The following is a 57,671-nucleotide window of genomic DNA, read 5'->3' as shown; positions in this document are numbered from 1 at the left end:
AGGAACTGCATGACAATTACTTTCCGGATATCGAAGCCGATGCTGACCGGTTTCTGGACGAGTTTGCCCCCGCCGATCAGGTTGTGAGCGAAGCGCTGCTCATCAACCTGCTCAAGACCCGCTACGACATCCGCCCCGAACAGTTCGATGCCCGCACCCAGCCGGAACTGGTAGCCCTGCGCTCCATTTTGCGGCCCGAAACCCACACCCTGTACCTGAACGCCGATTTGTCGGCCGGGCAGCGGGTTTTTATTCTGGCCCGGGAAGTAGGCTTCCAGTTTATGCAGTTAAAAAATCGGCCCTATACCTATTCCTGGGTAGAAGCTGAGTCGTTTGAACAGATACTGAACAATTACAAGGCCTCGTATTTTGCCGGTGCCATTCTGATTCGGCGGGAGAAGCTGGTGGCGAAGCTAAGTGACCTGTTTGCCCGCGACACCTGGCATAACGATGATTTTCTGCAACTCATCGATCACTTCAAGACAACCCCCGAACAGTTTTTCTACCGGCTCAGTACGGTACTGCCCAGTCAGTTTGGTATCGACCAGTTGTTTTTTTACCGCTTTAATCACACCCCCGGCCAGATTACCTTCCAGCTGACCAAAGAGATGCACCTGTCCCGGAAGCAGGGGCCGCGCGGTATCGTCGACGAGCATTTCTGCCGCCGGTGGATAGCCTGGACCATCCTGGAGGAGTTGCAGTTTATCCAGCAACATAAATCGTTCGACGGTATTCTTTGTCGGGCGCAGCTCTCCGAGTATGCCGATTCCGGCCAGCAATACCTGATTATTTCGGTGGCGCATCCGTTCCAGCCTGAGTCCGGGCAAAACATTAGCCTTTCGATGTGCTTTGCGGTCAACGATAACCTGAAAAGCAAAATGAAGTTCCTCAACAACCCGGCTGGCGTGAAGTCCCTACATGATATCCCGTTCCGGGTGGTGAACCAGACCTGCGAACGCTGCGCTATTTTCGACTGCCGGGAGCGGGTAGCCGCTCCCGCGGTACTGCAAAAGAAACGCCAGTTCGACGCGCTCAGAAAAGCGGTAGCAGGGCTCGACTAGTTCATGGAGCTTGTCCGCATCAGGGGGCAACATCCCTACTTAACGCTCATTCGAAGCTGGTACGAAGCCGCTTTCCCCCCGGAAGAACGGCGGCAGTTTAGCAAATTGGTGCAACTCCTCCCCTATCCGGACCTGCACCTCTGCGCCCTGGTTCAGGGCGGGCAACCGGTTGGTTTCATTAGTTACTGGCAGTGGCCCGATGCCGGTGTACTGTTCATCGAGCACTTCGCCATCGACCCTGACTTGCGGGGCCAGCAACTGGGACAGCAGGCCCTTGCGCAAGTGATCAGCATCCCCGCTGCGTATTATCTGCTGGAAACCGAACGCCCGACGGATGACCTAAGCAGGAGACGGATTCGATTTTACGAACGGCAGGGCTTTCAGGTCAATGACTTCTTCTATGCCCAGCCGCCCTACCAGCCCGGAAGCCCGGCTATTCCGATGAAGATTCTGTCGTTGCCGGTTATACTGGATAAAGCCGTATTTGAGGAATTTTGCGGGCTGATTGCGGAACGGGTGTACCGGCGGTTTTACTAAACTCAACCTTGACTTTACAACACAGAAAACCCGGCTGATTTTAAAATCAGCCGGGTTTTCTGTGTTGTATGCGAAAAACTACGCGTTTTGCTTCATCCGAATGATGTTCAGCGCGGCACCCGCTTTGAACCACTCGATTTGGCCTTCGTTATAGGTATGATTCACTGGGAATTCGTCTTCCGTACCGTCGGCGTGGTGCAGCACGATTTCCAGCGGGCGACCCGGTGCAAATTCGGTCAGACCGTTGATGTCGATGGTGTCGTCTTCCTGCACTTTGTCGTAATCAGCGGGGTTGGCAAATGTCAACGCCAGCATCCCCTGTTTTTTCAGGTTTGTTTCGTGAATCCGGGCGAATGACCGCACCAGAATAGCCCGCACACCGAGGAAACGGGGCTCCATGGCCGCGTGTTCGCGGGAGGACCCTTCACCGTAGTTCTCATCGCCAACGACAATGGAACCAACCCCGGCAGCTTTGTACGCCCGCTGTACGGCGGGTACTTCGCCGTATTCTCCGGTTAGCTGATTTTTAACGGTGTTGGTCTTCTCGTTGTAGAAGTTTACCGCACCAATCAGCATGTTGTTCGAGATATTGTCGAGGTGACCCCGGTACTTCAGCCAGGGACCCGCCATCGAAATATGGTCGGTGGTACACTTGCCTTTGGCTTTGATGAGCAGTTTCAGCCCTGTCAGGTCCGTTCCCTCCCAGGCCTTAAACGGGGCCAGCAACTGGAGACGGTCGGACGTTGGCGACACGATAACCTGCACACCCGAACCATCTTCGGCGGGGGCCTGATACCCGGCATCCTCCACGGCATAGCCTTTTACGGGTTGCTCAATGCCCTGTGGCTCATCCAGTTTCACCTGCTCACCGGCTTCGTTGGTCAGCGTATCGGTCATGGGGTTAAACGTCAGATCACCGGCAATGGCGAAGGCCGTCACGATTTCGGGCGAAGCCACGAAGGCATGGGTGCTGGCGTTGCCATCATTCCGTTTGGCGAAGTTCCGGTTAAACGAGGTGATGATCGAGTTCTTGCGGGTTGGGTCGTCCATGTGCCGCGCCCACTGCCCAATGCAGGGGCCACAGGCGTTGGCCAGCACAACGCCACCAATCCGTTCAAACGTATCCAGCAGTCCATCGCGCTCGGCCGTAAACCGAACCAGTTCAGAACCAGGCGTAACGGTGAATTCCGCTTTGGTTTTCAGATGCTTCGCCGTTGCCTGAGCCGCTACCGACGCCGACCGGGTCATGTCTTCGTAGCTGGAGTTGGTACAGGAACCGATCAGGCCTACTTCCAGTTTGGCAGGCCAGTTATTTTCTCTTATCGCTTTAGCGAAGTTAGAAAGAGGCCACGCCAGATCGGGCGTGAATGGCCCGTTGATGTGCGGTTCCAGTTCCGTCAGGTTGATCTCGATCAGTTGATCGTAGTACGAAGCGGGATCGGCGTATACTTCTTCATCGGCCCGCAGATCGGCTTTAACGGCTTGCGCGGCATCAGCGATGTCGCCCCGGTTGGTAGCCCGGAGGTAATCGCCCATTTTATCATCGTAGCCGAAGATCGACGTCGTAGCGCCAATTTCAGCACCCATGTTACAGATCGTTCCTTTACCAGCCGCCGACAGTGTTTCGGCCCCTTCGCCGAAATACTCCACGATGCAACCGGTTCCGCCTTTTACGGTCAGAATACCCGCTACCCGCAGGATAACGTCTTTCGCCGACGACCAGCCACTCAGTTTACCGGTTAGTTTAACGCCAATCAGTTTCGGCATTTTCAACTCCCAGGCTAAGCCAGCCATCACGTCGCAGGCATCAGCACCACCCACACCGATGGCAATCATACCGAGTCCCCCCGCCATTGGCGTATGCGAGTCGGTACCGATCATCATACCGCCCGGGAAGGCGTAGTTTTCCAGCACGACTTGGTGGATAATTCCTCCGCCTGGTTTCCAGAAACCGATGCCGTATTTATCTGAAACGGACGCCAGGAAGTCATATACTTCTTTATTCTTGTTTTTAGCAATATCCAAATCCTTCACGGCCCCTACTTCGGCCTGAATCAGGTGGTCGCAGTGAACGGTGGACGGGACAGCCACTTTAGGCCGACCGGCCTGCATGAACTGTAGCAGCGCCATCTGGGCCGTGGCATCCTGCATGGCCACGCGGTCGGGGGCAAAGTCCACGTAGGCTTTACCGCGCTCGAATGCCTGGGTAGTAGCACCAGAAAAAAGGTGACTGTATAAAATTTTCTCCGACAGGGTCAGCGGTTTACCAACTGCCTTTCGGGCTGCCTCTACACGTCCGCCAAGGGTCGCGTACACGCGCCGAATCATGTCTACATCAAAAGCCATAACTAACAGGAATAACGGGTTACTGAATGAATACTCTACTGGTAGAACCACCGGTATCAGAAAATGGGTTCGGGTGGCGGGTCAAAATTAGAAGATTCTGACTCGTTTTGAAAATATTCTGACAAATGGATGGTAATCCGGGTCGACATAGGCCTGAATAAGGTGGTTTTACGCTGCTTACCCGTTTACGGATTAGGGGTTCACTCATGTGAACCTGCGTTGGTATCGGACAATTTTCAACCCCCGAATGCTCATGAAAAAAACAAGCCTTTTATCCGTTGCGGCCCTGTTGGTCCTGGGTTTCCTTAGTTTGTCATTCAAACACGCTCCGAAAGCCATGGTTTCGTTGACGGCCACCCTGAACGGAGCCAGCGAGAAGACAACGCCAACGCCTTCAACCGCTACCGGCACCTTCGATGGTACGTTGAACACGACTACCCGGGTGCTGAGTTATACGGTCACCTATCAGGGCTTTACCCCAACGATGGGCGATTTGCACAAGATAACTAAAGCCGACGGCACGGGGGGTGTCGATGTGGGGTTTAAATCGGTAACCAGCCCCATTATGGGCACGACGACAGCGTTGCCCCAGTCGAAAATAGATAGTATGCTGAACGGTTTTTACTACGTCAATCTCCATTCGGCAGCTTACCCGGCGGGCGAAATTCGGGGGAACATCAAAAAGAAATAAGTATATCCTGAGCGGTGCGTCTGCGTACCGGCGGGTGCAGTCAGCAGCCTGTCTGACAGACAGTTTTGCCGTTACAAGTTATTTTTTTCGACGAAACGGCGTAAAAAGTCACTTTTTAAAAACCGAAACGGTTATATCCGGTTTATCAACTGACACCCGCTATTGTGCTGGTGGCAATTACATTAATCACTATCTGTCATGAAAAAAAGTAGATTACTTTCCGTTGCTGCACTTCTGGCACTGGGTCTGATCGGTTCATCGTGTAGCAAGGAAGACAACCCGGCTACGTTATCAACAACAAATGTAGCCGTGTTAACAGCAACCATAAACGGAGCCAACGAGAAGCCAGCGTCGACCACATCGACAGCGGTGGGTTCTTTTGTCGGAAATCTGAATACGGATACCCGGGTGCTGAGTTATACGGTCACTTATTCCGGGATAACCCCCGTAGCGGGGCACTTACACCGCATTAATGCCGCTAACCTTACAGGGCCCGTCGATATCCCATTCCCATCGCTGACCAGTCCTATTACGGGCACTACGGCGGCTTTGGCTCAGTCGAAAGTGGATAGTATGCTGAACGGTTTTTACTATGCCAACCTGCATACCACAGCCTATCCAGCGGGCGAAATTCGCGGGGATATCAAAAAGAGATAATCCTTCTTTTTGCGCTGGCCGGTTTGACCCGGCCAGCAACAACAAAGGCCAGTCCGATACACCGGACTGGCCTTTGTTGTATTTATCCCCGTTGCATTACCCCACCGTAATGGTTTGCGCCGGAACGTTGGTTGCCGGATTTTTGGGCAGCGTGACCCTTAGTATACCATCGGTATAGGTGGCCGATATACTGTCTGTCAGCACTTTGTTGTTGAGCTGGAACAACCGCTCAAAGGAACGGCTGCTGAACTCCTGGTAGGTAACACGACCCGTTGCGGTTTTATCGGCTTCGGTTGAATTATCAGAACCAGCCGAGTCCACGGCTTCGTACGAAATGGTTAGCATATCGTCTTTGACGGTTAGTTTTACCTTTTCTTTCAGGAGACCGGCCGCGTACAGGGCAATTACGTACTCCGTATCAGTTTCTTCAATATTAACGGGGGGGCGGTAGGCACCCCAGGCGTTATGCCCCTGGCCACCAAACTTACCACGGCCAAATTTTGGCCCGGCCCATGAGCCACCTCGTCCAAATGTTGCCCCGGCCCATGAGCCACAGCCCCCTTTATTACCTGTTTCGAATGCTTGTTTATTGTACATGATTTGTTGTGTTTACTAATTTACGATTTATTGTTTACTGATGTTGATTTAACTGATAGCAATAACCCGGTCAAAACGACCGGTGCTTCTACCAGCATAGTTTCCAGGGTTATCGATGGCTATGCTGTCTGCCCGCTGCCAGTCACCGCGCTCCATCCGCCCAAATGCCCGACCCATCAAACGCGGCCCAACTATCCGGACGAGCAGAAACAGGGCCGTACCAATGAGTAAAAACTTCACTACCAGTGATAGCAGAAACAGGGCCAGTCCGGCCACTACGGCGACACCGGCAATTCTCCAGATGATGTTCATGTTGTTTAAATGGTTATGATTTGCAACTACGCCCGACCTGACCAGAAGTGATTCAGCGCAATAAACGACGGAAACTCAGTTATTTTTTTGTTGCCTTCGCTTCTGTTTCGGGGCGTCAGAATGGATGACGGATGAATGGATTCATTTACTTTAAAAGTAACTAACTTTTTTTCAGTCATCGACAGAACCCCATCGGCAACTCCTGCGTAAGTACTTGTACCATTTTAATTTTTTTTTATACAAAACGAATTTCCAGCACCTTTACCTGTTGATTTACAGCCTGGTAAGCTACATAGCTTACCAAGTCCCACTTTCACTACTAATCACTTAAAACACATGAACAAAACCTCTACCCTCCTGTCATTCGTAGTACTGATTTCCCTGTCGGTCACCCTTCTGAGTTGTAATGACCACCGCGCTTTCCCGGCTAATGCCAAAATTCAGTTAGTATCTACCCTGAGTGGAGCCGCCGAAAAACCTACCTCGGTTAGTTCCGCAGCATCCGGCTCGTTCGTTGGGGTGATTGACCGGTCCACCCGCGTACTGAGCTACACGGTTACTTATACAGGTCTGACTCCCGTGGCGGGCCATCTGCACCGCATCAACGCAGCTAATGGCACGGGACCAGTCGAGATACCGTTTTCAGGGTTGGCCTCGCCTATTATTGGTACCGCCACCCTGGCCACATCGACCCGCGTTGATAGCCTGATCAATGGTTTTTACTACGCCAACCTGCACACGCCGACCTATCCAGCAGGCGAAATCCGGGGTAATGTCCGGGTAAACGGCCCCATTCAACTGAAGGCTACCATGAGCGGAGCCGCTGAGCGACCCACCCCGAATGCATCGACTGCTACGGGTGCCTTTGCCGGGGTTATCGACCCATCGACCCGCGTGCTTAGTTATACCGTGACCTATTCGGGCCTCACGCCGACAATGGGCCACCTGCATCGCATCAATGCGGCTACAGGTGCAGGTCCGGTCGAGATTCCATTTCCAGGGCTGGCCTCGCCCATCATCGGCACCACGACCCTGACGACTGCCGGACGGGTGGATAGTTTGCTCAATGGCTACTACTACGCCAACCTGCACACGACAATGTTTCCGGCGGGCGAAATCCGGGGGGACATCAAGTAAACGAAACGGGTACGGTTCGTTTCGATAAACAAAGCAATCCCTGTCCGTTATGGACAGGGATTGCTTTGTTATTGGGGGCTAGGGGCTATCGGTGCCTGCCTCTTTTTGTTTAGTAGGTTCTACCGCGAATTTTGCTTTCCCATCAACAACTCGCCCGGCCGTTCGTTTATCCATTGATATAAACAGGCCAGCAGTGGCCTTCTGCCAAACAGACTCCCCGGTTCATTATGTCGAAACGAAAGCGTTATCGCTCCGCCGAAAAAACCCTCGGCACGTCTCCCGGTACCCTGACGTACGTAGGAGCGGATATTGAACATGCCATAAAAATCAAGCGTATCGACTATAATGCCACCGACTACCGAATTGATAACAGCAGTAAGCTGAGTGACTGTACATTACCGCTTCCCGAAACCCCCTACATCCACTGGATTGATGTAGATGGTATTCATGAACCAAAAGTACTGGCAGCCCTGGGCCAGCAGTACCACCTGCACGCCCTGTTGCTGGAAGATGTACTCAACACGGAGCAGAAACCCAAAATCGATTTGTACGATGAAACGCCCCAGGGTACAAAAGAGGGCACCCAACCGGGTAGTCAGGTCGTTTTTGTCACCATGAAAATGATTCACCATAGCGTTCAGCACCAGGAAATCGACGTAGAGCACGTCAGTTTTGTACTGGGAACCAACTACCTGATTTCCTTTCAGGAAGAGCGAACCAGCGATATTTTCGGGCCGGTAATCGAACGGATCAAAGCGTCGTCGGGTAAAACCCGGCGCAATGGGCCCGACTACCTGTTGTACGCCCTGATGGACGTTATCATTGACCACTACTTCCTGGTGACGGAACACATTGGTGATAAGATGGAGGAAATAGAAGAGCAGCTGGTGCAGGAACGCGCCAACCAGCAAACGCTGGCAACCCTCTATACGCTGAAGCGTGAACTGGCCTTTATCCGCCGGACCATCTATCCGGTACGGGAAATACTCGGCACGCTGCTCCGCGAAGAATCGGACCTGATCCAGCGGAATACCCTGCCGTACCTGCGCGATCTGGCCGACCATATCAGTCAGGTCATTGAAACCCAGGAGTCGTACCGGGAACTCATTGCGGGCCTGATGGATGTGTATTATTCGATTGTCAATAACCGAATGAACTCGGTCATGAAAACGCTGACCATCATATCGGCCATCTTTATTCCGCTGACCTTCATTGTTGGGGTGTACGGCATGAATTTCGAGTTCATGCCCGAACTCAAAAGCCCGCACGGTTATTACTATACCTGGGGTATCATGGTGGTAATCGCCATCGGCGAAATTATTTACTTTAAACGGCGTGGCTGGATGTAAATTGACTGATGACCGGGCTGGCGTTCCAGTGATGAATGATGAATTATTTTTTTGTAATTATTCACCATTCATCCCCTTTGTTTTTTGACATGATAATGACGAACTCTTCCCTCATAAACCGGCAATGGCTGACCGACTCCCGACAGCTAACCGGACTCCCCGGCGAAAAACAACTGGCTGATGTTGTTTTTTTTGCCATCCGGGGTGAGCACCACGACGGGCACGCTTTCATTGGCGAACTCTACCGAAAAGGGGTCCGGCAGTTTGTAGTGGAGCGCTCGGCCCTAACCGGAGCCCCGGACCGTCCCGACCGGCGGGCCGAACTCAGCCAGTACACCGAAGCCGAATTCCGGGAGGTAGACAGTAGTTTGCACACCCTCCAGTCGCTGGCGGCCGAACACCGGCAGCAGGTGCCCATTCCGGTGATTGGTATTACGGGCAGTAACGGCAAAACGATCGTGAAGGAATGGCTGGCCCAGCTGCTGTCCGATGACTTTATCATTGCCAAAAGCCCCAAAAGTTACAATTCTCAACTGGGCGTCCCCCTGTCGGTACACGAACTGACTCCCCGGCACACGCTGGGCATTTTTGAAGCGGGGATTTCGCAGGCGCAGGAAATGCCCGCCCTGGAACGCATCATACGGCCAACCATTGGCCTGTTTACCACTATTGGTACGGCCCATGATGAAGGCTTCCGAACCCGTAAACAGAAAATTGCGGAGAAACTCCGGCTGTTTACCCACTCGGATAGCCTCATTTACTGCATCGATTATACCGACATCGACGAAGAAGTGAACCTGCTCCTAAAGGCCGTTAACCCCCACATCCGGTGCGTTACCTGGTCCATGCAGGGAAACAAGGCAACGTATCAGGGGCAGCTGGAAGGCAGCGAACTAACCCTGACTGGCCCGGAAGCCGGTTCCATTCGGGTAACCCTCCCCTTCACCGACCCGGCCTCCGTGGAGAACCTGACGCATTGCCTGATCACGATGCTGACGCTACGCCCCGAAACCGTTACGCAGCTACAGCCCCGCCTGAACCGCCTGCGCCCGGTGTCGATGCGGCTGGAACTAAAAGCGGGTATCAACCACTGCGTGCTGATTGACGATTCGTATAATAACGATGTTGCGGGGCTGCAACTGGCTCTCCGCTTTCTGAATCAGCAGACCACCCGAAGCCGACGGGTCGTTTTTTTGTCCGATGTTCTCCAGTCGGGGCAACCGGAACAGGACCTGTACGCGTTGGTGAGTACCCTGATTAGGGAGGCTGACGTAGCTCAGTTCATTGGGATTGGGCCTGTACTGAGCCGACATGCCCACCTTTTTGCTGCCAACAGCCTGTTTTATGCTACGACCGATGCCTTACTGACTCAATTCCCGTTTCATACAGTACAAAACAGTGCGGTGCTGGTGAAAGGAGCACGGTCCTTCTCATTCGAGCGGATCAGCAACCGACTGGCGGAAAAGGTACACGGCACGGTGCTCGACATCAACCTCGATGCCCTGACCCATAACCTGAACAGCTACCGGGAAAAGGTCGGCTCCGGCATCAAGATCATGGTGATGGTGAAGGCATTTGCCTACGGAAGTGGCAGTACGGAAGTAGCCCAACTGCTGCAGTACCACCGCGTCGACTACCTGGCGGTTGCCTATGCCGACGAAGGGGTAACCCTCCGAAAGAATGGTATCAACCTACCCATAATGGTGATGAATCCCGCACCCGAAACCTTTTCCGCCCTGCTATCGTATCGCCTGGAGCCGGAGATTTATAGTAGGCGGGTGCTGACGGAGTGGGGTGAATTTCTGCGGAATCAGATGCCTGCTACCGACGATACCAGCCCCCGCGCCATCCACCTGAAAATAGATACGGGCATGCACCGGCTCGGTTTTCTGGAATCCGAACTACCCGGGGTGGCCGCTTACCTGAATACCCACCCCACGCTGCACGTAGCGTCGGTATTCAGTCACCTGGCTGGTTCGGACGATGCCCGGTTCAATGCATTTTCGCAGCAGCAGTACGATACGTTCCTGCGGAGTTCGACCGTACTGGAATCGGCTTTAGGGTATCGGCCTACCCGGCATATCCTGAATTCGGCGGGTATTATGCGATTTCCGGATTACACCCTTGACATGGTTCGGCTGGGCATTGGTCTCTACGGGGTCGAAGCCAGCGGGCTGAACCCCTCGGTGCTGCACACGGTCGGTACGCTGCGAACGGTTATCAGCCAGATTAAAACGGTGAAGGCGGGTGAGTCCGTGGGCTACAGCCGCCGGGGTGTACTCACGCACGATGCCCGCATCGCTACGCTGGCCATTGGCTACGCCGATGGTTACGACCGCCGGTTCGGGAACGGTACGGGTCAGGTACTGATCAACGGAACACGCTGTGAAACCGTGGGTAACGTATGCATGGATATGACGATGGTTGATGTTACGTCGGCGGTGGCTTCGGAAGGGGATGCCGTTATTGTTTTCGGTCCTGAATTACCCATCAGTGAGCTGGCCCGACAAATTGGCACCATTCCGTATGAACTGTTAACCGGCATCAGTGAGCGGGTAAAACGGGTATTTTTCAAAGAAGGTAATTAAGTTGCCTGTCGCGGCTCAACCCAGCGTTAAACGGCAAAAGCTCCAGCCAGGAGCTTTTGCCGTCTTTTCAGTAAGAGAAAATAAAACCAGTACTATCGTATTCGCCCAACCGGTGGCCGCACTAATTGGTTAATCGCTAAATCGCTGTGTACAAAGCTGCTGCACTTTTGCCCGGCTTCGCTTTAGTCTCATTTTGACCGCACTTATCTTAAGGTCATACAGCTGGGCAATTTCATCAATGCTCAGTCCGTCTTCGTATTTCAGCCGCAGGATAGTGCGTTCCTGAGCGGATAAAGTGCCGATAACCTGTTGCATGACCTGATAGGTTTCTTCCCGCAACTGCGTTTCCATGGAGTCTTCGTACGTAGTGCTCTCGTGGCTCTCTTCCAGTTGCGTCGTGGAAAATCGTTTGGCCAGGCGCAGCTGGTCAGCGCAGTAGTTATACGAGATGGAGTAAAGCCAGGTCGAGAAGCTGGACCGTTGCTGAAACCCCTCCAGTTTACCAAATACTTTTATAAAGATATCCTGGGTAAAATCTTCCGCTTTGTCCGAATCCTTTGTCATTTGCAAACATCGGTGGTAGACTTTATTTACATAACGATTGTAGAGTGTTTCAAAGCATTGGGTTGTGTTATGGGGTAGATAGTGACGAATCATTTCTTCGTCTGTCATAGCTGTATCCATATCTGCATGAGGAGTTACAAATTATTTATGGATTGGTAATTACAAATTATTTTGTAATAATACTATACTGTATAGAAATAGTAGCCGCTTATGTCAAATAAATTTATCAGATGGCGTAATCACAGCTTAAACAGGAGATTATATTCCCATAAGGCTGGCAAACGTAGCATTGATTAGCCACAGTAGGTATACGTAGTAACACCTTACCAGACCCGGGGTATTAATTGCTGCTCTTTGCTTTTACTGCTTCTACATTACTCTTTCGGCTTTCCAGTTCCAGAAGGGCTTTCTCCTGTTCGGTTTTATTGGTTTCCGTATCCTTCTGTAGCTGTACCAGTTCTTTGTCGTTGTCCTCCATTCGTTTCAGCAGCCGCTCTTTTTCTTTGGCGTTCTGCTCGATGGCACGCTGAAGTCGCTCGCCGTTGCGAACCAGTTTCTGGCGATTTTTCTGGGCCTCGTCAAAACTCCCCTGCGCCCCTCGTACTTCCTGTTGGTAGAGGGTGCTACCACTAAAGTTTTTGAGTAGTTCTTCAGCGCCGGAATACCCGGTTCCACCCGTTGTTACGTAATTACCACTCCCCAGGTCAAACGCGGCAAAAATGGTAGCCGATGTACGCGATGATTTTACGGTACTGACCAGGTTTATGGGTTCCGATGATATGGATGGTATGCTGGCAGTAGGAACGCGGTAGGTGCCCCGCGAAGCTGATACGCGTCCGTACTTCTGGAGTTGGGTCTCCCAATCTTTTTCAATTTGCTTCCCATCTCCCTGGAGGGTCAGGTATAGCCCCGAAATTTTACCCTTGTCAACCGTACTTTCACCCGCGTAAACGGTTTGAGCGTGACTACAATTGCAGACTGTCAATAAACAGCCGAGTAGTATAAACTGCACATATGGTATCATGGTTACGGTCTGATTTAAAGGTTAACTAACTAGGTATGTAACTCGGTTTACGCTTGAACAAGGTCTGCCTTTTGGGTAATTAACAGGCGCTTGTCCCCGTTCAGCAGGGTGGTGGCAAAAATGTAAATCCCCCCCCCTTCCCGTAAAGATAATTTTTTCCGCAGTTCCGCTACGGACTGCGGAAAGTTTCGGGTAGTCAGGTTGGCTTTCAGGTCGGGAATATGCTTTTTAAGGGTGTTTTTGTCGGGTTTGATTAGTTCGTTAAGTATAAATATTCGACCGGGGAAATCAGGCTTCAGGCTATCACTGGTATACAAATGGCTATTGGGGGCTAGTTTAACCAAACCATATCGAGCGGCTGTTACCCGAAAAGCACCTGCCTTCAGTACGGCGGCATTGGGTTCGTACAGATACGTTCGGGGGTTACCAAAGTCAACGGTTGCGGATAATTCCTCCTGCCAGTGAAACTGTAAATCAACTACCGCATCCGGCAGCAGGTTAACAGTGTTAAATTTAACATCATTCTTGTCAACAACCTGATTCCCAATAACAAATAACAACTCCTTCACTTCTCCCTGTACCGCTATAATATGCACCGTTTCTACCCGGCTGTTAAGCTGTTTCAGGGCTAAATCAATGTCCAGCAGCGGGGAAACCTTCACCATAATTTTACGGGTGTACCGTAGCAACCGATCCAGTTCGCCCGGCTGGGTAATGTCGGGTTCGCAGTCGTCCAGTTTCACTACTTTACCGCCCTGCTCATCGCGCCGGTGCGGATCGAGGTAGAGCCAGTCGGCCTTTTTTTCGGGACTGGCGGCCGTAATCCCGTCGAGCATTCGTAGCCCATCCCCTATCAGGTATTCGGCATTGGTCACGCCCAGCAGCGGCAGGTTATAGCGGGCGTGTTCAACCAGTTCGGGTTGCTGTTCTACGTACACAACGCGGCCCGTACGGCGGGAGAAAGCCAGGGTATCAACCCCCATCCCACCCGTAACATCAACCAGTAATGCGCCCTGCACCAGCGATGCCTTATACCGGGCCGTGCGTTCCGAGGAAGCCTGCTCTATCGATAACGCCGGGGGAAATATCAGTGCATCCGTCGCATACCAGGCCGGCAGTTTATCGCGGGCTTTCTGGCGGGCCAGTACCTGAGCCACCAGTTTCCTGATGTCCGTACCAACGGGATGACTGCGGAGTAGCAATGACCGGACATCGGTAGACAGGTTTTCCCGTATGAATGATTTTTCAGCGTCGGTTAGTGGAATCAATATAAAGTTATTTTAATCTTGTTTTAATCTATTTGTACCTTTGAATGATAGTAGCTGTTTATGATTTCAGGAAATGACAAAAAATCGCCCCTTACATACGCTTAAAATTAAGCAGAAAGTGAAACCCTGAACAGCTTCATACTAGCAGTCTACGTCCTATAACCACAATACCAACACGGTCAATATACTTTTATGCAACTGTTTACCCCTTTTCGTACCCTCCGGGATTATCGCTCTGTTTACTTTCGTCAGGATCTTCCGTCCGGTCTGTCGGTGTTTCTTGTTGCCCTGCCCCTTTGCCTGGGCATTGCCCTGGCATCGGGTGCTCCGTTATTTTCGGGCCTGGTGGCCGGTGTGATCGGCGGCATTGTGGTTGGGTTATTTTCGGGTTCGGAAATCAGCGTGAGCGGCCCCGCTGCCGGTCTGGCCGTAATCGTGGCCGACGCCATTACAAAGGTAGGGTCTTACGAAGCATTTCTGGTAGCCGTTGTGCTGGCGGGCCTGATGCAGTTCATCCTGGGATTGATAAAAGCCGGTCGCTTCAGTGGTTTCTTTCCCGATAGTGTGATTAAAGGGATGCTGGTGGCCATCGGCATCGTTATTATCCTGAAACAAATTCCGCACGCGCTGGGGCGCGATAATGATTACGAAGGCGACTATGAGTTTCAGCAACTGGCCGATGGGGAGAATACGCTGTCTGAACTATACCGGGCGGTGGAAACGGCCAGTCCCGGGGCGGTTGTGATCAGTGTTCTTTCGCTGGGCTTTCTGATTGGCTGGGAGAAACTGACCAGTCGCGATAAACGCCCGCTCATTAAAAACTTCCCGGCGGCTCTGGTGGTAGTGATACTGGGAATAGCACTCAACGAGTATTTCCGGGTGGCGGTACCCGGCTGGTACCTGGGCGATACGGCCCAGCAGCACATGGTGCAGATTCCTATCATTGCGCCGGGAAAAAGCCTCTTTTCCATCTTTGATTTCCCCGATTTCAGCATGTTGGCAAACCCGCAGATTTACGGGATAGCGGCCACCATTGCCCTGGTAGCCAGCCTGGAAACCCTGTTGAACCTCGAAGCATCCGACCGGCTCGACTCGGCCAAACGCGTGTCATCAACCAATCAGGAACTGATCGCTCAGGGCATTGGCAATATGCTGTCGGGGATGATTGGCGGATTGCCCGTTACGTCGGTGGTGGTTCGTACATCGGCTAACGTATATGGGGGAGCGCGCACCCGGGTGTCTGCCATCCTGCACGGTGTACTGCTACTGCTGGCGGTTTTTCTGGGGGGTGCCCTGCTTAACCAGATTCCGCTGTCCTGCCTAGCAGCCGTACTGATTATGGTAGGCTACAAACTGGCTAAACCAGCTATTTTCAAAAAAACGTACCAGGATGGCTGGAACCAGTTCATTCCATTCATAGTAACGGTAGTCGGCATTATTTTCACCGACCTGCTGATCGGTATTGCGGTGGGCACGGTGGTAGGAATAATCTTTGTGCTCTACACTAATTTCCAGACGACCTTTCACCTGACCCGGGAGGGAAAGCAGGTGACCATTGTGTTTGAGAAAGACCTGTACTTCCTGAGCAAGCCGCAGCTGAAAGAAGCATTAGGCTCGCTTAAACCCGGCGATACCGTGTTGATTGATGGCAGTAAAGCCCCGTTCATCGACCACGACATCTATAACATGCTTTACGATTACCAGGAAACGGCAAAGGTGCAGGGCATTACGTACGAACTTCAGGAGGTGCGCCTGAGCCGCCGTAACGGAAAACCTATTGTAAGCAAACAGGCGAGCCAGGTCAATTAAGCCTGTACCTGCCGCAATGGACGGTAAACACTTCCCCAACTGTTCTATTTATATCCGCTACGGCCGCACCCGGTTCGATCATGAGACCGGCTCGATGGCATTTATGAAGCCCCGCCAGGTTATTTTAATTGAGCAACCTTGCCTTCGAGAAGGGTAGTTATTCCTGTTCTTCCACGAGGGTTTCTACCTGCTCAACCCTGCATGAGCAGGTAGAAACGTATATACATTCTGGGGTAAATCCGGGGACTTCCCGGTCGAATTTCCATACCAAAGCCGGTGGACAGACCGCTGCCTTGCCCTCTTGATCTGAATTTTCATCAATTGCCTACCCGTTTTTGCAGGTGCGCCGGGTAACGATCACCCTGTACCGGTATGGCTGAGAAGGCATCATCAATCTGGCTGATGTCTTCGGCAGAAAGCTCGACTGACGATGCCCCAATATTTTCTTCCAGCCGATGCAGTTTTGTGGTACCGGGAATGGGCACAATCCAGGGTTTCTGGGCCAATAGCCAGGCCAGCGCAACCTGCGCTGGGGTAGCCTCCCGTTGCATTGCCAGTTCGCCCAGCAGGTCCACCAGCTTCTGGTTGGCTTTCCGGTTCTCCTCCGAGAAGCGTGGGACCACGTTGCGAAAGTCCGTCTTATCGAACTGCGTGTTTTCGTCAATTTTTCCCGTCAGAAATCCTTTTCCTAACGGGCTGAACGGAACGAAACCAATGCCTAATTCTTCTAAGGTCGGTAGTATTTCTTTTTCCGGCTCCCGCCACCAGAGTGAGTACTCGCTTTGCAGGGCGGCAACCGGCTGTACGGCATGGGCTTTCCGAATCGACGCTACACCCGCTTCGCTCAGGCCGAAGTGGTTTACTTTTCCTTCCTGGATCAGTTCTTTGACCGTTCCGGCCACCTCTTCCATCGGCACGTTGGGGTCAACGCGGTGCTGGTAAAACAGATCGATCCGGTCTGTTCTTAGCCGCTTCAGTGCTTCGTCGGCCACCTGACGAATACGCTCAGGGCGACTGTCCAGCCCTTTGGTGGAGTCTCCCTGCTGAAACCCGAATTTGGTGGCAATCACCACCCGGTCCCGGAAAGGCTGCAGCGCTTCGCCCAACAGCTCTTCGTTGGCAAACGGGCCGTAGGCTTCCGCCGTATCGAAGAAAGTAACGCCTTTATCAAAAGCGGCACGAATTAACCCGATGGCGTTCTGCTTGTCGGTTGCCGGACCATAGCCATAGCTTAACCCCATGCAGCCTAAGCCCAGTGCAGACACGGCCAGGCCGCTGTTTCCTACTATTCTTGTTTCCATTGTCGTATATATTGAGGGGTGCGGCCTTATTTCAGTATGTTAATCGTCCTCAACCATTTCATGACGGCTGTTTCGGCTTCTTTTGCCCTGGCTCCTTCGATAACCAGCAATTGGCCATCCCGTTCCGATCCGCCCCGCATCGTAAAACCGTCCAGTACGTTGCTGTTGGGACATAACTCCTTTACGGTCTGGAACGTACTGCCAATACCATGGCCGCCATTGGTATTAAACTGAATGACGGTTTTACCCTTTAGCGGTCCGCCGTATTGACGCAAAAAGCTTTTTATGGGCGGGGGCAGCTGCATGCCCCAGGTGGGAAAGCCAACGAACACGACGTTGTATTGCCCGATGTTGTCAATTTTTGTCCTCAACGGGGGCAGGAAACCGGTTTCATTTTCCTTCGCTACCTGCTCCACCGTAGCCCGGTAGTTTTCGGGATAGGGTTTTTCTAATTCAAGGGCTACTAATTTCCCGCCTACCTGGCGGTGGATAATTTCTGCAATGGCTTTCGTGTTGTTGGTTCGGGACAAATACACAATCAATACCTTGTTGGGGGCTACGGTAGCCTCATCGGTACCCTGAACGCTCTCCGTTTGCGATGACCAAGCCCCAATCAACAGAAGAAATGCCAGCAGACTGTGCATGATCATTTTCATATTGTTCCAATTTTAACTGGCAACTACCTCAATCGCGTGACAACAAGCCACCTGGTTAATGCTTAATCGCATGGGTGTCCCGTACACTGCTAAATGTCAGGGCTAATAGTTTCCAGTCGTTCCCTGCTTTTTTATAGACCTCAGTCACGGTAAATTCAGTCACGGCGTCATTACCCCGGACCACAGCGGTCAGCGTAATACGACTCCAGATGATGGCGGTGTTGTCAGCAATCTCTACCGCCGTATCGTACACATCCGCTTTCTTGTACCAGATGCTTCCGGTTTTAATGACGTCGAGCTCTTCGGCCTTTTTCCAGGTACCACTCATATGAACAAATTTGGCCTTGTCATCGAAGAGTTGAGCCAGCTTGTCCACATTCTTGTCGGACATCCACTGCCATTTCTGCTTCGAGAGCGTACTGATTTCCTGCTCGGCGTTCGTGCCTGTTTTTGGGGGCTGAGCGAAGGATACCTGCATACCCATCAGTAAGAAACACAGGCCGAGAATTGATGCTTTCATAGAGCGATTGATGTAAAGGGTTAACTACTTATCTGGTTATCTGTACATGCCAACTTTCCGTGTTCACGACGCTTGTAGTGCGGACGGCGTCAACGGGGTTAGTTTTTAACGGGCCTCATCAGCCTGGAGAACGAGAGTTGGCCCATGGTCCATTTGCCGTTTTGGGCCACATATACCTCCGTCACCATAAAGGGATTGGTAACTTCATTTCCGCCCACAACGGCCACCAGGTCAATGTCACTTAACAGGATGGCCGTGTTGCCAATCATATTGACTGTCGTTGAATAAACTTTCGCTTGCTTATACCAGATGTTTCCGCTTTTAATGACCTCCAGTTCCCGGCTCTTGCCCCAACTGCCACCCATGTGGACAAACATCGATTTCTCATCGAACAAGGCAGTTAGCTTATCCACATTCTTATCGGACATCCACTGCCATTTGATTTTGGAGAGCTGTATAATTTCCTGTTCGGCAGTTGTGGGAGTGCCTGCCGAAGAATTTGTTTGAGCAGTGGCCGATAGGATGCCCATGCTAAAGAAACACAGTCCTAGAATGATTGCTTTCATACTGATTTTATCCGTTTATACTGGTTTGTTATATTTCTTATACGCGTGATTTACTCATTAAGCTTTCGTTCCCCCAACCACTTGACCATAGCCGGGTCGCGGTGGTCGAAGAAAAGACTTGCCTTCGTATCCAGCGTTTTGATGGCTTCCATATCGTGGGCACTCAGCTCAAAATCGAGGCTGTTATAATTCTCTTCCATTCGCTCTTTGCGAACGGATTTGGGAATAGCCACGACACCCCGCTGGGTTAGCCAGCGCAGGACAACCTGAGCAATGGACTTAGTGTACTTCGCGCCGATTGATCCCAGTAGTTCGTTATGGAAGATGTCGTTTTTGCCTTCCGCGAAAGGCCCCCACGACTCAATTTGCACCCCATTTTCAATCAGGAATTGCTGTGTCTCAACCTGCTGATGGAACGGATGGGTTTCGATTTGATTGACGGCCGGAACGATCTCGTTGTGAATAATCAGGTCAATGAGCCGGTCGGGATGAAAGTTGCTAACACCAATGGCCCGCACCCGACCTTCTTTGTATAGCTCCTGCATGGCGCGCCAGGAGCCGTATACATCCCCATAGGGCTGATGAATCAGGTACAGGTCCAGGTAATCAAGCCCAAGCTTTTTCAGGGATAGGTCAAACGCTTTTTTAGTGCCCTCGTACCCGTTGGACTGAATCCAGAGTTTGGTGGTGATAAATAGGTCTTCTCTTGATACATTACTCTTTTTGATGGCCTGTCCCACGGCTTCTTCGTTGCCATAGGAAGCTGCCGTATCAATTAAGCGATAACCGGTTGCGATGGCATCCAGCACGCTTCGTTCACATTCGGCCGGATCAGGCACCTGAAATACTCCAAAACCAAGGATGGGCATTTCGACCCCGTTGTTCAAAATGACTTGTTGCATAGGTATGTTACGTTGACAGAACAAAGGTCCCCCCATTTCTTCGCCCGAATGGTATACAGATTACGGATAGTACAACCATTATTACTGATTGCGGTTTACGCACCAGGTAACGTATCAGGAAAGCGCTAATTTTGAAGTAGATAAACCACTGTGCTATGGATATCCTGCGCCGATTTGAGACCATAAACGATTACAACGTCTTTAATAACAACGAAACACGCCACCCGCTGGTGAGTGTGGTGGACTTGTCGAAGGCAGACCCCAGACAGGGTTCCCGAATGTATTTCGGCTTTTACACCATCTTCCTTAAAGATGTCAAGTGCGGTGATCTGGTGTATGGTCGGCATACCTATGATTACCAGGAAGGAACCCTGGTTTTTCTGGCACCCGGCCAGGTGGCGGGCATGAACAGCAACAGCGAGACGTATCAGCCCAAAGGCTATGCGCTGATCTTTCACCCCGATCTAATCCATGGAACAGCCCTGGGGCGGCATATTCAGGACTACACCTTCTTTGGCTACCAATCCAATGAAGCCCTGCATCTGTCCAATCGGGAAAGGCAGCTGGTTCTGGACTGCTTTGCTAAAATCGACTACGAACTGGAGCATGCCATTGACAAGCACAGCAAGCGGTTGATTGTATCCAACATTGAACTGTTTCTGAACTACTGCGTCCGTTTTTACGAGCGCCAGTTCATCACCCGTGATAATGCCCACAAAGGCATACTAGAACGGTTTGAGCAGTTGCTAAATGCCTATTACCAGACTGATAAGCCGCAACTGATGGGCTTGCCTTCGGTAGGCTATTGTGCGGGTGAACTAAATCTGTCGGCCAATTATTTTGGCGACCTGGTAAAGAAAGAAACGGGCCAGTCGGCTCAGGAATACATTCAGGCGAAGGTGATGGATGTGGCCAAAGAGCGGATGTTTGACCACAGCAAATCGGTTAGCCAGGTTGCCTATGAACTAGGCTTCAAGTACCCCCAGCATTTCATGCGGTTATTCAAACAGCGGGTCGGACAATCGCCCAACGAATACCGTCGGACTGCTGATGCGAATGCTTCCTAACGATTTAAAAGACTGAACTGCACTTCCCTCAATGCAACGAGCCGGAACCGATTAGATCGGTTCCGGCTCGTTGCATTGAATCAATAAGCCCTCAAATCCGCTTTTCCGGGTCTGTCTTAAACGGCTGATTGTACTGCCGTTTGCCTGTGTTTTTATACAAGGCATTGGCTACTGCGCCAAATACCGGGGGGAAAGGTGGCTCGCCTAAGCCGGTCGGGTCGATGTCGTTTTCGACAAAGTAGACCTCAATCTGTTTGGGAGCCTCATTATGCCGAATCAGGCGGTAGTTGTGGAAGTTGCTTTGCTCGGCAGCGCCGTTTTTGTGCGTCAAAGCCCCATAGAAGGCATTGCCAATCCCGTCGACCACCGCTCCCTGCACCATATTTTTGGCCGATTCGGGGTTTACTACGATACCACAGTCCATGGCACTGAATACCCGCTCCACATACGGCTGACCATCCCGCGTCACCATATCGACCACGTGTGCCGCGTAAGAGTTATGACAGAAATAAGCAGCTACGCCCCGATGATACTTCTCATTGCCTGACGTAGCGACGCCCGCCTTCTTCCAGTTCGATTTGTCCCGTACCAACGTCAGTACACCTGCATACCGGTCGGCATCGTATTCGTTGTTCTTACCGACCGGATTCTCTTTGGCCCGTTTTAAAAGCTCCAGCCTGAACTCAATGGGGTCTTTGCCCATGGCCTCGGCCACTTCATCCAGGAAGGATTGCTCGGCGGCTGCGTTGAAGTTGGAACGCGGGGCCCGGAAGGCACCAACGGTTATGTTGGAGGGAATCTCCCAGCCTTCGGCCAGGTAGTTCTCAATCGCTCCGGCCGGAAACCGATTGGCATGGATGGGATGCTCCGGTATACCACCCCCTTTCACATGGAAGGCTATCAGGTTTTTATTGGCATCTAGAGCTGCGCGATACGTAGCCGTGTACATCGGCCGGTAGATGCCATAGGTCATGTCATCTTCGCGAGTGTAGATGAGTTTGATAGGCGCTTTAACTTTTTTGGATATCAGAGCCGCTTCATAGACATATTGACCGTAGGCCCGACGCCCAAAACCCCCACCCATCCGGGTCATTTGAATCTCAATCTTATCGGCAGGCAGGTTTAATAGTTTCGACAGAGTAGGTTCAACCCAGCCCGGAGCCTGCAACGGGCCTGCCAACACGGCTTTTTCGTCGGTAACATGCGCGAAGAAGTTCATTGGCTCCATGCAGTTATGAGCCAGAAATGGAGCATTATAGGTACGTTCGATAACCTGAGCCGCGTTTTTAAACGCCGTCTCGGGGTCGCCGTCTTTCCGTAGTTGCTGCGCCGGTTTATTGGCCCACTCCGCCATTTTTTCAAGCTGGGCAGTAGTACTTTCAAGCCCGCCCGGAACGGTAACCTCTTTTTTGCCACGCCTACCGCCCATAGTATCTTTGGTATCACCCGCAGCCTCCCACTGGACCTTCAGCTTTTTGCGGGCATTCATCACCTCCCAGGTAGTTTTGCCCACCACGACAAGCAACTCGTTAAAAGTGCGGGTATCAAAACCGCCCTGCTCAAAACCGTCTTCATACAATTTCAGGCTGAAGACCTCTTTGATGCCCGGCATTTTGAGCGTTTGTGACGCATCGAACGATTTAAGTTTCATCCCGAAGGCTGGCGGGTGCTGTATCATGGCGATGAGCATGCCGTCAGCCCGATAATCCAGCCCGAACATCGGTTTGCCGGTAACGACTTTTAAGCCCTCGACATTTTTCGTCGGTTTTCTTACAATCGTAAAATCCTTGGGGGCTTTAAGTTTACTATCCTTAGGTACGGGAATTTTGGCGGCTTTCGAGGCCAATTCGCCGTACTTAGCCACTTTCATTGTTTTTTCGTGGATGAGCAACCCTCCTTTTGTTGTAACTTCTTCGACCGGCACACTCCACGTTTGAGCTGCGGCTTCGCGGAGCATTTGTCGGGCGGCTGCCCCGGCCTCCCGAAGGGGTTTCCAGTACATTCTGACCGAATTACTGCCACCCGTAAACTGCGGCCCTAATTTCGTGTTGTCGTGCGGCCCCATTTCGACCACTACTGCCTTCCAGTCTACTTCTAACTCCTCGGCAATAATCATGGGCAGCGACGTCATGACGTTCTGACCAAATTCGGGGTTAGGGCAAAGAATTTTAACGACGTTATCGGGCGTGATTTTGATATAGGCTGTCAGTTCTGACCATTGATCGGGCAGATTCAGTTCCTGTAGTTTGTCGACCGCTTTCGCCTTAGAAAACCAGCTTAAACTAAGCATCAAACCACCTCCTGCCAGCGCAGACGATTTGAGGAAAGAGCGTCTACTACTATATGAAGTTTTAGTTGTTTTCATGTCTTAAGTTATTTAGGTTCATTGGGTGGTTGTTATGTGGTCATTGATAGTCATTAGCTGTTTTTGCAATTAACGACTATCAATGACTACTTAATGACAATAAATGACCAATTAATGACTATTTTACAGCGGCTGATTTGATGGCTTCTTTGATGCGCAGGTACGTACCACAGCGGCAAATGTTGCCACTCATGGCGGCATCAATATCGCTGTCGGTGGGCTTTGGGTTGGTATTTAGCAACGAAGCCGCGCTCATCATTTGACCCGACTGACAATAGCCGCATTGGGCTACGTCGTGTTCCAGCCACGCCTTCTGGACGGGGTGATCGCCCTTGGCCGATAAGCCTTCAATGGTAGTAATTGCCTGCTTTCCGACAACCGACACCGGCAACTGGCAGGAGCGAACCGCCGTTCCGTCCAGATGAACGGTGCAGGCTCCGCACTGGGCGATGCCACAGCCGTACTTGGTGCCGGGCATATTCAGATGATCGCGTAATACCCAAAGCATGGGCGTCGATGAATCGACGTTTACCTGCCTGATTTTTCCGTTGATTTTTAGATTGTACGTAGCCACGTTTCTGGGGGTTATGTCGGAGAAGCCTAAGCCTACAGATTGCAGGTAAAGGCGGTTGTTACAAAGGTCTTATATACGACTGAAATGAATGGTATACAGATTACTGATTTTTCTACCAATATTCCTGATTATGACTTCCCAATTGTGCTATCCGGAAAGGAAATCGTTGACCGGAGCAAAACCGTTAACGAGATTGCTTATTGGCTGGTGCTCAGCCAGTCACAGCACTCTATTGGAATGCCGAAACGACCGGTTGTTTAAACAGCGCGCAGGACAGTCGCCCCACATTGACCGGGAACAAAATTACGGAGTGAATCGGGCAGTATCTGTTCCGCTCCTATATTGACTACCTTTAGATGGTACGAATTGACTAGTACACGTGAATAACAAACTATGAAAAGACTTCTTTATTTCTCGCTGACGCTGTTACTGGCAGTTGCCTGTCAGCGAGCGTCCATGCCGACCACAAACCGCGTTGTCATCACGGGCATTGACGCAACGAAAAAGCCTGGCGATGATTTTTTCAAATACGCCAACGGCATCTGGACTGACACCGCCCGCATACCAGCCAGTCAGGCGGGCGTGGGGGCGTATTCCTTTATGAACTACCCCCAGCGCATCCGGCTGCAGGGTATCCTGGACAGCGTTTCGGCCGGGCAATTTCCGGCCGGGAGCCTCGAACAAAAAGTGGGCGATTTTTACGCGTCGGGCATGGACATAGCGGCCAACAACAAACGGGGATATGACCCCATCAAACCCCTGCTCACCCGTATCGATGCCGTAAACGATGTTTCTTCGTTGCTGAAGTTAGTGGCCGATGAGCAGAAAGCCGGTAACCGGTCCATCATTGGGTTTTACGTAGGGCCCGATAACCGGCGAAGTTCGGTCAATATTGCGCAGTTTGCACAAACCGGCATCGGCTTGCCAGAGCGGGATTATTACATGAAGACCGATTCGTCGACGGTTGGTATTCAACGAGGGTACCGGAACTACCTCACCCGCCTGTTCCAACTGGCCGGAACCGACGCAGCTACGGCAGGGAAAAATGCGACCCTTACCTATGATATTGAGAAACAACTGGCTACGGCCCACAAAACGAATATCGAACGCCGGGAAGTAAAGGCGAACTACAACAAAATGGCGGTGGCTGATATGGCGAAAAAACAGCCTGACTTGCGCTGGACAACCCTGTTAACCGACCTGGGGGTACGGGCTGACTCCGTCAATGTGGCCCAACCGGGGTATTACGACAAACTGAATACGCTGTTGACCGCCATTCCCATCGATGACTGGAAAGTTTATCTGAAAGCCCATGCCCTGACCAACTACGCCACGTACCTGAGCCAGCCGTTTGTGGATGCGAATTTTGCGTACACCAAACTCTTGACCGGACAGGCGGTAAAGAAAACCCGGGCCGAAGACATGACGCAGGCGGTCGATGGTTCGCTGGGCGAAGCACTAGCGCAGTTATACGTGAAAAAGTACTTCCCGGAGGAGGCCAAGAGACGAATGGCAGTGCTGGTCGGTAACCTCAAAAAAGCCTTCGAAGCCCGCATCAACAAACTGGACTGGATGAGCGATTCGACCAAGACCCGGGCGAAAGACAAACTGTATGCCTTCACCGAGAAAATCGGGTATCCGGACAAATGGCGCGATTACTCAAAGGTGGACGTGAAGCGGGACGCCTATTTTGAAAACCGGTTGTCGGCGGCTAAGAATGAGTACGACTACAGCCTGGCTAACGTAGGGCAGCCCGTCGACCGGACGGAATGGCACACGACCCCGCCCACGGTAACGGCCTATAACAATCCACCCCTCAACGAAATCGTTTTTCCAGCAGGCATCCTGCAACCGCCTTATTTCGACGTGAATGCCGACGATGCGCTGAACTATGGCGGTATCGGCATGGTGATTGGCCACGAAATAACCCACTCCTTCGACGATCAGGGTGCCCAATATGACAAAGTCGGCAACGTAACCAACTGGTGGACCAAAGCGGACTACGCCAAATTCAAAGCGAGAACCCAACAGGTGATTGACCAGTATAACCAATTTACGGTGCTGGATTCCGTACACGTGAAAGGGGCCTTGACCGTGGGCGAAAATACCGCCGACATTGCCGGGGTGGCCATTGCCTACGATGCCTTTAAACTGACCGAGCAGGGGAAGAGTACGACGAAATTGGATGGCTTCACGCCCGAGCAGCGGTTCTTTATCTCGATTGCCCGAATCTGGCGCGTAAAAACCACGGATGCGTTTATGGGAACGTATGTAAACACCAATCCACACTCACCAGCCAGGTGGCGCGTAAACGGCCCGCTCATGAACTTCACGCCTTTTTACAACGCCTTCGGTGTGCAGCCGGGCAATAAAATGTACAAGCCCGAAAAGGACCGGATAGTAGTTTGGTGAAGATTGAGACTTAGCCAATGTTCAAAACGTTGTTTAAGCTGGCAACGAACTAATTGAAACGCACTTGATACAAAAATGGGAACCTCGACGGCGGGCCGTACGGGTGGTTCCCATTTTTGTATAATAGTTACCCAGAAATTCGCTTCTTTAAATTAGGCTGGAAAAGTAACGGACAGGTATTGCTGTAGGTAGGATATTTTATTACGTTCAGTCTAGAACAGCTGCTCGATTTCAATTTAAAGTCAAGAGCTAAAGCCAAATAGTTAACGTCCATCTGATGCTGCTGATAGGGAACTGAAATCGACTGCTCCAACGCCCCGCTCCACATGCACCAACACCCTTTTTGTGCATTTGCCTTATTCTAACACGTTCAAGTTGTCTATCCTGTCGAAGTGCTTTCTGTTTAATGTCACTAAGGAAAGGTTGTGGGCAACTGCAGTTGCTGCAATGAATAGATCAGCTAGATCTATTTGCTTCCGTTTTCTTTTCAAAGCACTATTGAGAATCACGGCGGTGTCTACCGAAAGTTCATCTAGCGGTATTACAGTAATGGCTTGAAAAACAGTGTCCCAAAATGTTAACTGACTGGTTGTCGCCCCTGCGTAAATCTCATATTTGGTCACGGTGGAAACGGCGAACGAATAACTTTGTCGCACTAAGCTTATCCAAACGGATTTTTCTTTGTCGGTCTTACGATAATAGTCAATAAGTATGGAGGTGTCAACCAATATTATTTTGTCCGCCATTGATTGATAGCTTTTCTGTTCTTAGCCATAGTATCCAATTGCTTTTTAGTGGCAGTCGGACCGTTCAAAAGCAACCTTTCTAAGTCAGCGGACTTGTCGCTTTTTGTCTCTTTTTCTAGTTCGGCTTTTAATTGTTGCAATTGTCCTGAAGGCAGGGTTTTCACAATTTTGAGCAGCTGATTGAAGTCTATATCTACCTGTACTTGCATAAAAACAAATTTATAAAGAATTGTCGAACTCTGAAGGTCTTGTAAAGTGACACCAATCAATTTGTGGCTTGGCAATGTGGCGGTAGTTGGAAATCGTCAGCCGTCACCGATGCTAAATGTATAAGTGAACGCTCATAGTTTATTCTACTGCTCGGCTTTACTGGTCAAGCCCGGACTACTGCTGAGTGGAGAATAAAAGTGGAGCATACAGTCGGCGCCCCGCCCTGTTGCCAAACCGCCTGTTAGGGGGTCGTTGGATTTTTTTCGTCAGTTACATATTCCAGAATATCACCTGGTTGGCAGTCTAGTGCTTTACAAATGGCCTCTAAAGTGCTAAAGCGTATGGCTTTCGCCTTCCCTGTCTTTAAGATAGAAAGGTTCGATAACGTTAGATCAACTCGTTCAGAAAGCTCATTCAATGAAATTTTTCGCTTTGCCATCATCACGTCTACGTTTACAATAATGGGCATAGCTTAAATTGTTAAGTCGTTTTCAGCTTTCAGATCAATGGCATTTTGCAGGAGTTTTTCGCCTATTGCCGCAGCCGTAGCAAATACGATAGACACGAAAGTAGTCACGATACAAAGGGCGATAAAACCCGCTGGGTCGTCTTCTTTATCGTGGAATAGTCTGATGTATAGTCCCGCCAACACAATCAGAACACTTAGTACGATGGCACAGTGCTTTATACTCTTCAAGGTATTAACCGAGTCTGACGAGAAAACTTTATTTTGGCCAATGTAGCCAAGTAGTTTGAACGCCTTATACAGGGCAACAAAAAAAGCAATTGACGCTGCGTAGCCATACAGGATGAACGGGTCAGCGTAAATGCTGAACAAGTCCCGGTTGGTGGCTCTTCCCTCCGTTAGGGGAACCCGGATCAAAATGGCCAGTACCACGATGCCGATAAGCACGATGACTGCCTGAAGAAATAGTATCGAAACTCCTTTCATAGTGATGTTATATATTTATTTGTGTAGCAAACGTAATAAATATTTATTGTTTATTAATAAATATTTAATGTATTTAGAAAGGAGCAGGAAAGTAAAGGCCTGTTGTCTAATCCTAAGTTGTCAGACGGTCAGGATTCGTTGGGCTGTCCGTTACAATGACCGCTAACTCGTAAACATATATAACTCAATTGCGTCTATACAGCCGTTTAGCTTGTGTGGACGCAATTGAGTTAAAAGGCCTAACTATTCTTTGATAAGCTGTTAGCTTGGCCAACAGGCAGAAAAATGCTTATGGGACTTCCCGAAAATCGCTTGCTGGTTATAGACCGGCTGCCGGGTCCTCTGCTTCTAAAAGCTGTTTGAAAAATGCTTTTGACTTATAGCTTTCTACCCTATACGCTACCATCAATAAACCGTACCCAAAAGCAAGCATGCCGAATGGAACAAACGTAGCAGGTGAATTACTCTGTACTGTTGATCTGGAGTTGCTACATTTGACTGGAGACTTTTTTTAGGCAGATTTGGGGACAAACTTCAATTTGACCATGGTTAAACGACCGCAACGGCGGACCGTGTGTGTTCGACGAAGCCTTCAAGGAAATGGCCCGCTCCGGCGTACCGGTCGAGTTATCGTATGCAAAAGGATCAATTCAAGAGGCCGCCAACGAACTGGACATCGATCCGGGACGAATCAGTAAATGGAGGCAACGGCACAAAAAAACGATCGAATCCTGCTTGCCAATACCACCCTTACGGACGAACAGCAACAGATCAGAAGGTTGCAACGAGAGCTTAGAGAGGCTCAGATGGAGCGCGATATACCCCGGCGGTCAGCATCTTCTCCAGGGGAGACGGGAAATATCGCATCCGACGAGTACATGGCAAAAGCCAGTGTCGTTACGGAAGTCCCGCGCCACGGTGGCCCGGATTGCGGATGAGCTCCGCGAGCAGGGCGTGAAAGCATCCCGTAACTGCATTGCCAGAATCATGAAGAAGGCCAGGATTCGCAGCATTACGTGTAAAAAGTATCGGGGGCAGACTACGGAATCAAATCGTGATTACCCAATAGCTAAAAACGTGCTGAATAGAGAGTTCACGGCTGATAAACCAGGGCAAAAGTGGGTCTCAGACATCACGGCACAGGCCGCCCTGCTACATCGCTACGGGTCAGGGGTGTCTTTATCTAATCGTAATTTTGGATCTGGCCGACCGAAAAGTGGTTGGTTGGGCCATGAGAGATAGTATGAAAGTAGTGGAGACAAGTGTAGAAGCTTGGCGTATGGCCCTCACAAACAGATCAATAGGTGGTCAACTTCTGTTTCATTCGGACCGAGCCGGGCGGCCGGTGCCGTATCCAATATGCCTGCACTGAATTTAGGGATGAACTAAAGGATTTGCCGGTGGTGCAAAGTATGACCAGGCTGCCGGAGCAGTCGTAAAGGCAATTGTTGGGATAATGCGGTTGCTGATAGCTTTTTCAAGACCCTCAAGTGCGAGATGATCAACCATACTTATTTTGCGACGCGGGCTGCGGCTCGGTTGACCACCTTCGAGTATATCGAGGGTTGGTACAACGGCACAGGCCGCCCTGCGCCGACGGAAGCATTCAATATTGAATTACGGTACGCCCAGTCAGCAGGAATCTTATTTTTACACTTCCTCAATGGCCGTATAAAAATTCTCCAATATACTGTTGCAAGTCCAAGTCTTGATTATACAGCAGCTTAGCGATTGGCCTAATTGAACGAATGGCGAAAATCCAGCGGGGAGGAGTTCGTCTTGCTCTTGAACAACTTACTGAACGACTGGGGGTGTTCAAAACCTAATTCATAGGCAATCTCACTAACAGACAACTTAGTCGTCGACAGCTTTTCTTTGGCCTTTTCAATCAACTTATCGTGAATATGCTGTTGGGCGTTTTGCCCCGTCAGTGTCTTCAGCAAACTGCTCAGATACGTCGGCGATAGATTGAGTTGTTCGGCCATATAGCCTACTGATGGCAAACCAGTTAGCTCGTCGCCCTCAAAATAGGCCTCAAGTACTGCTTCAAATCGATCAAGAATTTGGTGGTTAGTAATCTTGCGGGTAATGAACTGCCGCTGGTAAAACCGGTCGGCATAGTTGAGCAGTACGTCGAGCTGAGCGACGATGATGTGTTGACTGAATTTGTCAATTGGCGCCTGGTATTCCTGCTGAATCTGCCGAATGATACTGACAATCATTGACTCCTCATTTTCAGACAAAAACAGGGCTTCACGAATGGAATAGTCAAAATAGTCGTGCTGTCGAATCGTTTTGGCCAGCGGAGTATGCCACAAAAAATCAGGGTGAATCATCAACAGCCAGCCGCTGTGCTCATGGGACTCATCAGCCGTAACAGAAAGCACCTGACCGGGGGCTAAAAAGACCATCACGCCTTCGTCAAAATCATACGGCTGTTGTCCATATTTCATCCGGCCTCTGAAATTATGTTTCAGCGCAATCGAATAGAAATTATTAACAATGCTTTTGGGCGGCTCAGTCTTCCGTGGTCTGATGTCGTCAAACCGGACCACGCTAATGAGCGGGTGGGCTGGTTTGGGAAGGCCAGCGAATTGATGATAGGCAGATAGGGTATCGATTCGGAGAAGCGGCTCAGTTGGCATAATTCGATGGGCTTATCGCCGGGCGTTGTGCTACGTAAAGCCAGGCGACGGGTGTTACAGTTTGTACAACAAGGTTAACCCCTCTTTAAGTGCAGCCGGCTTTCGGCCAAGCAGCTTTTCCAGGTCAGGGCTTATAATGTCTTCCTGCCCATTGGCGATGTCCGTTATAAATCCAGTGATTCGCCGGGCCACTACGTCTGGCAAACCGCGTCCGACAAGTTGGGCTTCAAACGTAGCAGGCTCCGCTGGTGTGTACGTAACTGACTTGCCTGACAGGCTGGTCAGAGCAGCGGCCAGGTCATAAAAAGAGTACGACTCACTACCCGTCAACTGGTACGTTACGTTGCCTTCGGCGTTAGTAGCCAGGGCATTCGCTATGGCTTCGCCCATCTCGCTTCGCAAGGCCAGGGCAACCCTGCCCTGCCCGGCCGGTACGCAGATACCGCGCTCAAAAACGGCATCACCGCCCACAAACTGCGGAATAGCATCCATATACAGGATATTCTGAAACAGCGTGTAGGGCAGTCCACTAGCTTTGATATAATCCTCGGTCTGAAAGTGGCCTTCCATCAACCGGTTAACCAGCGTGGCCGGGTCCTTCAGCGCCCGGCTCGTGTAGGCAATCCGTTGAATACGGGCTTTCTTTGCCGCATCTACAACATTCTGGTGTTGGCGAACCCGGTTTTGCTCGTCGGTACCCGCAATCAACAAGACCGTTTCTATACCCTCCATTGCGTTGTCAAGGGACTCGATGTCATCGTAGGTACCCAAACGTATGGTCACACCCTGTTTAATCAGGTTGACAGCTTTAGTTTCGTCCCGCACGAAGGCAGCAAGCTGGCTGGCCGGTACTTTTTGCAGGAGCTGTTGGATGATGGCGGTGCCTAACTGGCCGGTGGCTCCGGTTACTAAGATCATGGCGTTATTCGGTTTTGATTAGGACAAAGGTCCGCCCTACCCAACCTACAGACGTAGCCGGATTTGTGATTATTGTAGTCGAATTAACTACTGGACATGCGCCTTTTATAACGTGTTTGGTCATGATTCTGTAGTTTGGCGACCGCAAAGTTGGCACGTCTTCAGTCCTTTTCAATTCCCCAACACGTTCTAAAACTTTCGGCAGCATGGCTATTTGGAAAACATCTGCCGATCCAACTTTCTGTTATTATTGATCCGTGAGTAAGTCTGTAAATTTTATAGCTGATTGGTGTGGCTTTAGAGACCATTCGGCAACTTCTATTAAGCAACAACTTTACGAACTAATTCACGCATCAATAAGCGCAGGCCCTAATCAATGGAGTTTTACTCTAGCCATTCCTCTGCTTCCAATAGCTGTTTGAAAAATGCTTTTGACTTATGGCTTTCTACCCTGTACGCTACCATCAATAAACCGTACCCAAAAGCAAGCATGCCGAATGGAACAAGCGTAGCAGGTGAATCACTGTGTACCGTTAAGCCCTTAAACTGCAGCGCACCTGAAGCGATAAGACCAAGGCACATTAACCCAACAGTGCCCAACCAATAGGTCATGAAGAGTAAAACGGCAATTACAGGTCGCATCCGGATAGCTATCTGAGTTTGCCCTGCATTCGTTGAGATACGTCCTTTTATAAGGGGAAGAAATGAGTTTCGTCCTCTGATTATTCTGCTAATTTCAAAAGTCTCGCCGATGATTTTGCCTTCGTAAGGTTTCTCTCTTCTTTCAGGAAATAGGCGAAAACCGATTTGGGGTTCAGTGATGCGTTCAAACCGAGCTTTTACTTCCGTCTGTGTAAGATTAGTCAGGAGTATGAAATTGTCGAAGGGGAGCAGGAAACCAAGGTTCATCTCGAATAGTAGTCTTCATCAAACAGGATGCGTCCCCGCTTAACCGCCCGTGTTGACAGCTCACAATAAGCGATTCATTCACGCCATACCTGGTAGGCCGGTTATTGTCTCTGAACTGTTGGTTGCCTGGCCTGATTACCGAAGCACCCTTGCCGCAATGTCAGTAAAGGTTGCGGTTTGGTTGGTTCGATCCTTGGTTGTCACGTTGCTGCGCAGGTTTAGCCGGGTATAAACGTGCAGGTCGGAGTCAATTAAATCGACCGTAATCGGTTTGCCCTGGTCCGTGGTAATACCTTTGTGAATAAGTACGGCACTCACCGGATCGGCCGACGAGTCTTTGCTTGACTTGTAGACTTTCAGAGTACAGTTTGGGGGAAGTTTGATGCCTTTCTCCAGGTCTTTTCGCACGGTGGTGAGCAGGTTTTGCAACTCCTGCAGGGTTTCCTGAGGTCTGAACCGGTAATACACTTTATCTTCATCTGCCGACTGGTCGGTCTCGACATAGCCCAGCATAGGACCAAATACCTTAACCAGCGACAGGGTTTTGTCAGACGGAATCACGATGGGATCAACCAGCAGTATATTACGGGGGGCGGTCCGGTTCGCGAAATAGCCCGAGGCCACCAGTTCCATGAGCAGGGCTCCGCTGGTAGAAGACCCTAGTAGGTTTATGTTCTGGTAGCCTGATTTCTCCAGGCGATCGTATTCATCCGTGATGGCAGACTGCCAGTCGCGCCAGGTCGATTTCTTGAATTCGTCGTAGCTGCGTCCGTGACCGCCCAGCAATACCTGCGATAGTAAAATATCGGTTCGGCCCGCAGCCCAGGTACGCAGTTCATCCCACTCAAACGTTGTAGCGGTGTAGCCATGGCAGGCAATAATGACCGGTTTTCGGGCTTGCTCAGGGGTTGGGGTCGGAATTGCTTTTGAGACGAGGTAATTTTCAGGTTTGTAAATCGACGGGTCAAACAACGTTCCCCCGTCGAGCATATCTTTCGTAATGGTTGGCTCCGATGAGCAGGCCACGCCAACGATCATAACCAGCAGGCTAATAATTGCTTTCATATCAGTTTGTCGTTTTCTTCAGGATGTTCCAGGTAATACTCGTCTGTACGAAAACCGGGTATAGCGTACCCGGACCAGTTACTCCGTTGCCGGTTAGTAAATTATAGCCAAGGGATGCGTTGACTTTGAGCGGAATGTTAGGACAGTAACAAAGGCCTACTTCGGGCGAAGCCAACAGCGATGTTCGGGGCAGTACGTTGAACATAGCGTCGCCGTAATCGGCTTTGAAATAGCCTACATTCGCTTTGACCATAGGCCGAATCAGCCAGTTCGGTCGAAAGTAATAGGCAGCGTGGACTAAAAAATTATCCTGTTTAATGGCGTTGGAGCCAAGGGCCGTACCAAACCGGGATGTTACGTAGCTCAGCCCTACGTACAAACGTTGAGTAACCAGTTTGGGGTTGGTATACTGGACGGTAATGCCATTTTCGGCGTAGAGATTGATGGTCTTCTGAAGCCGGATGCCTACGTCCAGTACTGCACCATTGGGTCCTGGTGGGCTATTTTGCCCCATGCAGGAAGAATAAGTCAGCCAGACAAACATGAAGCTCCTCAGGAGTAGGTAGGGGCCTGTTTTTACCAGATGTGGGAAGCGCATAAACGTTTACGGATAAAATGAGGGCGACGTGCCGCCCGTTCTATGTGACTTTTCGCCAATTCATTTCGGAAAACTGCCGATAATTTATGAATAGTTTTTTAGCCAATTGCAATCTGTTCATTGTACAGTAATAGGTATTTAGTCAGCGGCTATTTTATGGATTCGCATGACCTATACCTACAAGTCTTTTTCGTGAAATTATTCCAGCCAATACAGTAGTCATCAATCCGGTTTGGTACCTACAAGGTACTAGCTCCCGCCCACATACGGGCAGGGGCTAGTGCCTTGTGCTGCAAGATCAATGTTACCTGCCCGCTACAAGGCACCTTGTTAACCTGACCATTAGTTTTTAGGCATGTAATTGACTGGATTGCCCTTGGCTGCCTCTTCATCAATGACAATGTTATGGCCGGCTGTAAGTAGCCATTTGCCATTTTGTTTTATCATAACAAGGGTTGCTAATTCATGGTCGTCCCCCATTTTATTAGTCCCTCTATCCACGCCATCGGGCGGATAAAATGCGCCTACACTCCAGAAAAGATGAGCAATGGCCCCTGTTATGTTGTCGAAGTTGTGGCGGTTCCAGTCCGCAATCATGGCATCGATCTGCTCATTGATCTGTTTTTCATCGGTTGCTCTGTCCTGAGCGCCTGCCAGGAGGCTGCCTGCCAGGAGGCTGCCTGCCAGTAGGTAGCAGCATAAAATTATCTGTTTCATGTCCGTGCGTTTTTTACACCAAAGCTATCCCCAACAGGTAGGATAGAAATAGTACAAAAAAGACATTTTACAACTGAATGTTCACCTGCAGGCGGTAAGGCGTATGCTTTAGGTCGTTCGTAATGATTTTTGGTGTCACTCCAGCAAATTCTTTAAAATCCCGTATCAGGTGCATCTGATCGAAATAACCACTTTCATAACCGATGGTGGACCAGCTTAGCTGTGGGTTTGTTTCTCTGATGCGGTAAGCATTGGAAAACCGGATAAGCCTGGCAAACAGCTTTGGCGGCAACCCAATCCGCTCTTTACATTTCCGCTCAAATTGTTTTAAGCTCAGGCAGGCGGATGCAGCCACGTCCTCAATGGGCAGGTTGCCATTTTGTGCCAAAAGAACAGAAATATCCCTGTCAAATGGTTCGGCGGGTTTATGCCGCGATAGCTTCCTGAGTAAAAACTTTTCTACAACAGCAACCTGTTGTCGCCAGTCGGTGGTGTTTCTTAGCTGCTCCAATACGGCATCGGCCTCGCTGCCCAACACATCGGAAGCCGAATAACTCCTGTCGATTAGCTGGTGCATGGGAACCCCAATGAGTTGGTGGAGGCCGCCCGGCTTAAAACCAACATGGATCATCAGGTGCTGGTGGCCCATTTTGATATCAACTCTTGTCAGTTGTGGACCAACAAGCAGCGTGGGTGGGCCGGTAACAAATTCATTGGTGCTGTAAAGGGTTTGTATCGGGTCGTGAAGGTAAAAAAACAGGCTATGTTGCGGAGTGGACGGAAATGGGTTTACCGGCATAGGAATGGTCTTCTCCGTCGCCAAACGGAAAACCAGGATAGATTGCACATAAGCCTGTAGTGCATTAGTCGGTATGTATGTATTTATCTCCACTATAGTAAACTGAGGCTAGCACAGTAGATACGGTAAATGGCTTGGCGCAGTACGGGCTTGCGTTTTACTTTCGTTCGGCCAACATTCTAAATTAGCATAGAATTTCCATTACCCAAAGCCTGTTCTCCAGCCCGTATTTTGGCAAGCCGATGTTACTTGTAGTGCGGTCAAATTTTCACAGCCTTGCCTTTTAAGAAAAGAAATTTGTCCAACTTTTCTTTGTAAACGTCCCTTTCATGTTCCGGGATGCGTAAAATTGTAGCCTGGAACCATCTCCGATAATCATCTAGTACTTTCTTGTCCGACGATTTGTAAGTGCTCTTCTTCCGCAAGTGAGCCACTTGGGTTTCAGAAAATTCCTCCAAAGTACCAATTTCAAACGCCCTCAAAACATGCTGATCAACAATTGGTTCTGAGGGATTTGATAAACTGCTACCAAATTGCTTAAACACCAAAGCATAGTCGGATCTCATTTCATTAGATTGCAAAACACCGTCAACTATGTGGCTAATCTTATTCAAATCCCCGTTTTTCCAAAGGTCTGCAATCAATAACCTTTCGAGCTCAAAGCAGCCAACCTGAAAACGAAAATTATTATGTACGACCACAATGCCGACCGGCCCGACAAACCGATTACGGTGCTCAACGAACCGGAAGCCTAAAAGTACGTGGATGGGTCGGCCTTTCACCTGTACGCTGGGCCGATCAGTGCTCTGTCGGAGGTACACAACGCCTATCCCGACAAAAACCTGTACTTCACCGAGCAGTGGATTGGCGCACCGGGCAACATGAAAGGGGATTTAGCGTGGCACGTTCGCGAGCTGATTATTGGTGCCACCCGCAACTGGAGCCGGAACGTGTTACAATGGAATTTAGCCGCCGACCCAAACCAAAACCCACACACGCCGGGCGGCTGCGATAAGTGCTGGGTGCCTTGACCATTGACGGCAATCAGGTGACCCGCAATCCGGCTTATTACAATTTGGCCGTGGCGGCCAAGTTCGTCCGGCCCGGCTCCGTCCGCATTGCCTCCGACGAATCAAAAAACCTACCAAACGTGGCGTTCAAAACGCCCGATGGCCATCTGGTACTCATCGTATTGAACGACAGCAAACTACCTCAACGATTCAGTATCGACAGCCAGGGGAAACAGGTAAACGCAACGCTGGCCGGTGGGGCGGTGGGAACGTACGTGTGGCGTTAACGACTATTCGGTTCACTTCACCCACGTCAGCGCCCGCCCTTTCAACTGCACTTCTGCCTTAGGCGATGTCTGTACGGCAAAGGCCTCTACCTGCGTATCGTTCAGCCAGATACCGCTGGAATCCTGCACCGTAGCCTGTAAGGACTTGTATTGGTCAGACCCAAAAACGGCGAAGCTATTCTGACTGGCTACCAGCGAAAACATATCAGCTATAGTCATTCCTACCGTTCGGAGTCGGCTGTTCTGTAAGGTTACCCGCAAGCTGTCCTTTTTTAATTCTGACAGCGTTACCCGCCCGTCCTTAATCCGCAGGGTTTGCAGTTTTGGTAATCGAAGCACTAGCCGAACACTCAATTTTCGATCAGGATCAGCATCGTTACGTGGCTCTCCCTGATAACCAACATAGTCGGGGGTAAATTTCACAAATAACGTATCCCCATGCTGCCGGGTGCTGTAAAATTCGGCCATGTCAGGGGCTATCAACGCCTGTAGGCTATCTACGCTTTCCAGTACCACGATTTCGGCGCTGGGTGTGCCTTCAATAACCCAATGTATTGCCATTGGCAGGGGTCTTTTTTCAAAATTCTGGTACGGGTTGCGCCAGTCGATACGCCCGTACTGCTGTTTGAGCAGCACATCGGTGGCAACCATCCCGGTAAGAGTAATCAACGCAATCACGATCAGCAGAATATGGCTTTTTTTCATGGTTTATTCATTCATAATGAGCGGTTACGAACTGCTCGTAGCGGGATTCTATTTCGGTCAATTCGATGCCCAGCAGGTACATATTCCGGAAGAAAACCGGCAGGTCGTTCGCCAGAAACTGCTCCCGTCGATAGGTCTTGATCCGGTCGCTGGCATCCTCGGCCGGGAAATACCCGATGCCACGTTTGTTGGCAATAATGCCCTGCTGACTTAAGAATTCATAGGTCCGCATTACGGTATTAGGATTTACTTCCAGTTCAGCGGCCAAATCGCGCACCGACGGAATCTTTTCCCCCGCAGCCCAGCGGTTCAGCAAAATCTGCTCGCTCACGTAGTCAGCTATTTGCAGGTAAATGGCTTGTTTATCTCTAAAATCCATCGCTATACCTCCCGTTCTTTCAGCCGGACGTAGGCCGTGACATACAATAAAATAACGGCGATAATACCCCCAGCGTATCGCAACTGATTGCTCAGGGGTTGGGGCAGTACTATCGTCCGGTAATCATACAGATTGACAGGAGACTGAGCAGTGGCCTGCGCAAAAGGACTAACGCTGCTGATTCTGCCGGAGCCAGTCAGCATATGCAGCAGAGCGTTGTTGCCGAGGTAACTGAAAATGAGCAGGGCAAACGCAATGACGGCCACCAATGGCAACGTATAACGCCGGACCACCAGGGCAAAAGCCATCGTGAACGCATGAAGCAGAGCTGAAAAAGCCCATAACTGCACCGGTACGTTACCTGTATGGGAATCGACAAAAAAAGGCTTTATTGTAAATAAACTTCCCTGCCCTTCAATCATGGCTAATTGCTCCGGCGACCAGTCGCGGTGGTTGACGAACCAGACGCCCACGCTGTCAGACAGAGCGAATACCGAGGTAAAAACCAGCACAAAGCCTACACCCGAAACGAGCCAGATAAGCACTAGTTTTTCGAACTGCGAGGCTGGTTGCATCAGGTAGTTCATGGCACGTTCTTTATGATTTAATACGTTGATCTGCTGCACGGCAAATACGTACCAACAGGACCAGCCGAGGACAAAAAACAGCACTGTTCTCATCTCTGTTACCGCTCCGGGCGAACCCTGATAGGCGAACACACTCGCCACAAATAAACCCCCGATGAGCAATCCGGCATTAGCCAGCAACTGACCCCGGTTGTCGGTAAAATACTTGCGCAGCAACCGCCCGAAACGGGCTATTAAAAACGTCTGATTCATGCGTTGGCGGGGGTTAAAGTAGATGAGAATAGTTTCCGGATACGTTCCGGCTCCGCCTGCACGACGTTGAAAAGCCGCTCTAAATCAAGCCGGCTGGGTGCGCCGGTGCGGTTTTCGGTCACGATGGCATATCCGCCCACGGCCCGTTCAGTATACAGGGCCGGATGGTCAGGGTCCAGGTCAGATACCAGCCCAAACCACAGCCGCTCCGTAATTCGTTCGACACTGGCTTTGAGCGCAATACCCTGCCCGGATAAAATGACGATTGGGTCGATGAGAGTTTCGAGGTCGCGCACCTGATGGGTTGAAATAATGACCGTCCGGTTTTCATCGACGGCCCCGGCTACCAATCGCCGGAACTGACTTTTCGAAGGGATGTCCAGGCCATTCGTCGGCTCGTCCATCAGCAACACCGCCGTGTTCGTAGCCAGGCCGAAGCCAATCAGGATTTTCTTTTTCTGTCCGTACGACAGTTCATGTAGTTTCTGGTCGTCGGTAAGGCCAAACTCGCGGATGTAACCCGCCATCTGCGCCCGGTCAAAGCGGGGATAGAAGGGGGCGTTGGCATTAACGAACTCCCGGATGCGTACCGCCGGTACGTGAATTTCTTCGGGTAGCAGAAACAACTCCTCCAGAAAGGCCGGACGACGCTGACCGGGATTATAGCCATTCACCTGAATACTGCCCTCTTTGGGGTACAGCAAGCCGGATAGGAGCCGTAACAGCGTTGATTTTCCGGCTCCGTTTGGCCCCAGCAAGCCATAAATTGAACCGGGTAAAAGGCTCAGGTTTATCCCTTCATACAGCCGTTTATTTCGCTGGTACCCAAATGATACCGTTCGTAAATCAATCATAAAGGAAAATCTATTGTAGTGTATTAGATGCATAGTACACTACAATAGTAACAGTATCATTTCTCTAAGTCAAGGAATACGGGAAAATAATTTTTCGGGCGTAGTTATTCCAGGGAGCGCATTTTTTGTACCAATACGAACGATTCATCTGTTTATCCTTTTACCTACCTGATTGGTCATTTTCAATAGCCCATTTCTGTCTATTTTCACGTACGCATGCACCCAACCAATTCCGACCCGTTGCTCCACCTTGCGCAGGACCCTGTTATGGCCCGGCTTATTGCTGAAACACCCGCGCCTAAACCCATTGCGCCTTTCGCCGATACCTATACGGGTGATTTGCCGGAACGAAATCGGGTGTACGTTTCCCTGCTGGAAAGCATCGTGTCGCAGCAGATTTCAGTGAAAGCCGCTGATGCGATTTTTGCCCGATTCTGTGCCTTGTTTCCCGACAATTACCCGCAGGCCGACGCGTTACTGTTGAAAACAACGGAAGAATTACGCAGTGCGGGGTTGTCGTTTCAAAAAATAAAGTACCTGCAAAGTGTGGCGGAGTTTTCGCTCACCAGCCCGCTGACGCGGCTGTATCTGGATGCCATGACCGATGAAGAGATCGTACAGTACCTGTTGCCGATAAAAGGTGTGGGGCGGTGGACGGTGGAGATGCTGCTGATGTTTGTGCTGGACCGGCCCGACGTGTTCCCCATCGATGACCTGATTATCCGGCAGCGAATGATGCTGGCCTACCCCGAACAGACCAATGGCCTGACGGGAAAAGCCCTTTATAAGGTATTGCAGGAAATTGCGGAAGCCTGGCGACCCTATCGTACCACCGCCAGCCGGTACCTTTGGCGCTGGAAACCCCTCTCCTAACGGGCTGGCACCTGCCAGACAGGTTTATAACCGCTTCATTTTTACGGCCAGTTTAGACTTCACCTTAATCAGCACCTGGATTCCCTCCGGCTGCACCAGAATTCGCTGGGGTACCATCTGGAAGGTATCAATATCGAGGTCCGTTTTCTGGCTTACTTTGGCTTTGGCAAAAGCCGTTTCAATTTTTTCGGGTATGGTAGATATAGGTTTCCCCAGCGGTATTACCAGTTTCGACTGAATCGTATCACGCAGGTGATCGTGCAGCAGCCAGTCGGCTGTGGCCATCAGGTATTCCCGCGTCACCAGGTCGAAATCGACATTCTTAATTCGTAGTGTGTTGGTCAGGGTGTCGTAGGTAGGCTGGCCATGGAGATACAGCGTTCCATTGACGGCACCACCCACATCAGCTTTCAAAATCAGCATCTTACCACTGCCGTAGACCGCCCCCCCCTTTACGTTCAGATCCCCCCCCGCCAGGCTGATTTTCTTTTGGTGCAGGAGTTGCTCCAGTACCTGGTTAATATCCTTATAGGGTACAAAGGACAGCACCTCCAGCCGGGAAGAGTCGGGCAGTTCATTCCGGTGCAGCAGCCGGGGTAGCTGCTCCAGCGAATCAGGGGCAATAACCGGCTGTTCGCCAATGTGGGTTTTAACCCGGAATGCAATCTGGATAGGCACCGTAATTTCGTTGGCGTTGCCATACACCGGGGCCGATGCAATGCTGAAGGGCTTGGGGAGCAGCCAGATACTTTCGGGTTTTTTGGTAATTCGAAGTGGTTTTTGCAGATCGCGCCATACTTTACTTACCTGTTTGTCCAGGCGTAGTCCCTTACGAACCGCCCGGTCAATGGCCTGTTCAATCTCCGGTCGTCGCTTGTCCAGAATGGTTTCGGCCAGTTTCCGGACGTTTATCTTTATACCCAGCAATTGAACTTTCGGCTCCTCGGTCCACTGGTATTCATCAAACTTAACTTTCGTAATTAACCGCCACTCTGGACTAACCGAAATAGGGCTTTTTAAATTAATGGCCAGTGCGCAAAGGGAACGACTTTTCCGTTTGTCGCTCCGGCGCAGCCCAATGGGATTACTGTACCATACCTGCAATGGGGCCGATAAAATGACCTGCCGATTAGCGTACTTAATTTTGATGGGGCCGGTGCGTTCAACGCGAAGTTTCCAGGCTTCACCCTTCTTACCTTTAAAGGTTTCTTCCGGTACCAGCGTGGTTGATAGCCCCTTGTTGATTTTGGCTTCCAGGTCCCGGATGTTGAACGTGAGGTTCCCCGCTACGTAGGATATGGGGTCTTCAATCGGTGGTTCAAATGCTTCCTGTAGGGGCGTGTCGGACTGGACACGCTTTTTGCAGGCGTCAAATACAAGTATTGACGCGAATAGAAGTAATAATCTGATGGTTCGTTGTAGGTTCATGGCTACAACAGAACTGTTAGGTTAACGAAATGTTAACGAAGGCTACTTATATCTTTTCGTGACGAGCAGGGACGATGATTTTGCCTCTGTTGCGCAGCCACAGCCTTTGCCGCAACCTGCCTGTTTTTTAGCGAAGCTCCCGTACAGCCGACGGCCTAAATAGACCAGGGCCGCAACAAATACCAGTAAAATGATGAGTTCCTGCATTGCCTGTATTCAGTTCATGGTATTCTATAAACCTTATTCCCATCCGTTCCGTTCGGCCAGTCGATAGGCGTGCTGATAGTGGTGTTCACCATGCCAGGCGTAAAGGGCAATCACCTGCCGGATGGGAAACGTCTTTTCACTCGCCGGGTGGAAATAGGTTCGTTCCAACTCCGGTTCCGCCAGTGCCTCCAGAATAGCGACCCAGCGCAGGTGCAGGTTATGAAGAATAACCAGTGATGGAGCCACGTCGAGCCTGGAGTCGGGGAGTTTGGCCCATTCGCCTTCTTCGTAGGGGCTGATGGTTGGGTTATCCTCCGTCAGCGCCAGTTTGGTACGTACATAGGCATTCATGTGGCTATCGGCCATGTGATGGACCAGTTGCCGCACCGTCCAGCCATCGGGCCGGTAGGGCGTATCGAGCCGGTCATCCCCCCATTTCCCAACGAGTCGGGTTAGTTTAACAGGTAGTTCAGCAAGGGTAGCGATGTGCTGCTGCGTTTCCGGGCCGGAGAATTCCTGACCGTGCACGAAATCACCGATGGGGTAGCGAAGGGTGTCTGACGTTTGATGCTGCATTGGGTTCATAATTAAGGTTGCACGTAGGTAATATCGCCAACGATAGTGTCATATACGCTATTCCTGATGATGTAGTGCTTCACCCGGCCTTTGTCGTCAAACTCGTACTGGTAGTCTGAAATTTGGTCGGCGCCACCAGTAGCAACATGCCTGACCGATTGAACAATCAGGTTTCGGTTAGTAACGCCCATAAACTGATACGGGCTTCGGAAACCGGGCTTTGCCGGATCGTACGTATACCGAATCGACTCCACTACGACTGGTGCAGAAGTCGCTGTAGTCGTTAAATTCTTATCCAGACGTTGAATCTGTACACTGGTAACATTGCCTTTATCAACCTGCTGCACCCGCACTGTCCTGAATAATTCTGGTGGCGCAGCAACGAGGTCCGACTGCGTTTTGATCAATAATCCCTCCGCATTGTAGGTGCGGAGCACATCTTTGGCAAAGGGCATTACGGCATCTTTCACCAATTGGCTCATTGAATACTGCCCCCAATAACCCAGTCCTGCCAGTAAAGGAGCTGCCGCTACCCGGCCCTGTTGGTTGAGCGAAAGATGCTGACTAGTCTCTGATCGATAATTCCCCCCGAATGTTGTTGTTTGTGTGGCCACCAGTTCATCGGGCTGGTATGAATACCGATAGGCTACCTTCTTTTTTTCAATCCCATAATCACCGGAATCCCGATACCCGTCCATATCCTCGGCAATCAGCCGCTCCCGGGCATCATAGGTGAACGTGCTGCTCCAGGCGTATTCAACGAAATGATAGCCATCCTCCAGTTTCAGATTCCGAAGTGAATCGACGGATGACTGATTGGTCACAGCCGGCCGGGTAACCAGCCATTCCCGAATCCGGGCAATCTGATCGGTAGACCGGGTAACTGGCTGAAGAACGTCCAGATGGCTACAGGCCAGCAGACCAGCCAGTGCAAGAGTCATGAACACACTGGTAAGCAGACGTTTGGCCATGGCTGATGATAGTCGATTTAAGTATTTATTGAGCCCAGTATTCCTGAATAACCCCGATCAGTTCCGGATGTACGCCACAGCTCGCAATAACGTCGCCCCGAAACAGGAATTCATCGCCCCCCTCAAAATCGGTAACGAGACCACCGGCTTCGCGCACGAGCAGCACCCCGGCGGCCATATCCCAGGAATTGAGGTTGTATTCATAAAAAGCCTCGAATCGCCCGGCGGCTACGTAGGCCAGATCAATAGCCGCCGACCCCAGTCGACGCAGGCCGTGGGTTTGCTGCATGAGCGTTTCCAGAATGCGCAGGTATTTAGGCATCTTGTCGAAGCTATAATACGGAAAGCCCGTGGCAATCATGCTTTCACCCAGCCTGGTAACGGGCGAAACCGACAGACGGGTTTCGTTGCAATACGCTCCCCCACCCTGCCAGGCCGAAAAACACTCGTCGCGATTAGGGTCATAGACCACCCCGGCGATGGGTGTTTTACCCTGCGCCAGTCCGATGCTGACCGAGAAAATGGGGAGTCCGTGAATGAAGTTAGCCGTACCGTCGAGCGGGTCGATGATCCAGTTCAGGGCCGACTGGTCGGCCTCCTGCTCGGTAGTGCCTTCTTCGGTGATGAACCCGGCTTCGGGTAGTAGCTGACTCAGCTTTTTGACCAACTCTTTTTCGGTTTCCTTATCGACGTAGGACACCAGGTTGTTCAGGCCCTTGTATTCAATGGCATCGCGCTGGAACTTGCTTCGTTCCTGGAGCAGAAACGCCCCGGCATCTTTGGCAATCGTGTTAATTTCGCGGGTAAGGGCGGCTAAATCGTTGAGCATAATGAGTAAATAAAATCGGATAATAAAATGGTTGAAAAATTAAACTGTGTTTGTCTTCCAATTTTGTCATTTCGACGCAGGAGAAATCTCTCTAGGCATTACAATTTAGATTTCTCCTCCGTCGAAATGACAAGCACAAGTAGTTTATTTTTCCCACTTTTTCCCGTTCTGATTGGGCACCTATTTTTTACAGGATTGATTTTAACAAATTCACTGCATAATATCGCCCAATGCGTTGTCGTACAGATTTTTTGCCTCATCAACCGTCATGATGGTCGTTTCATCCATTACGAAGCTGCTCTTCGTTACCGTGCCTAGGTGCCGGAACGGCAGGACGCTGTCTTCCAGGTAGCCCACTACGTGCTGCCGCTGGTCGGGCGTGATGGAGATGACAACCCGGCTCTGACTTTCGCCAAACAAAAAGGAATCCGTGCGGTGCCGGGTATCAATCCCTATGTCGAAGCCAAGATTACCTGCCATCGCCGATTCGGCCAGCGTAATGAACAGCCCCCCGTCCGACACATCGTGCGCCGACTGAAGCCAGCCGTGCCGGTTCATGGTTTTGATGCTTTCCTGCACGCGCCATTCCGTTTCAAAATCGAAATGGGGAGCGGGCGAGGCTTTGATGCCGAGGTACGAATACAGATACTCCGACGATGCAATGTCATTTGTGGAAGGTCCAATGAGGTAAATCAGGTCGCCTTCATTTTTGAAATTCAGCGTCATGCGGTGGTCAGGGTTGTCCATCAGCCCCAGCATCCCGATGGTTGGGGTCGGAAATACCGGCCCATCGTCCGAACTTTGGTTATAGAAACTCACGTTCCCGCCCGTCACCGGCGTACTAAACCGCTTACAGGCTTCGCCCATACCCTGCACCGCTTCCACAAATTGCCAGTATACTTCCGGCACGTAGGGATTCCCAAAGTTCAGGTTGTTGGTAACGGCCAGCGGCTCACCCCCGCTGCAAACGATATTGCGGCAGGCTTCGGCCACAGCAATCATGGCTCCCTGACGCGGATTGGCGTTTACGTACCGGCTGTTGCAGTCTACCGTAATAACGATGGATTTATCGGTAGCGGGCAGGCCGGGGCCTTTTACACGCACCACGGCCGCATCGGAAGGCGCATTGGTGCTGCGGTTGGCCGTTCCCACCATGGAGTCATACTGTTCATACACCCACTTGCGGGAGCAGATATTTGGGTGGGTCAGCAGGTGTTCGGCTATCTTTTTAATGTCGTCCACCTCAATGTCGTCTACGTCGTCGGCGTTAAACTTGGCGTATTCCTTAATGTAAGCCGGTTCTTTATATTCGCGCTGATACTGGGGAGCCCCCCCGCCGAGTACGAGGTCGTAAGCGGGAACATCGGCCACCAGTTCGCCGTAGCGGTAGAAGTGCAGCCGTCCCAGGTCGTTTTCGCCCCGTGCTGTCACTTCCCCAATCTGGGCGCAGTTCAGGTCCCACTTGTCGAATATTCCCTGGATAATGGCCTCTTTTCCTTTCTCGATAACCACCAGCATCCGCTCCTGCGACTCCGACAGCAGAATTTCGAACGGGGCCATGTTGGGCTGGCGGGTCGGTACTTTGTCGAGGTCGATAATCATACCGTGTTCCCCTTTGGCACTCATCTCGGACGTGGAGCAGATGATACCAGCCGCTCCCATGTCCTGAATACCAATCACATAACCCGTGGCGATGATTTCGAGCGTGGCTTCGAGCAGCAGTTTCTCCATGAACGGATCACCCACCTGCACGGCGGGCAGTTTATCCGTCGATGCGGCCGAAATATCCTCCGACGCGAACGTGGCACCGTGAATCCCATCTTTCCCCGTAGCCGAGCCAACGATAAATACCGGGTTACCCACGCCAAAACTGGTTGCTTTCGCGGATTTCCCCACCTCCACAATACCCGCCGAAAAGGCATTGACAAGGGGGTTGGTGTTGTAGCATTCATCGAAATGAAGTTCCCCCCCCACGGTTGGTATGCCAAAGGCGTTGCCGTAGTCGCCAATGCCTTTGACCACCCCGCGTAGCAGTCGTTTGGTTTTCTTGAGGTCAAGTGCACCGAAACGGAGCGAATTTAACTGGGCAATGGGCCGGGCGCCCATCGTAAATATATCGCGGTTGATGCCGCCAACGCCCGTTGCCGCGCCCTGATACGGTTCCAGTGCGGAGGGGTGGTTGTGGGATTCAATCTTGAACGAACAGGCCAGCCCATCGCCAATATCAACCAGACCGGCATTTTCTTCCCCGGCTTTAGCCAGCATCCGATCCCCATCGCGGGGTAGGGTTTTAAGCCAGATAATGGAGTTTTTGTAGGAACAGTGTTCCGACCACATCACCGAGAAGATGCTCAGTTCCGTAAAGTTAGGCTTACGACCCAAAATCTCGGCAATACGGTCAAACTCATCGGGTAACACGCCCAGTTTGCGGGCAGTTTCCAGCGTGGGAAGGGATTCGAGGGTATCCATGATTAGCGAAAGAGCGAAAGAGCGAAAGAGTGAAAGAACAAAAGGTTCGCGTCAGCATTTTCGCTCTTTCGCTCTTTCACCCTTTCGCTCTTTAAAGATTCACAAAACTACGGCATTTAGGGGAAAATGGCCCGTCTGTCGTTGACAAATCTCAAAACGCGTGTATATTTGCATCCAGAAAGAGAGATGGCAGAGTGGTCGATTGCGGTGGTCTTGAAAACCACTGACTGTAACAGGTCCGGGGGTTCGAATCCCTCTCTCTCTGCAAGGAACAAAAAGGCACTCATAATCAGCGATTTGAGTGCCTTTTTGTTTACTCACATTTAAATTGGTGCCCTTTTTGAAAAAAATTATTTTTGTACCACATTAAAAACTATCTTGCTGATATATAATGCTTAATTAATTTATAATGCTATCTATCATTGGATCAAAAACTGTAGAGTTTTTTGTTGAGAAAGCGTTAGAGCGTTTTTTTCAATTTATTCCTATATTAAAAAAGGATGGAATAATTTTAGAAAAATCTGACATTCCAAAGATCCTCCAAAATCACTACACTGAAGTTATAAACTGGTCATTTGATATTCCATTTATAGGTTTGAGTCAACGAAAACATGTAGAGGAAAGTACAATTGAACTGAATATATCTTCGAGAATTTCGAAATACGGCAAGGATAAAAATGAGACATACTTCTCAGAGAAGGATATATTAAATGCGAATAGAAATATAATCATACTAGGAAAACCAGGAGCTGGAAAACAACAACTGTAAAAAGGTTAATCAATAGTTTTTTTTCAGTAAAATATCTTGAGAACTCGTACACAACTCCAATATTAATCAAACTGCGTGAATTAAATAATGGTGGTGATATTTACAGTGGGATTCTTAAAATTTTTAATATCACAACTAAAATCGTAACTCACATTGAAGAGATTGAAGAACAAGACAGTGAAAATGTCACTCATAAAAAACAAATTAAGATAACGAATATTCACGTAAGGGATACTGAAATATTAGCAGAAAATTTTATTGTAGATTTTTTAAATTCAATAAATGCGATTGTTTTCCTAGACGGTTTTGATGAAATCTCTGCTTTTGAGCAACGAAAAGTTTTAAAGGATAGCAAAAAATTAGGATTAAAGATTAATAACGCAAAGATCATTCTAACATCTAGAACATCCTCTATCAATAATAAAGTTATAGACGGTTTTGATGTTTATGAGATTCAGCCGTTGAATAATGATGACATAAAAGTAATCTCAAAAAAATGGCTTGGTGATAATACTAACTTCATAAAATTACTTTATAAGAAACCATATCATGAATTAGCGAATAGGCCAATCTACCTTACTTTATTATTAGTATTATTCGAAAGAACTCAAACACTGCCGCTGAGTCCGTTTGAAATATATCGAGAAGCCGTATACCTTATCATTCGTGATTGGGATGATGGTCGTGACATTGTCAGGTTGTCGAAATACGCTAATTTTAATGTGCGAAAAAAATTAGATTTTTTACAAGAAATTGCCTTTTACTTGACTTACCAAATAAAAAGTAATGTATTCTCTTCGAAACTATTATTCGAAATATATAAAATAATACACAATAAATATTCATTACCAAGAGATGAAATAGACGAAGTCATTGCAGAAATAGAATCTCATAACGGCATTATTTCAGAAGCGGGTTATGAAACTTTTGAATTTAGCCATTTAACATTACAGGAATACTTATGTGCAGAGTACTTAATATCATTACCCTATTCTAGAAATACAATTACTTATTTTTTTGAGAGGCCAGATCCATTAGCTATCGCAATTTGTATAAGCAAAGATTCTGGATTGTGGTTATCAAATTTATTGTTAAACGAAAATTTAGATATTTCCAACTACACCACTAGTAAAACAAAACCCCAAAATAGTTACAATCGGGGTAATTTCGAAAATTCTCTTTCAAGGCTTTTATCTAGGTTAATAGATGAAGCTCCTATTTTCACTCAGTCTTTCGAATTAGGAGCAACAATAGTTTATCTAATTCCCAACTTTCAAAATAAAGATCAAATATTTGGCTTAGTACGTAAGTTATTAACAATACCAAATGTTAGTAATTCAACTTTACTTTTTTTAAACGATTGTACTATTGAAATTAAGGAAGATCTAAAGTTATGTATTATCACTCGCAATTTGTTTTCTAGAACACCAAATTTCATAAAACTACCATACTATGAACGTATTAATCTTTCAACTTGGAGAAAAGTTGAAATTATATTAAAAAAGAATACGAAAAACTAGGTTTAATTAATGTACAAGAAATAATTTTAAGAATGATTATCTTTCTACAAAACAATTGAATCACACAAAAATTTTAAGGTTAGCCATATAATTTACAATTATTTCTTTTCATCCTTAATGATTTTCCACACTGGCTGTAATAGATTAAATTGATTCATGTACTCTTGTTTTACTAATTTCATTATAGGCAAATAAACTTAGTTTTATCGGTGTATTAATCGCTAATACTTAAATTTCTACATTTATCTTATAATAATTTAATCTCTCTACCAGTTAAAATTTTATTGGTGAATAGCTAGGATGATTAAACAGACTGTTACTCTTATTTCCTTTACTATCTAAATTGAAGCACATCTGAATAATTCCGTAAGCATATTTTATTGTGTAAATAGAATGCCGTTACAGTTATATAATACTTAATCGGTCTTTCATATGCACAATCAATACCTTTGTCTTAGCTATGGCAGAGCGTCCGGCGTAGTCATTATCAAGGTGGCAGTCACGTTTTTTGCTCCTTTCATCGTGGATAGTGCGTACTTTATAATTGTTATTGCGTTCAGGACATAGTTTCATGCAATGGCGTATTAATGATGTGCCGATTGGTATAGGTATTCCTCACCAGAATCAGTTCTTGGATGGCGTTGGTTGTTAACTTACCTTTGAGTTCTCAAATGGGAGTAAAGCCTCGGTTTTGCTACCAGGCCCGGCTGGTGGTGCAGCCGGGCCATTTTTTTTGCATTTTTCTCGGAGAGGGCTAATAAACGTGGTCATACTACAGATTTTAGACACTCATAAATTAACAGCCACATGAATGCAGACGAACAAACCCCTGACCCGGAGCAACTAGTTGACGAGGATCTGGATGAGCCGTACGTGCAAACCGTTTCTACTGAGGAGTTTGTGGAGGCCGTAGCCGAAGCCAGCAAAAAAGGCAAGGAATAATAAGTGGCTACGCCTGCGTTTTAGCAGGAAATTTATCCAGGAAGGCGAGCCACAAATACGATTGATTGATTCTCCAAAACAGCGATTGCCCGGTAGTGAGTCCTGAGACCAACTACCGGGCAATCGCTGTTTACTCTTGTCCCGTTACTCCACCGAAATCATCGATACGGCTTTGGCTTCGAGCATGGTCTCCCCCATCAGGTAGCAGTCGGCGGCACGGGCGGCTTCGCGGCCTTCCGATATGGCCCATACCACCAGGGATTGCCCCCGGCGCAAATCGCCAGCCGCAAATACCTTCGGGTTAGTAGTGGTCTGGTACTTAACAGTTTTCACGTTGCCGCGTTCATCATACTCTACATTGAGGTCGTCCAGCAGGCCGTTGTGTTGCGGGTGCAGAAAACCAGCCGCCAGCAGCGCCAGTTCGCAGGGAACGTCGCGCTCCGAACCGGGTAGTTCCACCATCTGCATACGACCATTCTTGTTTTCCCAGGTCAGGTCAACCAGCCGTAGGGCTTTCAGGTTTCCGTTCTCATCCCCAATAAACTCTTTGGTGTTGATGGACCACTGTCGCTCACAGCCTTCCTCGTGCGAGGTACTGGTACGGAGCATCATGGGCCAGTTAGGCCAGGGCGTGCTTTCGGCCCGATCCTGCGGGGGCATGGGCATCAACTCAATCTGGGTTACGCTGGCAGCCTCGTGGCGGTTAGACGTACCAACACAGTCGGAACCGGTATCACCACCACCAATAACCACCACGTTTTTCCCCGTTGCCAGAATATCGCCGTCGGTATAGCTCTCCCCCTGATGGTCTACCGCCACCGGAAGTTCGGCATTCCGTTTGTTCTGCTGACTCAGGAACTGCATAGCAGGGTAAATCCCTTTCAGGTCCCGGCCAGGAATCGGCAAATCGCGGGGTACGGTTGAGCCACCGGTGAGCATGATCAGATCGAAATCATTCAGCAGGTCGTTCGCTTTCAGGTCTTTACCCACGTTAACACCCGGCTTGAATATAATCCCTTCGGCTTCCATAACGGCCAGCCGACGATCGATGGTCCATTTTTCGAGTTTGAAGTCAGGGATGCCGTAGCGTAGGAGTCCGCCAATCTGGTCGGCGCGTTCAAATACGGTAACGGAGTGCCCGGCCTTATTCATCTGCGCGGCAGCCGCCAGCCCTGCCGGGCCGGAACCCACAATGGCCACCCGCTTACCCGTCCGTTCTTTCGGAATTATGGGTGTTACATATCCCTGCTTAAAGGCTTCTTCGGCGATTGATTTTTCGATAAACTCAATCGCTACCGGTGGCTTGTTGATGCCCAGCACGCACGACGCTTCGCAGGGAGCCGGGCAGATACGACCCGTAAACTCCGGGAAGTTGTTGGTACTGGCCAGAATTTCGTAGGCGTAGGCCCAGTTCTGTTCGTACACGGCATCATTGAACTCCGGGATAATATTGCCCAGGGGGCAACCACTATGGCAAAACGGCGTTCCGCAGTCCATACACCGGGCAGCCTGCCGCTGGGTATCCTGCGGGGTGAACTGCACCTCAATTTCCTTATAGTCATGAACCCGCTGCTGCGGGTCGCGCTTTTTGGGTAGTTCGCGCGCAAATTCTAAAAATCCGGTAGGTTTTCCCATCTTATAATTCAGGCCGATAGTAAAGTACAGCCAGTCAGTACGTAGTAATCCATTGATAAATCACCCTTGTCACTCATCGATCAGATTACCTTTCAACAAGGCAATCTGGATGTGCACGAAAATATCACGTTAATGAAAGCTTTACCTGTTGAAGATAAATCAACAGGTAATAGTGTGTCAGTTTAGTTTCCTGAACCTCGACCTGTTTGCAGTTTGGGAGCTTCATTACCCCTGCGTCAAATCCACAGTTATGTCCTGGTACACAATACTTTTGTCGCGAAGCTGATCGGCCAGGGAAATACCGCGTCCGGCCAATGCCTGTCGGAAATCGCCCGGCATTACCTTCACAAACCGCCCAATCTGGTTATCCCAGTCCTGAATCAGGGTTAGGGCTACGTTGCTGGTGGTATATTGAAAATGCTTCTCGATGTACTCGCGCAAAATACCCTGGTCCTCGTCGGTCAGGGTTTCCAGATCGACCATGTCGGGGTTTACTTTGGCCGCAAACGTACCATCCTGATCGTACACGTACGCGACCCCGCCCGACATACCGGCGGCAAAGTTGCGCCCCGTCTGCCCCAGAATAACGGCCAGGCCACCCGTCATGTATTCCAGGCCGTGGTCTCCCACGCCTTCTACCACCACTTTAGCCCCTGAATTGCGGACGCAGAATCGCTCCCCGGCCATACCCCGGATAAACGCTTCGCCCGACGTGGCGCCGTAGAACGACACATTACCAACGATGCTGTTGGCCTCCGGCTTAAACTGGGCCGTCCGGTCGGGGTACACAATGAGCTGGGCACCACAGAGTCCTTTACCGAAGTAGTCGTTGGCGTCGCCTTCCAGTTCGAGTTTGATACCGCTCGTAGCGAACGCCCCGAAACTCTGACCGGCTGTTCCCCGAAGTTTGATGTGTATGGAACTCTCGGGCAGACCCGGACCTCCGTACACTTTCGAAATTTCGTTGGACAGCATCGTACCAATGCTCCGGTCAATGTTCTGGACCGTAAACTCGGCATAAACCGATTCGGATGCGCCCAGTACGGCGTTCTCCAGTATTGGTTTAGCGACCTCAATCAGTTTCCGGTCGAGCACATCGTCCAGGTAATGGTTTTGTTCTTCCTGCTGGTACAGGGCCACGTCCAGGTTGGTTGGCTCTTTATACAGCAGAGCATCGAGGTTGAGGTTCTTGTATTTCCAGTGCGGCAGGTTGTCGCGAAGTTCCAGCATCTGCGCCTGTCCCACCATTTCGTTGATGGTACGGAAACCCAGTTCGGCCATGATCTCCCGCAGTTCCATCGCCAGGAACGTGAACATATTCACGACGTGCTCTGGCTTACCCGTAAACAGGGCGCGGAGTTCCTTGTTCTGCGTGGCCACACCCACCGGGCAGGTGTTCAGGTGGCACTTCCGCATCATGATGCAACCGGCAGCAACCAGAGCCGCCGTGGCAACCCCGAATTCTTCGGCACCCAGCAACGCGGCAATCGCCAGATCGCGACCGGTGCGCATCTGCCCGTCGGCCTGCACCGTTACCCGACCACGCAGTTTGTTCTTGACCAGGGTCTGGTGCGCTTCGGCCAGTCCCAGTTCCCACGGAAGCCCCGCGTGCCGGATACTCGACAGCGGAGAGGCTCCCGTACCGCCATCGTGGCCCGAAATCAGGATATGGTCGGCGTGGGCTTTGGAAACCCCCGCAGCAATGGTCCCTACCCCGGCTTCCGACACCAGCTTCACGCTGATGCGGGCGGCCCGGTTGGCATTTTTCAGGTCGGAGATGAGCTGGGCTAAATCCTCAATCGAGTAAATATCGTGGTGGGGCGGGGGCGAAATCAGTCCTACACCGGGCGTAGAGTGGCGGGTCCGTCCAATCCAGTCATCGACTTTAAAACCGGGTAACTGACCACCTTCGCCGGGTTTGGCTCCCTGCGCCATCTTAATCTGTAGTTCGCGGGCGTTTGTCAGGTAGTAACTCGTTACGCCAAAGCGCCCCGAAGCTACCTGCTTGATACCCGAATTCATGCTGTCGCCGTTTTCCAGTGGTGTGTAACGCAGTTCATCCTCACCGCCCTCGCCCGAATTACTCTTTCCGCCGATGCGGTTCATGGCAATAGCTAAGGTCGTATGCGCTTCCCACGAGATAGACCCAAACGACATGGCACCCGTAGCAAAGCGCTTGAAGATGCTTTCGACCGGCTCTACTTCGTCCAGCGGTACGGGCGTACCCCGTTTGAATTTCAGCAGCCCGCGCAGCGTAATGGCTTTCTGCGTCTGATCGTCAATCAGCTTGGAATATTTCTTAAAGAGCGCATAGTCGTTTTTCTTCGTCGACTGTTGCAGCAGGTGGATGGTGTCGGGGTTGAAAATATGGCGTTCACCCCGTTGTTTCCACTGGTAAATACCACCCACTTCCAGCCGGGGAGCCAGCACGGGCATATCGGGGAAAGCCACCGAGTGCCGCACCAGAATTTCCCGGGCAATTTCGTCCAGCCCCATACCGCCAATCCGCGAAATAGTACCCGTAAAGTACCGGCTGATGACGTCGTTGTTCAAGCCAAGGCACTCGAAGATCATGGCTCCCTGATACGATTGCAGGGTTGAAATCCCCATCTTCGAGAAGATCTTCAGCAACTCGCCGTTGACGGCTTTAATGTAGTTCCGGTAAAGTTTATCGAGGTCGTAGTCAACAGTCAGGAGCCCTTTCTGCTTCATGTTCGCAATGGTCTCGAAGGCCATATACGGGTTTACGCCCGATGCCCCGTAGCCAATAAGCGTAGCCACGTGGTGCGTTTCCCAGGCGTCGCCCGCTTCGACCAACAGACCGACCTTCCCCCGCAATCCCTGACGAATCAGGTAGTGGTGAATGGCCGAAGTGGCCAGCAGCGATGGAATAGGGGCGTGACTGGAGTCGATAGCCCGGTCCGATAGAATGAGAATGGAGTACCCATCATGAATGGCATCTTCGGCGTAGCGGCAAATACGGTCGAGGGCTCGTTCGAGTGACTGCCCTTTTCCATCGGCAGTGAACAGGCAGTTGATGGTTTTAGCCTGGAACCTGGGCCGGTCAATGAACCGGAGTTTATCGAACTCTTTGGTGGTCAGTACCGGCTGATCGAGTTCGATCTGACGGCAGTGTACCGGCGATTCGCTAAGCAGGTTATACGTTGCTCCCACAAAGGAGATAAGCGACATAATAGACCGCTCCCGGATGGAGTCGATGGGTGGATTGGTTACCTGGGCGAACAGCTGCTTGAAATAGTGACTCATATGCTGGCTCTGTTCCGACAGAATAGCCAGTGGTACATCTGTACCCATTGAGCCGAGGGCTTCCTTGCCCGTCTCTACCATCGGGGCCAGAATCATCCGCAGGTCTTCGGAGGTAAAGCCAAAGGCCTGTTGCATCCGGAGCAGTTTAGCCGGGTCATAATGGCTATAGGTCCGTATGGGTGTTTCTAAATCCTGTAGCTTTATCTTGTTCTGGTCGAGCCATTCCTGATACGGCTGGCGGCTACACAGTTCGGCTTTAATCTCTTCGTCCGACACGATCCGTCCCTGCTCCATATCGACCAGAAACATTTTACCCGGCTGTAAACGCCCTTTCGTTACCACCGTTGCGGGATCGATATCCAGTACGCCTACCTCAGAGGCCATAATCACGATATCCTCGTTGGTAACCCAGAAACGGGAAGGGCGCAGGCCATTCCGGTCGAGGGTAGCCCCTACAATGCGGCCATCGGTAAAGGAAATAGAAGCCGGGCCATCCCAGGGTTCGATCAGGGCCGCGTGGAATTCGTAAAACGCTTTCCGAACGGGGTCCATGTGGTCATTACCATCCCAGGCTTCGGGAACAAGCATCATCATGACGTGGGGCAGTGAACGGCCACTCATAACCAGCAATTCAATGGCATTATCCAGGTTGGCCGAGTCCGACTGCTTGGGGTCGCAGATGGGCAGCAGCATGTCCATTTCATCCTGGGTAAACTTAGACGACTTAAGCAGGCCTTCGGCCGCCTTCATCCAGTTCACGTTGCCCCGTACCGTGTTTATCTCGCCATTATGAGCAATATACCGGAAAGGTTGCGCCAGTTTCCAGGAGGGGAATGTATTGGTTGAAAAGCGGGAGTGGACAACACCAATGGCCGAAACAACTTCCTCCTGCTGAAGATCCGGGAAGTAAGGCTCCAGTTGCAGGGTCGTTAGCTGCCCTTTGTAGGTAATAGTGCGGCAGGAAAGGGACGAGAAGTAGAAATGGTCAACACCGTTTATCGTTTCATTGATAATACGGGTGCTGGTATTCCGTAATATGTATAGTTTCCGCTCAAAGTCGTCGGGGTTAGTTATTTCGGACGGCCGTTTGATAAAGACCTGCTCCATTTGGGGTTCTGCCGACCGTGAGCCATTACCCAGATCACTATTATTGACGGGTACTACCCGGTAACAAAGCAATTCCAGGCCAATCTTTTTCATTTTCCGGTTCAGCACGGCACGGCACTCTTCGCGCAGCCATACATCTTTGGGAAAATAGACCATACCCACACCATATTCCAGCGCGGGAGGAAGATGAATACCAAGTTTGCGGGTTTCGTCAACAAAAAACTCGTGGGGTAACTGAATGAGCAACCCCGCTCCATCGCCGGAGTTTGGTTCTGAGCCAACGGCACCCCGGTGCTCCATCCGCCTGAGCATCTGTAACGCATCGGCAACAATCTGGTGAGACTTGCGACCCTTGATATGGGCCACAAAGCCGATACCGCAGTTATCGTGTTCGAATTCGGGGCGGTAAAGACCCGCCGGTTGGTCAACCTGATCAGACATGGTCGTAACAGTGTTGGGTAAGGCCCTATCTTACTACTCTCCTTAGAAAAATAGCAAAAAAAGGCAGCGAAAATTGAGAAAATCTAAAGTAACGAATAGCCTGGCCTATGCTTGAATATGCAGATAGTAACCGGGCTGACGGGCGTTTGTGACAAAGTCATGCAATATAGTACTAAAAAAAATTGGCAAAAACAGCTTTTCCCAGAATTTAATAGGTAATAGGACTAATTGTAAATTTGATTATAAATGTTCTTGAAAAGTGAATAACGGGGCAATGCCCCCTCCCCACAACATGCTGACCATCGTTTCAAAAGATTTGTCCAACTAATTGCGAGACAGTATGAATGTGGGCGATTCAGTATATTATTTACCGTTGGTACAAAAGTATAGCGGTTTGTTAACCAGAGCTAATTAGTATTACGAGTTACTTGAATCATCGTAATCCTAAACCCTGCGGTTATGAATAATACAAATACGATTCGTTCTCTTGGTTGGTTATTGGGCTCGATGCTGCTCTTGTCCTGGCACTTACGGGCGGAGGGCAACCCAGGGCGTATCGATACTGGCCATCTGGTTCAGTCTAGTGAGTTCTTCAAACTACTAACTCCAGTCGACCCGCCCCCCATCAGCCTGACGGCCATAGTGGGCGTGCCCTTCTCCGCTTCAATACCCAGGACCCTGCCTATCCCGCCGGGATCCTC

General features: G+C 50.2%; 53 protein-coding genes, 1 tRNA gene and 3 pseudogenes (1 of these 57 running past the window's edge). 20 read left to right on the top strand and 37 right to left on the bottom strand.

Annotation, left to right across the window (positions count from 1 at the left end):
* A protein-coding gene (locus B156_RS0119615) for a helix-turn-helix domain-containing protein (protein WP_018621482.1) crosses the window boundary here: on the top strand, positions 1–1,061 show its 3' portion. 439 nt of this gene lie to the left of the window's left edge; 1,061 of the gene's 1,500 nt are visible here — the last part of the coding sequence; its start codon lies beyond the left edge, outside the window; it ends in the stop codon at positions 1,059–1,061.
* 3 nt (positions 1,062–1,064) lie between these two features.
* Positions 1,065–1,598 carry a GNAT family N-acetyltransferase gene (locus tag B156_RS0119610; protein ID WP_018621481.1) on the top strand — a complete coding sequence of 178 codons (534 nt, stop codon included), beginning with the start codon at positions 1,065–1,067 and terminating at the stop codon, positions 1,596–1,598.
* A gap of 78 nt (positions 1,599–1,676) precedes the next feature.
* Here B156_RS0119610 and B156_RS0119605 read toward each other — a convergent pair whose 3' ends face one another.
* Complete coding sequence (locus tag B156_RS0119605) at positions 1,677–3,944, bottom strand: aconitate hydratase (protein ID WP_018621480.1); 2,268 nt, start codon at positions 3,942–3,944, stop codon at positions 1,677–1,679.
* 253 nt (positions 3,945–4,197) lie between these two features.
* Here B156_RS0119605 and B156_RS0119600 point away from each other — a divergent pair, with 253 nt between their 5' ends.
* Together B156_RS0119600 and B156_RS0119595 are read left to right on the top strand one after the other, a co-directional pair.
* Positions 4,198–4,635, top strand: a complete 438-nt coding sequence (locus B156_RS0119600) for a CHRD domain-containing protein (RefSeq protein ID WP_018621479.1) — start codon at positions 4,198–4,200, stop codon at positions 4,633–4,635.
* A gap of 198 nt (positions 4,636–4,833) precedes the next feature.
* Complete coding sequence (locus B156_RS0119595) at positions 4,834–5,292, top strand: CHRD domain-containing protein (protein ID WP_018621478.1); 459 nt, start codon at positions 4,834–4,836, stop codon at positions 5,290–5,292.
* Between the two features lie 96 nt (positions 5,293–5,388).
* Here the strand turns inward: B156_RS0119595 and B156_RS0119590 are convergent, their stop codons facing one another.
* Together B156_RS0119590 and B156_RS0119585 are read right to left on the bottom strand one after the other, a co-directional pair.
* Positions 5,389–5,889, bottom strand: coding sequence for an Hsp20/alpha crystallin family protein (locus B156_RS0119590; RefSeq protein ID WP_018621477.1), 501 nt, complete (start codon positions 5,887–5,889; stop codon positions 5,389–5,391).
* Positions 5,890–5,937: 48 nt separating this feature from the next.
* Positions 5,938–6,201 (bottom strand): hypothetical protein, encoded by a 264-nt coding sequence (locus B156_RS0119585; protein ID WP_018621476.1) that lies wholly within the window; start codon positions 6,199–6,201, stop codon positions 5,938–5,940.
* Positions 6,202–6,537: 336 nt separating this feature from the next.
* Between B156_RS0119585 and B156_RS32495 the strand changes: the two genes are divergently transcribed.
* From B156_RS32495 to B156_RS0119570, 3 genes are all read left to right on the top strand, one after another.
* A complete protein-coding gene (locus B156_RS32495) occupies positions 6,538–7,338 on the top strand; it encodes a CHRD domain-containing protein (RefSeq protein WP_018621475.1) in 801 nt (266 codons plus the stop codon).
* 227 nt (positions 7,339–7,565) lie between these two features.
* Positions 7,566–8,687 carry a magnesium/cobalt transporter CorA gene (gene corA, locus B156_RS0119575; protein ID WP_018621474.1) on the top strand — a complete coding sequence of 374 codons (1,122 nt, stop codon included), beginning with the start codon at positions 7,566–7,568 and terminating at the stop codon, positions 8,685–8,687.
* 89 nt (positions 8,688–8,776) lie between these two features.
* A complete protein-coding gene (locus B156_RS0119570) occupies positions 8,777–11,275 on the top strand; it encodes a bifunctional UDP-N-acetylmuramoyl-tripeptide:D-alanyl-D-alanine ligase/alanine racemase (RefSeq protein WP_026260932.1) in 2,499 nt (832 codons plus the stop codon).
* Positions 11,276–11,404: 129 nt separating this feature from the next.
* Here the strand turns inward: B156_RS0119570 and B156_RS29490 are convergent, their stop codons facing one another.
* The 3 genes from B156_RS29490 to B156_RS0119555 all read right to left on the bottom strand — a co-directional run bounded on the left by B156_RS29490 (position 11,405) and on the right by B156_RS0119555 (position 14,131).
* Positions 11,405–11,959, bottom strand: a complete 555-nt coding sequence (locus tag B156_RS29490) for an RNA polymerase sigma factor (protein WP_026260931.1) — start codon at positions 11,957–11,959, stop codon at positions 11,405–11,407.
* 220 nt (positions 11,960–12,179) lie between these two features.
* Positions 12,180–12,863, bottom strand: a complete 684-nt coding sequence (locus B156_RS0119560; protein ID WP_018621471.1) for a coiled-coil domain-containing protein — start codon at positions 12,861–12,863, stop codon at positions 12,180–12,182.
* 47 nt (positions 12,864–12,910) lie between these two features.
* On the bottom strand, positions 12,911–14,131 hold the full coding sequence (locus B156_RS0119555) for a THUMP-like domain-containing protein (protein WP_018621470.1): 1,221 nt from the start codon (positions 14,129–14,131) through the stop codon (positions 12,911–12,913).
* 192 nt (positions 14,132–14,323) lie between these two features.
* Here B156_RS0119555 and B156_RS0119550 point away from each other — a divergent pair, with 192 nt between their 5' ends.
* Complete coding sequence (locus tag B156_RS0119550; protein WP_018621469.1) at positions 14,324–15,940, top strand: SulP family inorganic anion transporter; 1,617 nt, start codon at positions 14,324–14,326, stop codon at positions 15,938–15,940.
* Positions 15,941–16,257: 317 nt separating this feature from the next.
* Here B156_RS0119550 and B156_RS0119545 read toward each other — a convergent pair whose 3' ends face one another.
* From B156_RS0119545 to B156_RS0119525, 5 genes are all read right to left on the bottom strand, one after another.
* Positions 16,258–17,241 (bottom strand): aldo/keto reductase, encoded by a 984-nt coding sequence (locus tag B156_RS0119545; protein WP_018621468.1) that lies wholly within the window; start codon positions 17,239–17,241, stop codon positions 16,258–16,260.
* A 26-nt stretch (positions 17,242–17,267) separates the two neighbouring features.
* Positions 17,268–17,897 carry a flavodoxin gene (locus B156_RS0119540; protein WP_018621467.1) on the bottom strand — a complete coding sequence of 210 codons (630 nt, stop codon included), beginning with the start codon at positions 17,895–17,897 and terminating at the stop codon, positions 17,268–17,270.
* Between the two features lie 55 nt (positions 17,898–17,952).
* Positions 17,953–18,417, bottom strand: a complete 465-nt coding sequence (locus B156_RS0119535) for a nuclear transport factor 2 family protein (protein ID WP_018621466.1) — start codon at positions 18,415–18,417, stop codon at positions 17,953–17,955.
* A gap of 98 nt (positions 18,418–18,515) precedes the next feature.
* Positions 18,516–18,983 carry a nuclear transport factor 2 family protein gene (locus B156_RS0119530; RefSeq protein ID WP_018621465.1) on the bottom strand — a complete coding sequence of 156 codons (468 nt, stop codon included), beginning with the start codon at positions 18,981–18,983 and terminating at the stop codon, positions 18,516–18,518.
* Between the two features lie 50 nt (positions 18,984–19,033).
* Entirely contained in the window at positions 19,034–19,885 is an 852-nt protein-coding gene (locus tag B156_RS0119525) for an aldo/keto reductase (protein ID WP_018621464.1), read from the bottom strand.
* A gap of 155 nt (positions 19,886–20,040) precedes the next feature.
* Here B156_RS0119525 and B156_RS0119520 point away from each other — a divergent pair, with 155 nt between their 5' ends.
* Positions 20,041–20,952, top strand: a complete 912-nt coding sequence (locus B156_RS0119520) for a helix-turn-helix domain-containing protein (protein WP_018621463.1) — start codon at positions 20,041–20,043, stop codon at positions 20,950–20,952.
* A gap of 91 nt (positions 20,953–21,043) precedes the next feature.
* Here B156_RS0119520 and B156_RS0119515 read toward each other — a convergent pair whose 3' ends face one another.
* Together B156_RS0119515 and B156_RS0119510 are read right to left on the bottom strand one after the other, a co-directional pair.
* Positions 21,044–23,317 carry a xanthine dehydrogenase family protein molybdopterin-binding subunit gene (locus B156_RS0119515; RefSeq protein ID WP_026260929.1) on the bottom strand — a complete coding sequence of 758 codons (2,274 nt, stop codon included), beginning with the start codon at positions 23,315–23,317 and terminating at the stop codon, positions 21,044–21,046.
* A gap of 118 nt (positions 23,318–23,435) precedes the next feature.
* Positions 23,436–23,891 (bottom strand): (2Fe-2S)-binding protein, encoded by a 456-nt coding sequence (locus B156_RS0119510; protein WP_018621461.1) that lies wholly within the window; start codon positions 23,889–23,891, stop codon positions 23,436–23,438.
* An 84-nt stretch (positions 23,892–23,975) separates the two neighbouring features.
* Between B156_RS0119510 and B156_RS31475 the strand changes: the two genes are divergently transcribed.
* Positions 23,976–24,152 carry a hypothetical protein gene (locus tag B156_RS31475; protein ID WP_018621460.1) on the top strand — a complete coding sequence of 59 codons (177 nt, stop codon included), beginning with the start codon at positions 23,976–23,978 and terminating at the stop codon, positions 24,150–24,152.
* A gap of 132 nt (positions 24,153–24,284) precedes the next feature.
* Entirely contained in the window at positions 24,285–26,303 is a 2,019-nt protein-coding gene (locus B156_RS0119500) for a M13 family metallopeptidase (protein WP_018621459.1), read from the top strand.
* A 356-nt stretch (positions 26,304–26,659) separates the two neighbouring features.
* Here B156_RS0119500 and B156_RS0119495 read toward each other — a convergent pair whose 3' ends face one another.
* From B156_RS0119495 to B156_RS0119480, 4 genes are all read right to left on the bottom strand, one after another.
* Positions 26,660–27,049 carry a type II toxin-antitoxin system VapC family toxin gene (locus tag B156_RS0119495; protein ID WP_018621458.1) on the bottom strand — a complete coding sequence of 130 codons (390 nt, stop codon included), beginning with the start codon at positions 27,047–27,049 and terminating at the stop codon, positions 26,660–26,662.
* Positions 27,034–27,258 carry a hypothetical protein gene (locus B156_RS0119490; protein ID WP_157627101.1) on the bottom strand — a complete coding sequence of 75 codons (225 nt, stop codon included), beginning with the start codon at positions 27,256–27,258 and terminating at the stop codon, positions 27,034–27,036. Before B156_RS0119490 ends, B156_RS0119495 begins: the two co-directional genes overlap by 16 nt.
* Before the next feature lie 242 nt (positions 27,259–27,500).
* Entirely contained in the window at positions 27,501–27,728 is a 228-nt protein-coding gene (locus tag B156_RS0119485) for a helix-turn-helix domain-containing protein (protein ID WP_018621456.1), read from the bottom strand.
* Positions 27,729–27,731: 3 nt separating this feature from the next.
* On the bottom strand, positions 27,732–28,211 hold the full coding sequence (locus B156_RS0119480; protein ID WP_018621455.1) for a DUF2975 domain-containing protein: 480 nt from the start codon (positions 28,209–28,211) through the stop codon (positions 27,732–27,734).
* Positions 28,212–28,811: 600 nt separating this feature from the next.
* Between B156_RS0119480 and B156_RS32635 the strand changes: the two genes are divergently transcribed.
* Positions 28,812–29,453 carry an IS3 family transposase gene (locus B156_RS32635; RefSeq protein ID WP_425423311.1) on the top strand — a complete coding sequence of 214 codons (642 nt, stop codon included), beginning with the start codon at positions 28,812–28,814 and terminating at the stop codon, positions 29,451–29,453.
* A 201-nt stretch (positions 29,454–29,654) separates the two neighbouring features.
* A pseudogene (locus B156_RS32630) lies at positions 29,655–29,939 on the top strand (IS3 family transposase); the annotation flags it as partial.
* 8 nt (positions 29,940–29,947) lie between these two features.
* Here the strand turns inward: B156_RS32630 and B156_RS0119470 are convergent.
* From B156_RS0119470 to B156_RS29480, 8 genes are all read right to left on the bottom strand, one after another.
* Complete coding sequence (locus B156_RS0119470) at positions 29,948–30,856, bottom strand: helix-turn-helix domain-containing protein (RefSeq protein ID WP_026260927.1); 909 nt, start codon at positions 30,854–30,856, stop codon at positions 29,948–29,950.
* Between the two features lie 54 nt (positions 30,857–30,910).
* Entirely contained in the window at positions 30,911–31,774 is an 864-nt protein-coding gene (locus B156_RS0119465; RefSeq protein ID WP_018621453.1) for an SDR family oxidoreductase, read from the bottom strand.
* Positions 31,775–32,158: 384 nt separating this feature from the next.
* Entirely contained in the window at positions 32,159–32,683 is a 525-nt protein-coding gene (locus B156_RS0119460; RefSeq protein ID WP_018621452.1) for a hypothetical protein, read from the bottom strand.
* 135 nt (positions 32,684–32,818) lie between these two features.
* A complete protein-coding gene (locus B156_RS0119455; RefSeq protein WP_018621451.1) occupies positions 32,819–33,748 on the bottom strand; it encodes an alpha/beta hydrolase in 930 nt (309 codons plus the stop codon).
* Between the two features lies 1 nt (position 33,749).
* Positions 33,750–34,346, bottom strand: a complete 597-nt coding sequence (locus B156_RS0119450) for a hypothetical protein (RefSeq protein ID WP_211211238.1) — start codon at positions 34,344–34,346, stop codon at positions 33,750–33,752.
* Between the two features lie 342 nt (positions 34,347–34,688).
* A complete protein-coding gene (locus tag B156_RS0119445; RefSeq protein WP_018621449.1) occupies positions 34,689–35,063 on the bottom strand; it encodes a nuclear transport factor 2 family protein in 375 nt (124 codons plus the stop codon).
* Positions 35,064–35,130: 67 nt separating this feature from the next.
* The gene (locus B156_RS0119440) at positions 35,131–35,955 is read right to left on the bottom strand and encodes a helix-turn-helix domain-containing protein (protein WP_026260926.1); all 825 of its coding nucleotides are present in this window, start codon (positions 35,953–35,955) and stop codon (positions 35,131–35,133) included.
* A gap of 167 nt (positions 35,956–36,122) precedes the next feature.
* Positions 36,123–36,428, bottom strand: coding sequence for a hypothetical protein (locus B156_RS29480; protein ID WP_169518268.1), 306 nt, complete (start codon positions 36,426–36,428; stop codon positions 36,123–36,125).
* A 93-nt stretch (positions 36,429–36,521) separates the two neighbouring features.
* Between B156_RS29480 and B156_RS29475 the strand changes: the two are divergent.
* Positions 36,522–37,159: pseudogene (locus B156_RS29475) on the top strand (glycoside hydrolase family 30 protein); the annotation flags it as partial.
* Positions 37,160–37,171: 12 nt separating this feature from the next.
* Here B156_RS29475 and B156_RS0119420 read toward each other — a convergent pair.
* From B156_RS0119420 to B156_RS0119405, 4 genes are read right to left on the bottom strand one after another with little or no spacing between them, the layout of a single operon-like run.
* Positions 37,172–37,864, bottom strand: coding sequence for a hypothetical protein (locus tag B156_RS0119420; protein WP_018621446.1), 693 nt, complete (start codon positions 37,862–37,864; stop codon positions 37,172–37,174).
* A 7-nt stretch (positions 37,865–37,871) separates the two neighbouring features.
* The gene (locus tag B156_RS0119415) at positions 37,872–38,243 is read right to left on the bottom strand and encodes a GntR family transcriptional regulator (protein WP_018621445.1); all 372 of its coding nucleotides are present in this window, start codon (positions 38,241–38,243) and stop codon (positions 37,872–37,874) included.
* 2 nt (positions 38,244–38,245) lie between these two features.
* Positions 38,246–39,082: a hypothetical protein gene (locus tag B156_RS0119410; RefSeq protein WP_018621444.1), complete on the bottom strand. Its 837-nt coding sequence runs from the start codon at positions 39,080–39,082 to the stop codon at positions 38,246–38,248.
* Positions 39,079–39,936 (bottom strand): ATP-binding cassette domain-containing protein, encoded by an 858-nt coding sequence (locus B156_RS0119405; protein ID WP_018621443.1) that lies wholly within the window; start codon positions 39,934–39,936, stop codon positions 39,079–39,081. Before B156_RS0119405 ends, B156_RS0119410 begins: the two co-directional genes overlap by 4 nt.
* Before the next feature lie 216 nt (positions 39,937–40,152).
* On the opposite strand from B156_RS0119405, the gene B156_RS0119400 reads away from it, so the two are divergent.
* Positions 40,153–40,809: a DNA-3-methyladenine glycosylase family protein gene (locus B156_RS0119400; protein WP_018621442.1), complete on the top strand. Its 657-nt coding sequence runs from the start codon at positions 40,153–40,155 to the stop codon at positions 40,807–40,809.
* A 24-nt stretch (positions 40,810–40,833) separates the two neighbouring features.
* Here the strand turns inward: B156_RS0119400 and B156_RS0119395 are convergent, their stop codons facing one another.
* The 6 genes from B156_RS0119395 to purL all read right to left on the bottom strand — a co-directional run bounded on the left by B156_RS0119395 (position 40,834) and on the right by purL (position 47,289).
* The gene (locus B156_RS0119395) at positions 40,834–42,237 is read right to left on the bottom strand and encodes a DUF4403 family protein (RefSeq protein ID WP_018621441.1); all 1,404 of its coding nucleotides are present in this window, start codon (positions 42,235–42,237) and stop codon (positions 40,834–40,836) included.
* Between the two features lie 42 nt (positions 42,238–42,279).
* Positions 42,280–42,444 carry a FeoB-associated Cys-rich membrane protein gene (locus B156_RS30935; RefSeq protein WP_018621440.1) on the bottom strand — a complete coding sequence of 55 codons (165 nt, stop codon included), beginning with the start codon at positions 42,442–42,444 and terminating at the stop codon, positions 42,280–42,282.
* A gap of 33 nt (positions 42,445–42,477) precedes the next feature.
* Entirely contained in the window at positions 42,478–43,020 is a 543-nt protein-coding gene (locus B156_RS0119385; RefSeq protein ID WP_018621439.1) for a YfiT family bacillithiol transferase, read from the bottom strand.
* Positions 43,021–43,031: 11 nt separating this feature from the next.
* On the bottom strand, positions 43,032–43,991 hold the full coding sequence (locus tag B156_RS0119380; protein ID WP_018621438.1) for a hypothetical protein: 960 nt from the start codon (positions 43,989–43,991) through the stop codon (positions 43,032–43,034).
* A 25-nt stretch (positions 43,992–44,016) separates the two neighbouring features.
* Complete coding sequence (locus tag B156_RS0119375) at positions 44,017–44,820, bottom strand: inositol monophosphatase family protein (protein ID WP_018621437.1); 804 nt, start codon at positions 44,818–44,820, stop codon at positions 44,017–44,019.
* Positions 44,821–45,030: 210 nt separating this feature from the next.
* Positions 45,031–47,289 carry a phosphoribosylformylglycinamidine synthase subunit PurL gene (purL, locus tag B156_RS0119370; protein ID WP_018621436.1) on the bottom strand — a complete coding sequence of 753 codons (2,259 nt, stop codon included), beginning with the start codon at positions 47,287–47,289 and terminating at the stop codon, positions 45,031–45,033.
* 180 nt (positions 47,290–47,469) lie between these two features.
* Between purL and B156_RS0119365 the strand changes: the two genes are divergently transcribed.
* The 4 genes from B156_RS0119365 (at position 47,470) to B156_RS32425 (ending at position 50,520) form a co-directional block, all read left to right on the top strand.
* Positions 47,470–47,554: transfer RNA gene (locus B156_RS0119365), tRNA-Ser, on the top strand.
* A 144-nt stretch (positions 47,555–47,698) separates the two neighbouring features.
* Entirely contained in the window at positions 47,699–48,058 is a 360-nt protein-coding gene (locus B156_RS0119360) for a hypothetical protein (RefSeq protein ID WP_018621435.1), read from the top strand.
* 461 nt (positions 48,059–48,519) lie between these two features.
* Positions 48,520–49,578, top strand: a complete 1,059-nt coding sequence (locus B156_RS0119355; protein ID WP_018621434.1) for an NACHT domain-containing protein — start codon at positions 48,520–48,522, stop codon at positions 49,576–49,578.
* An 807-nt stretch (positions 49,579–50,385) separates the two neighbouring features.
* Complete coding sequence (locus B156_RS32425; protein WP_018621433.1) at positions 50,386–50,520, top strand: hypothetical protein; 135 nt, start codon at positions 50,386–50,388, stop codon at positions 50,518–50,520.
* Between the two features lie 144 nt (positions 50,521–50,664).
* Here the strand turns inward: B156_RS32425 and B156_RS0119340 are convergent, their stop codons facing one another.
* Both B156_RS0119340 and gltB read right to left on the bottom strand, forming a co-directional pair.
* Positions 50,665–52,155 carry a glutamate synthase subunit beta gene (locus B156_RS0119340; RefSeq protein WP_018621432.1) on the bottom strand — a complete coding sequence of 497 codons (1,491 nt, stop codon included), beginning with the start codon at positions 52,153–52,155 and terminating at the stop codon, positions 50,665–50,667.
* Positions 52,156–52,380: 225 nt separating this feature from the next.
* The gene (gene gltB / locus B156_RS0119335; protein ID WP_018621431.1) at positions 52,381–56,970 is read right to left on the bottom strand and encodes a glutamate synthase large subunit; all 4,590 of its coding nucleotides are present in this window, start codon (positions 56,968–56,970) and stop codon (positions 52,381–52,383) included.
* A gap of 459 nt (positions 56,971–57,429) precedes the next feature.
* Here gltB and B156_RS30930 point away from each other — a divergent pair.
* Positions 57,430–57,671: pseudogene (locus B156_RS30930) on the top strand (T9SS type A sorting domain-containing protein); the annotation flags it as partial.

Source organism: Spirosoma luteum DSM 19990, from assembly GCF_000374065.1.
GTDB classification, from domain to species: Bacteria; Bacteroidota; Bacteroidia; order Cytophagales; family Spirosomataceae; genus Spirosoma; species Spirosoma luteum.
This window is presented reverse-complemented; position numbering and strand designations above follow the sequence as displayed.

What these genes read in the sequence shown, in the direction of transcription:
- B156_RS0119530 (WP_018621465.1), bottom strand. Translation starts at nt 18,983, where the DNA reads ATGAAAGCAATCATTCTAGGACTGTGTTTCTTTAGCATGGGCATCCTA.
- B156_RS0119585 (WP_018621476.1), bottom strand. Translation starts at nt 6,201, where the DNA reads ATGAACATCATCTGGAGAATTGCCGGTGTCGCCGTAGTGGCCGGACTG.
- corA (WP_018621474.1), top strand. Translation starts at nt 7,566, where the DNA reads ATGTCGAAACGAAAGCGTTATCGCTCCGCCGAAAAAACCCTCGGCACG.
- B156_RS0119445 (WP_018621449.1), bottom strand. Translation starts at nt 35,063, where the DNA reads ATGAAACAGATAATTTTATGCTGCTACCTACTGGCAGGCAGCCTCCTG.
- B156_RS0119525 (WP_018621464.1), bottom strand. Translation starts at nt 19,885, where the DNA reads ATGCAACAAGTCATTTTGAACAACGGGGTCGAAATGCCCATCCTTGGT.
- B156_RS0119535 (WP_018621466.1), bottom strand. Translation starts at nt 18,417, where the DNA reads ATGAAAGCATCAATTCTCGGCCTGTGTTTCTTACTGATGGGTATGCAG.
- B156_RS0119385 (WP_018621439.1), bottom strand. Translation starts at nt 43,020, where the DNA reads ATGCAGCATCAAACGTCAGACACCCTTCGCTACCCCATCGGTGATTTC.
- B156_RS32495 (WP_018621475.1), top strand. Translation starts at nt 6,538, where the DNA reads ATGAACAAAACCTCTACCCTCCTGTCATTCGTAGTACTGATTTCCCTG.
- B156_RS0119465 (WP_018621453.1), bottom strand. Translation starts at nt 31,774, where the DNA reads ATGATCTTAGTAACCGGAGCCACCGGCCAGTTAGGCACCGCCATCATC.
- B156_RS0119515 (WP_026260929.1), bottom strand. Translation starts at nt 23,317, where the DNA reads ATGAAAACAACTAAAACTTCATATAGTAGTAGACGCTCTTTCCTCAAA.
- B156_RS0119480 (WP_018621455.1), bottom strand. Translation starts at nt 28,211, where the DNA reads ATGAAAGGAGTTTCGATACTATTTCTTCAGGCAGTCATCGTGCTTATC.
- B156_RS32425 (WP_018621433.1), top strand. Translation starts at nt 50,386, where the DNA reads ATGAATGCAGACGAACAAACCCCTGACCCGGAGCAACTAGTTGACGAG.
- purL (WP_018621436.1), bottom strand. Translation starts at nt 47,289, where the DNA reads ATGGATACCCTCGAATCCCTTCCCACGCTGGAAACTGCCCGCAAACTG.
- B156_RS0119455 (WP_018621451.1), bottom strand. Translation starts at nt 33,748, where the DNA reads ATGAAAGCAATTATTAGCCTGCTGGTTATGATCGTTGGCGTGGCCTGC.
- B156_RS0119595 (WP_018621478.1), top strand. Translation starts at nt 4,834, where the DNA reads ATGAAAAAAAGTAGATTACTTTCCGTTGCTGCACTTCTGGCACTGGGT.
- B156_RS0119460 (WP_018621452.1), bottom strand. Translation starts at nt 32,683, where the DNA reads ATGAACCTTGGTTTCCTGCTCCCCTTCGACAATTTCATACTCCTGACT.
- B156_RS30935 (WP_018621440.1), bottom strand. Translation starts at nt 42,444, where the DNA reads ATGCAGGAACTCATCATTTTACTGGTATTTGTTGCGGCCCTGGTCTAT.
- B156_RS0119495 (WP_018621458.1), bottom strand. Translation starts at nt 27,049, where the DNA reads ATGGCGGACAAAATAATATTGGTTGACACCTCCATACTTATTGACTAT.
- B156_RS29490 (WP_026260931.1), bottom strand. Translation starts at nt 11,959, where the DNA reads ATGGATACAGCTATGACAGACGAAGAAATGATTCGTCACTATCTACCC.
- gltB (WP_018621431.1), bottom strand. Translation starts at nt 56,970, where the DNA reads ATGTCTGATCAGGTTGACCAACCGGCGGGTCTTTACCGCCCCGAATTC.
- B156_RS0119395 (WP_018621441.1), bottom strand. Translation starts at nt 42,237, where the DNA reads ATGAACCTACAACGAACCATCAGATTATTACTTCTATTCGCGTCAATA.
- B156_RS0119500 (WP_018621459.1), top strand. Translation starts at nt 24,285, where the DNA reads ATGAAAAGACTTCTTTATTTCTCGCTGACGCTGTTACTGGCAGTTGCC.
- B156_RS0119600 (WP_018621479.1), top strand. Translation starts at nt 4,198, where the DNA reads ATGAAAAAAACAAGCCTTTTATCCGTTGCGGCCCTGTTGGTCCTGGGT.
- B156_RS29480 (WP_169518268.1), bottom strand. Translation starts at nt 36,428, where the DNA reads ATGAGATCCGACTATGCTTTGGTGTTTAAGCAATTTGGTAGCAGTTTA.
- B156_RS0119560 (WP_018621471.1), bottom strand. Translation starts at nt 12,863, where the DNA reads ATGATACCATATGTGCAGTTTATACTACTCGGCTGTTTATTGACAGTC.
- B156_RS0119415 (WP_018621445.1), bottom strand. Translation starts at nt 38,243, where the DNA reads ATGGATTTTAGAGATAAACAAGCCATTTACCTGCAAATAGCTGACTAC.
- B156_RS0119450 (WP_211211238.1), bottom strand. Translation starts at nt 34,346, where the DNA reads ATGCGCTTCCCACATCTGGTAAAAACAGGCCCCTACCTACTCCTGAGG.
- B156_RS0119590 (WP_018621477.1), bottom strand. Translation starts at nt 5,889, where the DNA reads ATGTACAATAAACAAGCATTCGAAACAGGTAATAAAGGGGGCTGTGGC.
- B156_RS0119400 (WP_018621442.1), top strand. Translation starts at nt 40,153, where the DNA reads ATGCACCCAACCAATTCCGACCCGTTGCTCCACCTTGCGCAGGACCCT.
- B156_RS0119420 (WP_018621446.1), bottom strand. Translation starts at nt 37,864, where the DNA reads ATGAAAAAAAGCCATATTCTGCTGATCGTGATTGCGTTGATTACTCTT.
- B156_RS0119550 (WP_018621469.1), top strand. Translation starts at nt 14,324, where the DNA reads ATGCAACTGTTTACCCCTTTTCGTACCCTCCGGGATTATCGCTCTGTT.
- B156_RS0119520 (WP_018621463.1), top strand. Translation starts at nt 20,041, where the DNA reads ATGGATATCCTGCGCCGATTTGAGACCATAAACGATTACAACGTCTTT.
- B156_RS0119540 (WP_018621467.1), bottom strand. Translation starts at nt 17,897, where the DNA reads ATGAAAATGATCATGCACAGTCTGCTGGCATTTCTTCTGTTGATTGGG.
- B156_RS0119375 (WP_018621437.1), bottom strand. Translation starts at nt 44,820, where the DNA reads ATGCTCAACGATTTAGCCGCCCTTACCCGCGAAATTAACACGATTGCC.
- B156_RS0119360 (WP_018621435.1), top strand. Translation starts at nt 47,699, where the DNA reads ATGCTATCTATCATTGGATCAAAAACTGTAGAGTTTTTTGTTGAGAAA.
- B156_RS0119610 (WP_018621481.1), top strand. Translation starts at nt 1,065, where the DNA reads ATGGAGCTTGTCCGCATCAGGGGGCAACATCCCTACTTAACGCTCATT.
- B156_RS32635 (WP_425423311.1), top strand. Translation starts at nt 28,812, where the DNA reads ATGGCCCGCTCCGGCGTACCGGTCGAGTTATCGTATGCAAAAGGATCA.
- B156_RS0119490 (WP_157627101.1), bottom strand. Translation starts at nt 27,258, where the DNA reads ATGCAAGTACAGGTAGATATAGACTTCAATCAGCTGCTCAAAATTGTG.
- B156_RS0119570 (WP_026260932.1), top strand. Translation starts at nt 8,777, where the DNA reads ATGATAATGACGAACTCTTCCCTCATAAACCGGCAATGGCTGACCGAC.
- B156_RS0119340 (WP_018621432.1), bottom strand. Translation starts at nt 52,155, where the DNA reads ATGGGAAAACCTACCGGATTTTTAGAATTTGCGCGCGAACTACCCAAA.
- B156_RS0119485 (WP_018621456.1), bottom strand. Translation starts at nt 27,728, where the DNA reads ATGCCCATTATTGTAAACGTAGACGTGATGATGGCAAAGCGAAAAATT.
- B156_RS0119470 (WP_026260927.1), bottom strand. Translation starts at nt 30,856, where the DNA reads ATGCCAACTGAGCCGCTTCTCCGAATCGATACCCTATCTGCCTATCAT.
- B156_RS0119545 (WP_018621468.1), bottom strand. Translation starts at nt 17,241, where the DNA reads ATGGAAACAAGAATAGTAGGAAACAGCGGCCTGGCCGTGTCTGCACTG.
- B156_RS0119405 (WP_018621443.1), bottom strand. Translation starts at nt 39,936, where the DNA reads ATGATTGATTTACGAACGGTATCATTTGGGTACCAGCGAAATAAACGG.
- B156_RS31475 (WP_018621460.1), top strand. Translation starts at nt 23,976, where the DNA reads ATGAATGGTATACAGATTACTGATTTTTCTACCAATATTCCTGATTAT.
- B156_RS0119380 (WP_018621438.1), bottom strand. Translation starts at nt 43,991, where the DNA reads ATGGCCAAACGTCTGCTTACCAGTGTGTTCATGACTCTTGCACTGGCT.
- B156_RS0119410 (WP_018621444.1), bottom strand. Translation starts at nt 39,082, where the DNA reads ATGAATCAGACGTTTTTAATAGCCCGTTTCGGGCGGTTGCTGCGCAAG.
- B156_RS0119605 (WP_018621480.1), bottom strand. Translation starts at nt 3,944, where the DNA reads ATGGCTTTTGATGTAGACATGATTCGGCGCGTGTACGCGACCCTTGGC.